Below are 57,671 nucleotides of genomic sequence, written 5' to 3'. Positions count from 1 at the left end.
TTCGTTTCTTATCCTTCATTAATTCTACATAATGCATTGGATTTTCTTTAATGTATTTGTAGGTGTATACTGCATGATTCAAAGCTTTGCTTAATACCTATGATTATACTTAATGTTTGCCGAGCATAACCTTCACGTGTTTTCAAATTAATGAATTGCTGCAACACGTGAGGAGTTAGTGATTTAACTTTATACTTTCCTAAGTGTGGTGCAATATGGTTTCTAATAGTTGATTCATAGTTATAGTACGTATTTGGTTCTAATTTGAGATCTACATATTCCTTCATCCAAAAATCTAAATAATCATGTAAAGTAATTTCTTGGGGTTTAAAAACAGTTCCTGCATTTTCATATTCTAAAATCTTTCTTCTTAAAATTGCCTCTGCTTCTGCTTTTGTATGGGCTCCTTCAGCTGTTGCTGAATCAAATATTAAAGAAATTCGCGAGGATATAGGTGGAATTAAAGACAACACAACTTGGATTTTAAGATTAGTTATTGGTGGACTAGTGGGAGCATTGTTGACCTTTATTATAAAAGGAGGAATGATTTAATATGAAAATCAACTGGAAAGTACGTCTACAACATAAACAATTTTGGGTGTCATTAATCGCATTACTACTAGTGCTTGCTAATCAAATAGCAGGCATTTTTAATGTCGATATTACGATTTACAATGCTCAAATTACAGCCATTTCAGAGACTGTTTTAAGCATTTTAGGTTTGCTTGGTATTATCATCGACCCAACTACAAAAGGTGCTTCAGACAGCGAGCAGGCGCTTAAATATGATGAGCCAAAGGGTGATTTAAAATGACGAGCATTACTACAACATGTCGTGATATATCTGAACTATTGCCAGCTGCACAAACTGCCTGTCGTTTGTTATTCCAAGAGTGTTTTAAAGCAGGGATTAAGAACATCTTTATCACTGAAACATATCGCTCACAGGAACGACAGAATTACTTATATGCACAATGCAGAACTCGACCAGGGCAGATAGTTACTTGGACATTAGATAGCAATCACAAGTCACGATTAGCATGGGATATTGCTGTTTGCCCTCCACAGTCTTTATATGATCTAACAACACTAAGTCGAGTCGGTGCTATCGCACGAAAGCTTGGTATTACATGGGGCGGAGATTGGACAGCGAATATTGATCGGCCTCATTTTGAAGTTAAACCAACTTGGATTATGCCGAAGGGATACAAAATTGAAGGACAAGTAATTGTTCCAACCAATAGCAAATACCAAGTGCAATTAATTGTGGAAGGCAATACAACGAAACCAATTGCAAAGGATGATGATAAAATGCAATTTACTAACGAAACACTTAAAGCTGCAGTACGTGACTACCTAAAGCAAGCAGTAGACAAAAAGCTTATTGATAAATCACACCTTGAAAAGTTTGACGCTGGTACATTAACAAATTGCGATTTAAAAGGATTAGAAATTATCATTGCACAACGTAGTGTGTAATCAAATGCCTTTTACCTAAATTGGTAATGGGCTTTTTATATTTGGAATATCTGAAAGTCAATTTACTGTCAACAGATATTTAAGTACAAATTGTTAATTTATGATTACAAAATGAATAGTAACTACAATGTAATTAAGGTCAAATAATATGTTTACAAAACGTTGGAAATGTAACTTTAGTATAGCAAAATTAATCGAGAACCGCCAAAAAATGGCGTTATTGATGGGGGGATGTGGCGGTTATTGTAAATTTAATGTAAATTCTGCGCCAAAAAATGGCGTTCTTCAATAATAGATTTGGGAAGTTTCCAATGATAGGATATTAATAACTCGAGGGAACTTAATTTACTATAGTAGGTTTAAACAAAGATTTGGAGGTAAATTAATTATGAAAAATAACCTATTTAAAGGTTTTATCTTTATGTTAAGCTTTATGTTAGTATTTAGTGTAATGTCACCAGCACTTGCAAATGCTAGTGAAATTCAGGAATTACCAACTAATGATTCTTTAAATCACGAAGAAACTGATTTTGATGAATTAACTAATAATTTCTTACTTGGAATAGGAGATTTTGAAGACCCTCTTTCAGATGAAGAGTCTTTAGCAATATTTAATAATAAAATTCTGGAAAACCAATATTCAAATGATCATCCTTCTGTAGAGCAATTCAATCTTTTTAGACTTGCGTTTTCAGTAGTGAGAAGTGGCGTTAATTACGTAGTTAAAGTAACTAGTAAAGGTAATAAAATAAAGGATGTAAGAAACGGGAAATTAGAAGTAGATGTTAGTAAACATATAAATGCTGGTAATCGGTTCAAAGATTATGGTGATATGGACAAACTTGTAAAATATATTGTAGAAGATATACGTAGATCAGATCAAGATAATGTAGTAAAAGATGGTTGGAACTCGATCAAAACGTATTACGGAAAAGGAGATAAAAAATTAGAAATCCGTTTCTATATAGAGGATGGAAAATTATTAAGTTTCAATGCTTTTCCTGATCATTCAAATAAAGATGCAGGTAATGTGATTTGGTTAATTCCACAATAATAATCTAAATAAGAGGAGTTATTATGGAAGAAATTAAGATAAATGATTATGTTGTAAAAGTAGATAAAGAGAAAACTTTAGAATTATACAAAACACTTCCGAAGGTTTCTGAAAAAGCTCATTGTGGTTGTGAAGATTGTCAACTTTTCGCGAAACAAATTCAGCTCACTAGTCCAGAAATTTTAAATTTCTTTAAACAATTTGGAGTAGATCCTACAAAAGAAGCCGAAGTTTGGAGAGCAATCCCCAATAAGGATGGATATGATACTTATAGTGCAGATTATCATTTTATAGGTTTTATAGAGGGTACGGATGATATAGATTGGATTCATATAGGAGAAGCATCTTTTGGACTTGCCAATCATGATGGAGATTTACCAAGTCCCATGATTCCAAGTACATTCTCAAAACCAATAGTAGAATTAGCTGTAAGGATAACAATGCCTAATTTGGAGATTTAATGTGAAAAAATTTTGTTTATAAATTAAACCATGAAAGCCCAGGCGCTCATTCAAACGTGAGTACCTGGGCTTTTTTTATTCATCATACGGTCTGTATTTAGCATGTAATTCTTTCGCTGCTTCTTTTCTTGCTTCCACATCTTCACGTAAAAACATTCGATCCCGTGGTAACTCTTTGATAGGAGTTAGCTTTCCTCGTTTTACAAGTGAATTTAATGATTGCCTAGAAATTTGCAATTCCTCCAATACTTCTGATGATGTTAGGATTTCTGATTGAACTAATTTAATGAATTCTTCTTTACTGTTGAAAGAGTAGTTTTTTGACATTGGATGAGACCACCTAGTTTTTTATTTTTTTCTCATTGTAAGAACTGTTGCGCCAATTATTATTAATGCTGCAACTGTAAGAATTAAAGTAATAGTCATCATGAAAATCACCTCTTCTTTTCATTTTGATTGTATAACATTTAGAAATCATTTATATTTATTGTGAAGGCTAAGGGGGTCAGCCTTACCTTCATTTTTAAACTTTGTTGGACGCTACTTCTTTGAAGTGGTGTCTTTTTCTTTTTCATCAAGTGCTTTTGCTTTCTTGTTGTTTAACTTTGCTGTTTGAAAGTTAACGATTGCAATTGCTAAGTTGACGAATGCTGTTATTGCTACTACTCTTTCAAGCTCCATTTTTATTACCTCCTTTCTATACTCTTATTATAGCATATCTACATACTTGAGTAAATAGATATTGTTGATTTATTTTCCTGTTATGCTAAAAATTTTCATAAAAAAAGCCACTCGTTTGAGTGACCTATTTTTTACTAATTGGTACAACAACAGTAATATCCTCACCAATCTTCATTGAATCTTTTGATGTCGGTTCAAATACAAATTTTAATTCATTAACACCTTCTAAACCTTCTTCACCAAGGTCAAATATTACTTCACCTTTTTGTATTACTTTTCCCATAAATTCCGATTCAAAAGGAGAAATCATAACGTTAGCCCTAATTTGTCGTTTAGTATCAGTAATCATAGTTGCTGTATCAGGATGGAAACTAACTGTATCATCAGATAGATTTTCTCCAGTCATGGATAAGATTAAAACGTTTGTTTCAGCAGCAGTTTCTATTAAATCAGGATTATCAGCAACCAATCTAGCTGTTTTGATTTGATCAATAGAGAACTCTACATCAGCGCTTTTGTATTTATCTGTTGGTGCAGTATAAAAATCAGAAATGGTATAGGTTCCTGCAAAATCATCTTTTACTACATCACCGACTTGTGCATCTGTTAGGTTTTCAGTTTTATTTGCTTTACTTTCTTCTGATATTTCTATACTAGTAGAACCAGTTACAGCTTTTTCTAGAGAAGCAGCATATTTAGCAAATTCATTATCCTCCATATCACCGTTCATTTGAATTAAGAACAATCCACTTTGGTGTGTGTGGGAATAAAACATCGGACCAGAGTTACCTAATTCATCATAGTAACTTTTAGCTTTTTGTAAGTCTTCTTCACTATCAAATAAGAATAGTCTGCCTCCTGCATCTGCTCCAAGCGAAGGAATTAAAAGTCTTTTTCCTTCCTTACGAATATTACCAAATTCATCATTTGGTAAATCAGATACTTCACCTAATTCTAAATTATCGTCCTTGAAATACTTAATTACATCTTCAGTTGTTTTAGCTAATACCTTCTGTTCTTGCTGAGTGTCTGAATTATTATCTTTAGGTTTTTCACTTGTAGAGCTATCTCCACAACCAGCTAATCCTAAACTCAATACTAATGCAGCACTAAAAATTAATTTTTTCATTGTATGTAATCCTCCCTCTATATTTCCATTTTAGGAAATTCCGTGGTGAAAGTACATATAAAAAAACAGACAACCTTATTTAGTTATCTGTTACTTAATCTCAAACATTTCATTCATATCTGTAATTTCAAGTGCTTGTAGAACTTTGGTGATGTGTTCACGATTAATCGAAGTTCTTCTGTTAGTTGCAAGTTCACTGATCACTGTACGTGTTAATCCTGTTTTTTCTGCTAATTCCACTTGGGACATTCCTCGTTCAATTAACACTTCTTTTAGTTTTACTTTTAGTTCCATGATTTCACCTCTTTAATTATATTCTTCTTAAATCTCATTATACACAAATCCATAAATTTAATAAATAATTTTTATTAAATACTTGAATTATTAAATTTAATAATTTATACTCAAATCAATAAATAATGATATTTAATAATCTTTTCTTAGAAATGAGGTGAAAAACAAATGGCATTCGAATACCTAGCACAATACATAACATTCGATTCAGTAGCAGATATGGATAAGAGTGTGGAGGACCACATAGCGGTTCACTATTACGACTTAACAGAATCGGAAAGAGCAATCATATTCAAACTTGCATCACACAGCTTAGAGTATCCTGGAGTATGCCATTTAAAAGCTTCGACTATTGCTGCTTCATTGGAGATCAGCACAAAGACAGTTTATCGATCAATGAAGAAATTAGCAGAGTTAGGCATCATCGAAAAAGTACCGAGTACTAAATTAAACGGCATCAAAGGGGCTAGTATTTATCGCATTTTACCTTATGTCCCATCGAGCGTGTCCCAACGAGATACAGCACAGGCCATCAATAATGACGCGGTTTCCGAGACTTTTACAGAAAACCAATCATCTAAATCTTTTAATCATTTATCTTTTAAAACAAGCACTTTACAAGAAATATATAATAATGCTCACACTGAAAAAGAAGCTCATAAGGAATACATGAACGAGTACCAGGTTATGCTATTTGATTTCATGAATAGCTTGCCATTAGCAGATAACTTAAAAGACGAATTGCACAAGGTTGTATTAGCTTCACAAGTAAATTCTGTGGATGAATTTATAAAAGCTAAGAACGTGCTATTTAAAATTGCTATGGATATTAAAGAAGGTATTTTAACAGTTACAAGCACCTTAAGAGCCGTATTTGTAGGAGCGTTTAATAAGGCTGTAGAGCGTTCTATTAAGAAGGTGACTAATTCATCATCTATAGAAGAAACTCCATATAAAGAACGTCCAGTGCCTTTCTATAACTGGCTGAATGAGCGTGATAGCCTTCCACAATCATTGGTGCATGGTGAACCATCGTTAGATAATTGGCTGGAGTGGTAAATAGAAATAGTTATCCAGATGAAAGTACTTTGAGGTATTATTAAATTAACGGTCAGGTTAATACAAGAAGGTTTTTTTATAAATTTGAATACTTATTGAAATAAGTAATATCAAGGGGAGGAATAAGATGAAAAAGAATTTACAGAAATTTGGTTATGTTTTATTTATTTCAGGTATTTTTTTATTCGGTTTAATGCATCTGGCGATTGCTTTATTCATTCCTAATTTAACGGGTTGGGGTGACCCGCCTGGTAAACTTGTGACAGTTCTAAATGAAATAATTGGATGGGTTCCTTATACATTAAGTATTATATTATTTTCAATTGGTGCATTGATTATTATTTATGATTTATGGCAAACAAATCAAAGTGAAAAAAGTTAATATTTTATTGACAGATGTATTGATTAAATAAGGGAACCCAATATTCGTTATAATGTTAATGGAGTGCTTAGTTAAATAATCCATAAAAAGACCACTCCGTGATTGGTGGTCTTAAATTTTCCCCATCATATCCCCACCAGTGGTAGAAAATAAATAGAGATAAAATGAATATACAACTAGATAAAATTAAATAAAAAAACAACCGACAACTCCTTATATATCATAGGATTGTCGGTTATATAGAAATCTAAAAAGATACGCCTGAATACAGCATTTCTATAGGAGGCATTCATGGCTGTGCTGAAGATGGATGATTCGAAATAATATTGATATAACAGGGTTTATAGGGGTTTAAGCAAATAGTTTTGTATCAGTTGGATGGAGATTGCCCCGATTTGCCACCGCATTGAAATTGTGCCAGTAATTTATAAATCCTTAGCGATGGCATCAAAAATATCGGTAGCATCTCTTGCCATCTTCTGTGTTAAATGGACATAGCGGTCTTCAGTAATGGCTGATCGGCTGTGTCCTAATCTTTTTTGAGCAGTTTTTATGGGCTGTCCACTTTCAATTAACATCGTTGCATGAGTATGATGTAAAGAATAATAATTGAAATCGATGCCTAGTTTTTTGGTTAGATCTCTTGTTTGATACTTTATAACAGCAGGGGTGTAATGTTCTCCGTTTTCTTTTTACAAACAAAATCGAGATTTGGATCTTAAGATAGAATTCGCCATACTTCAACCGATTTTCAATTTGTTTCTTTTTGGCTTTCTTTAATGAAAGGGGCTAGTATTTATTGCATTATCCTTATGTCCCAACGAGAGACAGTCGAAGAAGCTAGTAATGATGCGGTTTGCCCTCCACAATCTGAAAACCAACCATCTAGTTCTTTTAAGGTAAAAAGCATATAATATTATGATTCTTGGCAGTAAATTAGCTTAGCAAGCTGAAAAGAAAAAGGAGTACATGAACGAGTACCAAATGATGCAGTTCGATTTCATGCACTCATTGCCATCAGTTGATGAATTGAAAGACCAACTTCACAAATGTATCTTAGCTATAAAAATGAACGATGTACGTGTCTTCGTGAATGCTAAGGACTTTTAATTAATATCATCCGTGATATTACGACATTAACGATTACTAGTACATTTATAGCAGTATTCGTAGGAGCATTTAACAAGACTGTAGAGGCTTTAAAAGTTAAGCCTATTCAATCATCTATAGAAAAACCTCCTCCTATTGAGCGTCCTGCACATTTCTATAACTGGTTAAAGGAAATATGTATTTAAATTAATTTTTTATGAGGTATGTTTAAAATCATAGAGAGGGGAAGATTAATTTAAATGAGAAAAGTGTACTTGTTATTTGCGATTATCGGCACAGTATTTCCGTATTATTTTTTGTGGCAATTCTTGAACGAAAACGGATTTGATTTAGGGTTATTAATAGATTTATTATTTGCAAACTCGATATCGACCTTCTTTGCTGTTGACTTTTTTATTTCATGCTTTGTTTTTATAATCTTTATGTTTAATGAGTCAAGAAAGTATAACATTAAAGAAAAGTGGATATGTCTATTAACTTTGTTTACAGTTGGTTTATCGCTGGCATTACCGTTATTTTTGTTTTTCAGAGAGCCATACATAAAGAAAGAAGTGTTGTTAAACTCCAATGAAAGAAAGTGAAAATCTTACATTTTCTATGGTGTAGTATTGATTTTGTGGTACATGGATGGCAAACGAGAGCTTAATAATTCGTAAGAAGACCACTCCGTAATGAGTGGTTTTTTTGTATTCATTTAGGTGTGATGGACGGAGTATTTGAAAACGAAAGTAGATAGATGGAATAAAACTAGCTATTGCTTAAAACTATTACCTGTAGCTTTAACGTTTATAAAACAAAGTTGTTGAAAAAAGTTATGATCCAGCCAATGGTATTTTCTCATACTAGATACAATGCTGGTTTAGTTGAGACAGATTTATAAATTTAGCAATACCGTCTGTCATCTCCATTACGAGTTGTTTTTGAGTCGTTCGGCGTAACAAAACGACAGGAATACCAAATTTAATGGCTAATAATTTATAGCCTAAAGTACCTTTTAAATATTCTATAACATCAATTATTTTAAATTCATCGCTATATTTTGCCATATGAAAACACCCCAAAGATTAGATTTTTAAACTCTAATTTTTGGGGTGCAGCACCTGAGGGATCCTAAACTTTCCCTTATCATACTTATAGCAAGGCTGAGGAGTAGTCTAATATTAATGCATTTTATAGAAAAGAAACACTATATAAAAAACGTTAAATCCCTTTTTATAATTAGTAAATATTGACCTAGTTTGGAGGTTGAGCTTTTATAATAAATGGAAATAGTTATCCAAATAAACTTTATTTGAGGTATTATTAAAAGGGTTCTAACAAAATTGAACTAGAGGGAGGAGTATGTAATATGAAAATACGAAGCGTTATTATAACAATTGTCGCACTTTTATTTGTAATTATTGCAGGATGTAGTTCAGAGACAGAAGAACAGTCTATGGGCGAAGTTGAAAAGGAAATTCATACGCAAGAACTGGTAGAGTCTATGTTCAGTGAGGACAGCCTGGAGGCAGCGAAAGAAAGAATAGAGGAACGAGGCGGCTCAGATTATATGACACCACCACCTGAGTATACTGCTATCGGAGAAAATCAATCAACTGTAGTAGAACTTAAAGAGTCGGACATTTTAGACGGAGAAGATTCTAGTTTTGAAAATTATGACAACGTAGGAGAAATACGTCTTGATACGTTAGAGCTGGACTCTACTTTTGAGGATCAAGATACATATATAAATGTAATGCTTACAGAACTAGGAATGGAGAAAGCTTACTATGCAATGCGTAAAACTTTATTGTGGACAGCCGGTAATCCTCCAGATGGACTCGAAAAACATAGTGATGGCACTCTATCTTTTTATCTAAGTAAATACTCCGAGCTTATAAATTGTCACTTTCAGAGTGCTAACCCTGACGTGAAAGAAAAAATTATTAGAAACATGCAGAACGCTTATAAAAACAATACACCTATAATTGTCTACGGAGAATTTGAGGAGTTTCTAGACGAAGAAGGATACGCTGGCTATCGTCTTATCATACATCGAATAGGCTTTAAAGAAGTCATAAATTAATAAAAGAATTTGATAAAAATCCTGAATTATTCATGGAAATGATGTTTAGAAATTTGCCAATTAAGACCACTCTGTTATGGGTGGTCTTCAATGTTTTCTTCCACCTTCATGCCACCGTGTTCAGAAAATAAACATGACATATTAGGACATAAAGAAAAAATATAATGAGCATTTCTGCGAGCTTATTGAAAATTATGCTGGAAAAGGTAATATGATAAATGTAAATAAAGAGGAACTTCGGAAGAAAATTTGGTGATTACTTTGATTCCAAAACCAACCATTATTTAACTACTCAAAATGGTATAATACATAATAGTAAAGCAGACGCTCATATTGTTCCATCTGCACCTTAAGAAAAGGGGAAGTGGGAAAATGATTTATGATAATGCAGTTTTAAAGCTGCTGGAGTATGGGATATCAAAGCCGAGATTAGAAATTATGTGGAAAGATGGAGAGACTAGTATTTGTGAAATCGACACTTTCTACGACTCTGATAACGGGTTAGAACTTGACGATGGTAGTTATGAAGAATATCATGTAGCACTAGTTAGAGATGTGTTTAATTGTCAATATATTGAAATTGGAACAGGTGAAAATAAACCTATACTTATTAGGATAGAGGAAACAGGGGAAGTAATTTTTAAAAGTGACTGATTTTCTTGCAACTATTGAAGAAAATTATGGCGTAAAAAATGATACACAACGTAGTAATTAGTAATAATAATGCCCAGTTACTTGATTTTATTGTGTACTAGGGCATTTTTGTTTTGGCTACTATCACTTGCTTTCTTTTTAAATAGTTTACTGTGATTCTTTTCAAAGGTCTCGAATCTCCTACTTATAATTAAGTTATCTTTCCCTACTCTTTTTCAATTTTTCTAAATAATAAATAAACTGTTGAAATTATAATATAAAGTGTGACAAAATTTAGAAGCACACTATTTTCACTTTTACTGGCTATATATACGTATAACCCTACTACCATCGCTAAAATTAATGATTTGTATATTGAATTCATATTACTCCCACCTTTTCTCAATATTAGAAATAATTTTATAGTACTTTCATATAATTTTATATTAATATCCCTTTGTAATTGCAATCTCTTCATTTTTTGAAAAAAATAAAATATTGAATTAAAATCTATGACAATACATTCATCTAGATTATTTCTATTACTATGTAGGAGTTTATGACATGACTATTAAATGGAACAGAGAAGAAATACTTTTCGATACTCTATATGAAGCTGACACCTGGGCAGATTCAATTGCAAATGAAATATATGGAAGAATTTATAACGGCTATGATACTCCAGATTACAAAATAGCCTATTCGCTTGCTTTTAGATTAGCTTCTATAAAAGAGTGTAGGGTTTATACAGAAAGTAGTATTGAAGGTAGATATAAAGTTTGGGTCATTTTTGAAATTGAATAATAAAGACCAGGTGCTCATTTAAAATGGAGTAGCTGGTTTTTGGTAATTCGAGTTTCTTCCTTTTCAATTATATAAATGTAAAGGTGTAGAAACTAACGAAGCAACAGTATGTCCTGAGTTTCTCTCACTCTCTTTCTTTTCATGAGCTTTAAAGTAAATAGGCACCCACTACTTCAAACGTTAATTTGTACAATAATATATTTTATATCTATTTCTTTATCTGATTGGAACAACAGAATTTGTACTATTTGGATAACTGTTTCTACCTGAGCTTGCAGCGTATTGCAGTTATTATAGTCACAGTTAAGTAGAGTTATTACTTTGGGATTGTTGGTTTAAATAGTTCACATTTGTTTCATGAATAGATTGGGTGATTGTTTAAATGAAACCAATCATAGGAATTAGCTTGATGGTCATGTTGAAGAATTTTATAATATCGTTATAGAACAGTATTTGGTATTTGAGTTTAGATTAGTAAGTCAAGAAAGGTGAGAGGTCGTTGGGACAAATTAAAATTTATGGTGTTAAGGGAAGGTTAAATCCCATTAAGAAAACATTATCGAATATTATCCATTCTTGTATGGTGGACGCACTTGAATATCCACTAGATAAGAAATTTCATCGCTTTTTTCCTATGGACAAAGAAGATTTTTATTTTGCAAGTGAAAGAACTGAATCCTATACAATAATAGAAATTAGTATGTTTGAAGGTAGAACGATTCAAGCTAAAAAACAATTAGTAAAGCTACTATTTGAACGCATAAATAACCAATTAAATATTTCACCTCAAGATGTTGAAATTACAATTTTTGAAACGCCTAAACATAATTGGGGAATAAGAGGGTTACCTGGGGATGAATTAGCACTTAATTACAAAGTAAATATATGACATAAAGTATGACATAAAGTCGCTAATTTTTTAGCTAATTCGACTAACGAACACTCTGTGAAAAGTACTCCCTCTTTATTATTTAACAATTATCTGACCACTAAATAAAGAACCTATAAGGACTAGAATAATCTACATAACTATTATTTTAATGAATGATTCTAAATAATGCTTGAAGCAATGGGTTCGCTTCTATCCACAATTTATTTACTATTTTTTAGGGAGGGGACAATTGAATGAGTTATATCATAGACATTTCACATCATCAAGGAGATATTGATTGGTCTGAAGCTTATAAAGATGTTGATTTGGCTATAATCCGCACTCAATATGGTACAAGCACAATTGACCGTAAATACATTCAAAATATAGAAGCTTGTATTAAGTACAAGGTACCTTTTGGCGTTTATATTTATGTTACTTTTAAAAATGGTACTGAGGCATTGGAACAAGCAAAAGATTTCTATAACAGAGCAAAAAACTATAATCCACTATTTTATGTTGTAGATATCGAAGAAAGCTTTGGTGCTAGTGTCCAAAATATCGTACAAGGCACACAGGTGTTTATTGATTATTTAAAAAGTAAGGCTGTAAAAGTCGGACTATATACAGGCCATCATTTTTTCAAACCTTATCTGATGGATACCGTTAAAAATTATGATTTCTTGTGGATTCCTCGCTATAGTGGCTCTAGTTCACCTGGACTAAAGCCAAACTTTGCTTGTGACTTATGGCAGTACACAGATAAAGGGATTGTAGCAGGGATTAAAGGAACTGTAGATTTAAACCAATTAAATGGATCTAAGTCTTTATCCTGGTTCACAGATACGAATAAGAAGGAAATATCATTGTCTCAGTATGAAGAATTAAAGAAAGAAAATAAGCAACTAAAACAGGAACTTACTGAAATGAAAGAGTTGTTAGTTGGGAAAGCAGAATTAAAATCAAATGCTGTGGTATCACCAACACATAAAGAAGATTGGGAATGGGCCATTGAAGAGGAGTTATACGAGGAGATGGCAAGTGTATGAACCCTACAGATACACTCACAAGACAACAGATGGCAACGATGCTCAAACGTTTCTATGATAAATTTATTAAATAATAGCATTGTCTCGCCCATAAGTACCAGAGAACAAGCAAAAAATATTTTGCCTATTATGGAGCGATTCGTTAATCGTAAAAGGAATCACTGTTTATAGTGATTCCTTTCAAAGTGGGACCAACCTGTTTGAAATTTAATGAAACAATAGGAAAAACTTAGCTAGTAAAAAAATGGGGACTCCTACAATTATTACGCCTGCAAAGAAATAACAAAACAACATAAAAACATCGAAAACCGCACCAGCTAAATCATCAATGAATTTTAACATTTCATTCCCCTCCAAACATAATAAGTATTAGCATTTATAATCTCTTTATTGCTTACCAATCATCATACTGACCCAAAGTCTTTTTTAGCGTTTTATCCCACTTAATCAAGAGTCCCATAAATTTTTATTAGGATGATTTTCATCAGATGGTAACGCATGAAAGCTGGAAGTCACACTGAGTATTCATTGTAATTTGTCATACCCTAAACCACGAAGCTTGAGTATATTTCCTAATAACGACCCTGTAAATCTTTTGGAAAGTGTTTTATATTGTATGCATAAAGCATGTTATTGACTAATGATTTGTTATTTACATAGAGATTTTGTGTTATCTGATAGAGCATTTTTTCCTTCTATAATCGGAATGGTAGTGTTCGCTTCCATATCATATGGTGATTATTTGTTCCCCAATAGTTTTCAAGGACAATATCAGGCTGTCCAAATTTCTTCTGCCAGACCATTTGCGCTTGTTTATATCCACTATCTAAACAAAAACTAGGAACCCTTCGATTTTCTAACGTCAGGAGCATTTTTTGCAGTAGCACGGTGCCAATCCCACGATTTTGATAGTCAGGATGAACAAAAACGGTACCGATTTCTAGACAATTGAATAGATTCTCTTTGATCGTTTGTTGGATGATTTCGTTGGCTTGACCACATTCGATAGTGCCTATTATTTCATTGGTTTCTTCATTCAAAGCTAACCAGAAAAATCTTTTTTCGCCCTGGCTCTCTAAGTCCATTGCTACGTACTGTTTTTTCGTTTCCCATTCATGCTGTTGATCGTCCACTAGCTCTGCAATTCCTTCTTTTTTATAAGTATCCCGAATGACAAGATCAAAGAATTCGTGTAACGTCTGGATGTCCGATTGTTCTGGACGTCTAATAAGTAATTTCAAGATTGCTTGCTCCTTATAATGGATGTCGTCGGTGGTTTAGTAGGGATCGAGCTCGTTGCACATCCACATCTAGTAAGTCATTTATATCCTGCTGTACTACAGTCCATCGATCAAGTGCCAGCTGTAACCAATGATCGGAGGCATCATATTTTTCAGCGTGCCATAGCAACTCTCCATAACAAATGGCAGCACGAATAAATGTGATATGGTCATTCAGCAGATTTGCTAAATGAGTGGCTTGTTTGAGACATGCTTCCCCTTGTGTTACCTTACCATAATCTAAATAGCGAAGTGCTTTCAAAAATTCCGTGTTGGCTTGCTGTATTGTCTGTTCATTCATATGTTGCATGACAGATCGCTCCCATCCGTTATTTTTGTTCACGTTATGCCTACTATCAGTCTATTTTAATGATTATAACATGTTCCCCTTATTTGGTTAATAATGGGGTATGTTAAAATGCAAGAAAGACACTTGGTCATTAAAAGGAGAGAATTCCATTGAAAGATATAGAAAAGAAACTCGATGCAGTATTAGAGCAAATGCGTGATTTTATCGATGAGATTCAGGAGCGGGAGTCAGCCTATCCCATGGTTTTTTCTCATCAATCAGAAGAGGATATTAGCCAATTTGTGGATGGTGGGTGGTCATTGCCAGCAGAGTATGTTTATTTTTTGAGACATTATGTTGTTGAAAGGGTCACATGGGCTACAGGTGATTATATTAATCTAATGATCTATAGCGCAAGAGATTTAAAACGAGGGCAGGAGGGCTATAATTATAATCCGGTGACAGAAGAGGTGATTGTGGATTGGCCACATGATTATTTAGTCATCGCAACAGATGAAGGCGATCCCTATTGTCTGGATCTATCAAGAGGTGATACAGCTGTTTTTACCGCTCCTCATGGGACAGGCAGTTGGCATTTTTCAATGGCTTATGACAATTTAATTTTGTTCCTTGAAAGTGTACTGATTCCACCTGGTTTAGAAGAAATGTTGCCTGAAGAAAGTTCTATAGCGTACATTGAATTAACTATTACTGGGGAAGGAGAAGATAAACTAAAGACATTATTGTTGCTAAAAAAATTATTATCTTATGATTATTCACAAGCGAGAAAGGCTTTAGAACAGCCTCCGCTAGTAATTTATAGGGGAGTTGAAGCAGGTGCCTTAAAGTTAGAAGCCGAGTTACAGGATATCCGTGCAGATTTTCAAAAAAGGAAAATTAGCTTAGCTGAATTTATTGAATGAGGGAAATTAACAAGAATGATGGATATCCCTCCTCTAAAGCAGGAAAGGAAGTGTAATAATGAAAATTAACAAAGCATTAGCACAACACTATCAATGGGGAGCACAGTGTGATGGCTGGCATCTTGTACAAAATAGGGAGCTTAGTGTGATACATGAGAGGATGCCTGCTCAAACAGCTGAGGTAAATCATTATCACCATCATGCACAGCAGTTTTTCTTTGTTCTTTCAGGCACCGCTACAATCGAAATGAATGACCAAAGAATTGAGTTAAAGCAACATGAGGGAATTGAAGTACCTCCAAATGTACCACATCAAATGCGAAACGATTCACAAGAAGATGTAGAATTTCTCGTGATATCGCAGCCAAATAGCAGGGGAGACCGAGACCTGCCTTAACTGCACGAAAGTAAACTTCATTCTTTTGCATGAAGCCATTCTTATCAGCTGCTTGTATAGTAGGGGGTGTAAAGGGGTGTTTAAAGATGAAGATTACGAAGGTAAAATTATATGTCCATGATATGCAAAAAATAGAGCAGTTTTATGTTGAACTGTTAGGCTTTACTTTGTTAGAAAGAACAGCTGATTATTTTACAATAGTCGTGGGGGAAAGCAGGATGACATTTGAGAAGGTGCCTTCTAAAATGCCAAAGCAGTATCATTTTGCATTAAATATTCCTAGTAACTTATTTCAACAGGCAAAGATTTGGGCAAATGAGCATGTAGGCTTGCTGGATTCAGAGGGGCAGGATGAAGTCTATTTTGAATTTTTAAAAGCATATGCATGCTATTTCTACGATCCTGAAGGCAATATAGTGGAGCTTATTGCAAGACAGGAAATAAATCCAAAACATGCTGAGGTTAATTTTTCTGTAGAGCAAGTGTTACATATTGGAGAAATCAATTTAACGTCAGATGACATTCAAACTATTGCTGAAAAGTTAAAGGAGTATGCTATTAATCCTATAGCTAACAAGGAAATTCAACTAGATAGCCTTAATTTTCTAGGGAACTATGAAGACGGAGCCAATATCCTTTTAGGACCGAGTGGACGTCTTTGGTATTTTTCTGATAAGAAAGCAGTAATCAGCCCGATTAGTATTGAAATAGATGAAGCTTTACAATTAAATATGGATGAAGAAGGTCAATTAACGCTTCTGCAACTTTGACATCATAAACTTATCGTTGATTAAATATATGTTATTTTGTATATTTATTCAAAATAAGGAGGGTGTTATATGTATATAATCAAAGAAACAAATCCGACGATAGACTCGTATAAAGCATTGCACCAAACAACTGGTTGGAATGCAAAAGGGCTGTATACGTATGAACAATTATACAAGGCTATTTGTAATAGCTGGTTCAGTACATCTATATATGATGAAGAAAATCTAATTGGTTATGGACGTATTATCTCTGATGGTATCTATCAAACATTTATCTGTGATGTGATGGTGCACCCTGATTATCAACGAAAAGGTGTTGGCACAATGGTGATGGATGCTCTTTTAGAGCAATGTCAGAAAGAAAATATAAAATGGGTTCAATTATTTTGTGCTAAAGGTAAACAACCTTTCTATCAGAAGCTTGGATTTAAAGAACGTGAAATAGATGCTCCTGGTATGATGTTGTTTTATACGGAATGAATAAAGGAGCTAGAATCGTTGAAAGCAAAATGCCTAAAAATTTATGAATTTGGAAATCCGCAAGAGGTAATAAGGCTAGAGAATAAAACAATCGAGCCTCCTCAAGGTCAAGAAATTCTAGTTCGCATGTTAGCCAGACCGATTAATCCCTCAGATTTAATCCCAATATGGGGGAAATATGCTCATAGAATCACTTTACCAACTATACCTGGCTATGAGGGAGTAGGAATAATAGAAGATGTAGGACCGCTTGTTTCACCGAAGATTATTGGTCAGCGCGTATTACCGTTACGGGGAGAGGGAACTTGGCAGGAAGTAGTGAAAACGCAAGCAGATTTTGCAGTGACTATTCCTGACACTATGGATGATTTTACAGCAGCACAAATGTATATTAATCCAATTACAGCCTTCGTAACATGCTCAGAGGTACTTAATTTACAATCAAACGATGTCTTATTAGTAAATGCTTGTGGCTCTGCCATTGGACATCTCTATGCTCAACTTGCGAAATTGCTAGGCTATCAACTTATTGCTGTGACACGAAGTAATCAGCATACTGAAGAATTACTGCAACTTGGGGCAGCTTTTGTCATTGATACCTCTCAAATGCCACTTTACGAAACGATTATGGCATTAACAAATGGTAAGGGAGCAGATGCAGCAATTGATTCGATTGGTGGAGAGGCAGGCAATCAGCTTGCCTTCTGCGTAAAGCCCGAGGGTATATTTTTAGCTATTGGTCTTTTATCGGGTATTCAGGTAAATTGGACATACATTGTGAAGGAAGCAAAGGTACAGGCGAGGATGTTTCATTTACGCCATTGGCAACGTCAGACGTCCATTGAAAAATGGCAACAAACGATGCAACAACTTATACACCTTGTACAGGATGGCTCCTTAAAAATGATGAATGTACATGCTCATTTTCCATTATTGGATATCCATAAGGCAATTTATGCTGTTGAGGGAACTAAAAAAGGAAAGATATTTTTAACGAATGTTGATTAAGTAACATACTACCATCGTAGTTGGGCTACTACGGGTAGTATGTTTTTTTATAGGAAAATGAGTGTTTTAGCTCTGAAGAAAATAGTTCATACATTGGCCTGCTCCAAATAGTGAGAAAGCCGCTCAAAAGAAGTGAGCCCCCGCTCCAAAGAGTAAGAAACCCGCTCAAAGTAAGTGAACCTCCGCCCAGATTAAAGAATTCACTAGCAATAGTAATAACCTATCATTTTATAAAACTAACTAAATTAGCAATTTGAGGTAATAAAAAGGTATGATAAGGTTAGGTGTTTTTAAATAAAGGAGTACAGATGATGGAGAAGATCAACCAACTAAAACAGTCAATACAACGATTGAGTGAAGCTGATGCGAAGTCGATGCTTCTTTTAACTTTAATAAATGAACAGTCAAGAGACAGCATGTTACAGTTTTTATTACAGCAGGCTGTGGAGCGGGATCCTTCAAAGGTACAAACGGTGCATATTGTATTCGGTCATTCACCTGGGGGGAACATGAAAGCAGCCTTTCGTAATCCTGACTATGCTAAGTCCGAGGAGATCATTGTTGTGCCAGGTAATTTTTCTGTTGGTCCTTTGAAAAATGTACATACATGGGACGGGATTGAAGCACGTTATCAATGGTTGGAACAGCGCTATACAATAGAAGAAGATGGATTGATTATATGTGAGCGGGAGATGAAGGAAGCAATAGAGAAAATTAAAAATGTCCCCCCTCATCAGGATATAATGATTTGGACTTGTCAAAATGCTCATGAGCAAATAGGACTTCGACTCGTTTTGGCGATGCTCGAACAGAAAACAAATGCTATCTATGTATTAGATACTTTTCAGTTATTTCATGAGTTATATACTTTACCACAGTTAGCAGAGGATCATTATCCAAGATCGACTGGAGAGGTCAGCACAGAGGATTTACTTTACTTTTATGAACACTTCCAAGGAAGGCCATTAAAAGAAGCATTGAGGCACTCCCTATGCAAAGAAGGGCTAAATCTGTTAATGGATGATTACGATTGCATACATACATGGAAATATCATGAACTTTGGGGCAATAATAATGAGGATAGAGAGGATGACTTGATCATTGCCTGTGCTAAACGTTTACAGGAAGAACAAGAGGAAACTCATTACCAAGTTGCCGCTAGGTTAATTGGAGAGGTACTGGGGCATATGGAAGAATTGAGAGAGGTTGAATGGATTGACTATCGTCTACGCCAATTAATTCAGCAAGGCATTTTTACTTATGAAGGCGAGTTAAAGGGAATATTACACTATAAAGTAAAGTTAGCAGACGCAACGAACTATAATCCTTCGTGATTTTTATGATATAATTTTTTTGATATAGACGGTTAGAAGGAGTGAGATCATTGTTAAAAACAGAAGTATTTGAACAATTAAAAACGGCAATGAGAGAAAAAGATACATTAGCGAAGGGTGTATTATCTCTTTTAAAATCAGCATTAGATTCAGCTGAAAAAGAAAAGGGAGAGGCTTTAACAGCTGAGGAAGAAATGGCTATTATTAATCGAGAGGTCAAACAAACAAATCAGGCTTTAGAAGGAGCACAAACGGCTGGGCGAGAAGACCTAATTGAAAAAGAGGAAGCCAAATTGACACTTTTGAAATCCTTTTTACCAAAGCAATTATCAGAAGAAGAAATTGCAGACAAATTAGTGGCAGCGGGTGTTGGAAAAGGAATGAACATGGGAGAGGCCATGAAAATTGCAAAACCATTGCTGACAGGTCAGGCTGAAGGTGCCGTTATTTCAAAAGTTGTGAAAAGTATTATTGCCTAAACCTTTACCATTTTGGTAGGAGAGTTTAGAAAGAAGAATCCGCTATGCCGAAAATGGGCATAGCGGATTTGTTATATTTTATAACTGGAATTTTTGAATGATATTGCGGAGCTGTTGAGCCATTTCAGCTAAGTTATTAGAGGAAGCTGTTATTTCTTCGATACTTGCAGATTGCTCCTCAGAGGCAGCTGCTACGTTTTGAATATTGCCTGAAGCTTGTACAGCTACAACTCCCACTTGTTCAACGGAACTAGCGATACTGCTAACACCTTCATTGATATTGGACATCACGTTATTGACATGGTCCATTTCCTTTGTAAGTGCTGTGACGTGGGCATAGATATCAGCAAATGCCTCGCCAGATGCATTGAATGTTGTTGAGCTTTCGGCAAGATTACTGCTACTGATAGCCATTGATTTGACAGCTTGTGCAGATTCCTCTTTAATAGTTTCAATACGTGTACGGATACTGTTAGTAGCCTCTAAAGATTGATCGGCTAATTTACGGACTTCCTCCGCCACAACAGCAAAGCCTTTACCGTGTTCACCTGCACGCGCTGCCTCAATCGAAGCATTTAATGCAAGCAAATTCGTTTGATCCGTAATTTGGGTAATCAATGTCACAATATCCCCAATTTCATTTGTATATGTGCTTAAACGTTCTACTACAGCTGCTGACTCTTGAATAGCCTGAGATGTTACGGCCATTTTTTCAGTAGCATCTTGTATCGTAGTGTTGCCCTTTTCTGATATAGCAGATGCTTGGAATGCCTTATCTGTAACATCGGTTACACTTGTCACTACCTCTGACATTTTGTTAGAGATGGTTGTAATATGACTATCCACTTCTTCAATCGAAGAGGTTTGCTTTTCTGAACCCGCTGCCACCTCTTGCATAGAAGAGGTAATTTGCTGAATGGATGCACTTGTCTGTTCGGAGCTTGCTGTTAATTCCTCCGACATTGCGGCCACTTGTTCAGCATTTTGAGCGATTTGTGTAATTAACGAACGCAAATCTTCCGTCATGTTTTCAATGCCTGATGAAAGCTGGGCGATTTCATTGGAACCTTTTATTTGAAGTGGTTCGACAGTTAAATCACCCTGTGCAACTTGACCAACATAGCGCGTCATTTTTTTAATTGGCTTTGTAATGCCCACACTAATAAAGTAAGCAACGATTATACCAAAAATTACAAAGACAATCGTTAAAATAATACAAATCCAAAGTGTTTCCGTTTGTAGCTTAGAAATGAAGGAAGCATCCATATCTAAGCCGAAAATAATATCTGTATCTTTAAATGGGATAAAAATGGATTTATGGATACCATACTCATCCTTGTAAATATCGCTTGTTTGTGTGTTGCCAGATGCTACGGCTTCATGCATTTTTTCACTAAATACATAATCTTGCTGATGATTGTCGGTATTACTTAGTGCGACGATATGCTCCTTACCGTTTGCTTTAGAAAGGACATAGGCGTTTTCTATATCATATTTTTTAACCGTTGCATTCAATTGATCCAAAAGCTTTTTGTATTTATCAGGGCTACCATTATCCGCTGCTTTTACATCATTTTTCTCAATATCTTCAAAAATCGTGGTCGATGTAATCTCTAAAGTAGATTCAAATTGTTTAATAACAAAATTGTCAATAATGCGGTAAGAAACGGCAAATAACACAATACTAAAGAGCAAGGAAATAATCGCTATTGGAATGGTGAAACTGGCAATATATTTGTAGAGTAAAGAACTCTTAAATTTACTGACGATACGCAATGTGTGACGCCTCCAGTACTTTAAGCTTTTGCTGTAAGAAATGAATCATATTAGAGATATGTTCTGTCTCTGTATAAGGTGAGATAGAGAAAAACTTTGCCGCTGCAACTGGTACTTGCTGTGTAGTATCACTAGTACTAACCGTGCAAACGCGCGTTGTGTCACCAAAGAATACTTCGTCTCGACCTTCTCCAATAATTTCAAAGAATGAAGCATTGATACCGTTTATGTGTTCTAATTGGTCTTGTGTATAGTGACCAGCTTGTTCAGCTTGCCAATTCATGCCGTCTGGATATAAACGGAACGCTGTGACTGGCCCAATATTGGATTCATTAACCACCTGTAGCATTGGTGTTTTTTCAGCTAATTGAGCACGGAATGCTAAGTTCACACGTACATAATTAGCTAATAGCTGTTGATAGCCTTCCTTACCGAATGCCTGCAATGCAGCAAAAATTGCAATGGAGCTACCCATACGAGAGCATTCTAATGTATAGCCAGTATGATAAGAGCCATAACCACGATTGCCTACATATGGCGTATCAAAGTCCTCAATATCTAGTAGCTGTAAACTTTTACCTTCCTTAATTAAGAATAGACTAGTTAAATAAGGAGTTTGACCAAGCTTTTGGAAGTCAAAGCATAGGCTATCCGCAATGGCTAAATGTTGCATACGTTCATGGATTTGTGCTAATCCTTGTAAAACCTCTGCCTCGAATTGGAGTGGATTTTTATTATAATCATAATCATTGAAGAAGGCATAAAAACCACCTAAAGCCGAATCAGCATGAATATGTACTGGTTGTAAGTTGTATTTCTTCTCAAGGGTTGTTGTGACTTCTTTGATGGCTTGGATATCATCAATACCAAATTGATCAGTAGCACCTGTTGTCGCTACTACATAAACAGGAATACCGCCATTTTCGATGACTTCTGTCATACGTACACGTAAGTCTTCCACATCCATCGAATGATCTTTACCCGCTTTTACCCGCACTAAATGTTTACTGCCGATACCCACTGCTTCTACTGATTTTAAAAGACTGTAATGGGCATTCTCTGAAGCAAAGCAATATAAATTAGTAGGAACACCATCTTCTTTTGCTTGAGGGAATTGTTTTGCAATGGCAAGACGAAGTCCACTGAAAACAGCACCTTGTCCACCCCACGTTGTATAGCCAAAACTTTTTGTATAGTCATAGCCCACTAATTTAGACATCATTGCTACTACTTTAACCTCACACTCAGCAGCAGCAGGGCCATAAACATCCCATAAATTATTGCCATTCAATAGCGCATTTGTAAACTGTCCTAACACTCCAGGAATACTTGCCATTGGTAAAACATTTGTTACAAAGTTACGTGTATGATAAGGGTGTCCTTGCATTAAATGTGTCAATTCTTGTACAACTTGATCTAGTCCAATCCCAGTTGTTGGCACTTGATGCTCTTGCATAAGCTCTTGATAAAAATTAGCCGATCGCTCTTTCATTGGACCAAGAGTTGTCTTATTTGGGTTCTTTAATTCATCTAATGAGGAAACAATTTTCTCTAATAGGGACAAAAATTCTCTCTTTGTTGGATATTTCCATCTTCGCTCTGGAATAATTGTTGGATATTTTGCATATTCATCATCCTTTTTATAGTTCATATTTCCTCTATTTTTACTTTAATAAAAATAGGACATTATACTAAAAGTATAATAGCATATTTTAGCAGAGATGGTGATTATATTTTACTGAAAAAATATTTATAGACATTTCTGAAAAATCTAAGTTTTATTTACAAATTCTAACTATGTTAATGCGGCTTAATTCTTAAAGAAATATCTTGAGATGAAAAAGGACGATAATATTATTATAAGAAAAACTTTAAGCACTATTACTTTTTATCTATTTGCCTAGTTAAAAGAAAAAATCTGCACAAAGAAAATGCAGATTTTAAGCGTTTTGTTATAGTTGGTTTATTTTGTGGTTTCAAAATTATAGACATGATGTGCTTGTTTTTGAATCATTACTGGAGGTGTTAATTTTAATAACTTATTTCTTAGGCTAATTAAAAAACGATTATTCATCTGAGCCATTTTGCCAATATTCCATGATTGCTTAGAGATTGTATTTACTTTTTCTTTTCGATGGGCATTGTAGTTGGCAAATGCTTGAGTGATATTTTCATACTTATTAAGATATTCTGCTAATATTCGGGCATCTTCGATTGCTTGACATGCCCCTTGCCCCATGTTGGGTGTAACTGCATGCGCAGCATCCCCAATAAAAACGGTACGATGATGATAGAACTTATCCATTGGTACAATATCAAACACATCACGGTGGATCATTTGATGTTCATCCGTATTGTTTAATAAAATTGGTATTGGAAAATGATAATCTTTAAAATGATTAAATAAATCAGTAGTAGTAAATTTTATATAATCAGCATCATTGGGCTTTGCATTGACAAGAGCATACCAATAGACTTGATCATTTGGTAATGGAACTAGCCCGAATCGCCCCTGTGAGCCCCATGTTTCGAAAAATGATTCCTTAATATTGGGTATTCCTTTTGTAGCAATTACACCACGCCAGCATGTGTAACCAGCATAGCGATACGAACTATTGGGAAATAGTTGCTTGCGAATAGGGGAATGAATCCCATCAGCAGCAATTAAAATGTCGCCAGTCACAATACTATTATCTTCGAATGTCACCTGTACACCTTGCGAATCCTGTATGACATGTGAAAAATTTTTGCCCCATTTAACAGTGTTTGGCCTTAATGCTGACAAGAGAATATCATGTAAATCCTTTCTGTGGATGGAATACATGTATTGATAACTAGAAGGAATCGTAAGTTTATTAAGCATCTTACCTTGCTCTGAAAGGATATGGAAGCCATCACTTGGATTTCCTCTTTCCTTAATTGTTTCAGCTAATCCGAATGGCTCTAGAGCTTTTAAAGCGTTTGGTGCAATGATAATACCAGCTCCTGCAACGGTAGGTTTTGAAGCCCTTTCATAAACTGATACATCCATGTCCATTTTCTGCAGAGCTACAGCTACACTTAAACCTGCTATTCCACTGCCTACTACAATAATTTTTTTACGCATTCTTATCCTCCATTCTTTTAAATTATTTACTAATGCCTTTCCAAACAATGTCTAAATGTTGTTCAAACAAAGCTTCTATATCTTTTTCTTCACTTTGCTGTAAAGACCAAGATAATAATGTGTGGAAATATGTACTGATGATTGAAGAGGCGATAATAGTTGTTTCATGCTCACTTTGTAAAGTGCCATTTATTTTTGCTTGTTCAACAATGCTTTCTATGCTTTTTTGTAACTTTTGAATACTGTTGTATTCGTTTTCAACTAAATAGGAGGACTTCATAATTTCCATAACAACTAGCTTCATTAATTCACCATGCTCTGTGAGCCTTTTCAATAAATCACCCAATAACACTAAAATGAGCGCTTTAGGGTTTTCTATATATTGATAATGATTTAATTGCTTTGTTAGTTTTTCTAATTGTGATGTACCTAAATAAAGTAAAATGTCATCTTTCCTTGAAAAATAATTGAAAAAGGTACCTTTAGCAATGCCACATACCGAAACAATTTCCTGAACGGTTACAGCCTCATATCCTTTTTCCTTAAATAATTGAATAGCCTGTAGAAAAATATGCTCTTTTAACTCTTTTTTACGCTCTGCTCTTAGCATTTCTGAAATGGGCTCCTTTATAAAAAAAATGACCGAAGTCAAAATATGACCATGGTCAATATAATGTTTAATATTACTTTTTGCAATAATATGTCTAGCTTATTCATAAAGTTTTCAAAAACATGAAACAATCTCATGACGCTTTAAATTTGAAAAGGTCATCTACCGTGACAAATGTATAGCCCTCATCCGTAAGGGACTGAAGAATGCCTTCTATAGTCTGTAGTTCATTGTCAGTTTGATCATACATAGGGTGCAATAAAATAATGGAGCCTGGTTGAATGTTTTCCTTTACATAATTTATTTTATCCTCTGTCTTTGTAAAGAACGTGTCAGGCTCTAAGTTCCATGTGATGGTCTCGCGTTGATGTTTATTTAAGTAATAGGGAAAGCCGATTAACTTTTTACCATATGGTCTTACTACGGGTGTTTCTTGATAGCCGATATTGGCAATAAGGGCATCTGTTTTTTCTATTTCCTTTTTAATAAAGGAGCATTCCTGTTAGAAGGATTTTCAGGGGCTTGAAAAAGAAAAAGCCCTCTTTTATGATGCATGAGTGTCAACGGGAAATTGATTCATTATCACATAGGAGGACTCCAATTATGCATTCTAATACGAACCAAGATTAATCAAGTCTCTGAAAAAACACTCGTCATCGAAGCGACAGCACCTACAACATTTCCACCAAATATTACTGACGCACACGCAGCACTACATATTTGTTTTGTCAGTTCAGGTGCATCATACCAATAGTTTTTTAAGCATTCCCATGAATCACTCCAATAACCTGCTTTAGCACTGTTAGTTGATAAAAGGGAAACTTCTGAGTTTTCATCGAAATATACTTGTTTATCAATTACTTTATTTGTACTTGCTTCAATAGTCATACCAAGCATGTCTTCGTTATTCAATGTTGCATAAGTAACATTGATTTCATTATTCTCTACATCTAGAGTTGATTTCATTATGATAAATTCACCAACTTCACCAGTTGTTTTATCATAAGTAGTCAGTAATCGTATATCAAAACTTTCATTGTTCTTTTTATAAGGAATCATTAATCCATCTTTATTTTTACCGTAATCCATATACTCAGTATTTTGCCAATCAAAGTCTTCTCTACTGTATTCACTATGTGTGAAATTCTCTGCAATATCTAAATCCTGTTTCACTTCATTTACAACTACTGAGTCATTAAGGAAACCATTCTTTTCAATTTGCAAAGGTGCTTGTTGTGAGCAACTATTACAATCAGTAGTTTCATTTTTTTCTTTAGCTAAAGCACCTAAATTTACAGATAGGGGTTGAAATGCTAAAAACATAACCATTACAAAAAAGATTAGTTTTTTCTTCATTTACTATTCCTCCTAAATTTAAATTTACTTTTTTTTGAAAAATTTGTACCACGGGGTACCTATAAAGAAAACAGCAAACAATAGGATAAGAAAATCATAGGTTTGTATCCCATCTGAAAAAAGGATAAGCAATACGGCTATAAATGCCAATACTCTAAGTAGGACTGATTTTTTCATTTAAGACCCCCATTCTTTTCTAATATTTCGGGAACGGTTGATATACAAAAACCATTAATGGAAAATTCTAACATTAAAAATATATAATTACCATAAATATACCAATTGTTTTATTTTCTTTTATACTACGAAGTATATTCTGTTCTACTAAATAGGTGTAACATTAGATATTATTTTTAAAAGATATGTGATATATATTTTACATAAAGTAAACTATATGTTACTACATATTTATGGAGGTTAATATATGAAAAATCATGTAAAAATTGCACGTGTCAAAGCAAATTTGACACAACAACAATTAGCCGATGCAGTAGGAATATCAAGACAGACTGTACTACGGATAGAGAAGGAAGTTTTAATCCATCCTTGAAGCTTTGTTTACTGATTTGCTATACAGTGAATGCGACATTGGATGAAATATTTTGGGTTAATCAAGGAGATTTTGAATAGAGATTCTACATACAGAGGGAAATGAATGTAGAAAAAACTTTGATAATGATGGAAGCTGAAAGACAACAGGCTCAGATTAAAGTGCTAGAACAAATTAAATTGGCAACATACGATAAAGTGATCGCCCAATTGAAGAAAATTTCGCAAGAATAAAAGAATTTAATTACAATTACAAAGGTTTAAAACAAAAACTTAAATTACTTTTAAAGGGAGTCGGATAAATGGATAGGATTGAAAAAGTAGCCTTCAATTTAACTAAAAATAATTTAGAAAGAATAAATGAGATATCCACTGAAAATAGACCAATAGGTAGGTTGTTAAAACAACAATTAGAAAATTATTTCGATGAAAATAACTTGGTTGAAACCAAAGAAGTGAAATTTGATAAATTATTAAATGTAGCTAATTTATCACCTAAAGCAAAAGTTGCACTAGAACACTTATATAACGAAATGTATGATAAAATCATTGATTCTAATGGATTGAATATTGCTCTTGAACGTTTGAGCCAAGTTAATAATCCTTTATCCAATAAAAACTTCATAAATATTTTCGAATCCGAAGCACAAGTCAATGTCAGTGATGAAATTAAGATTGCGATAACCTTTTCATTCACTGTGTCCTCCCTTTCACCCTAAAGAGGTATGATTTTAATGTATGTTATCTGGAAAACAATATCAATGTTGTTACGGATTGAACGTCATTATCTGTTTGAATACTGAAAAAATAACCATACTACAGTGGAGGTGAGAACATGTATAAATTATTATCACATAATGATCTAGACGGAGTAGGGTGTGGGATTTTAGCCAAGCTTGCTTTTAACGATAAGGTGAAAATACGCTACAATTCCATTACAGCACTTGATCGCGAAATCGAATTCTTTTTGGAGAATGATCAACAGAAAACATTTTTGTTTATTACTGACCTTTCTCCAAATGAAGAGAATGAAAAAAGGATTCATGATTATTATCAGACGACTGGTAATGTGCAATTGTTGGATCATCATAAGACAGCACTTCATTTCAATCAATATGAGTGGGGAAAGGTATTAATTGAGGATGAGCAAGGCTTTTTAACGTCAGCTACTTCTTTATATTATCAATACCTGGTTATCCATGGTCTATTAGAAAAAACAGAAGCCGTTTCTGAATTTGTAGAGTTAGTAAGACAATACGATACATGGGAATGGGAAAAGAACGGCAATTTACAAGCGCAAAGATTAAATGCACTCTTTTTTCTAGTGTCGATTGAAGAATTTGAAGAGAAAATGGTCGAGCGTTTAAAAACAAGTGATCACTTTGACTTCGATGATTTTGAAAAGAAAATTTTAAGCATGGAAGAAGAAAAAACAGAACGTTACATTCGGCGTAAGAAACGGGAGCTTATTCAAACCACTTTGGGTGAATACTGTGCTGGGGTTGTCTATGCAGAATCCTATCTTTCTGAGCTTGGTAATGAATTGGGAAAGGAAAATCCGCATCTTGATTATATTGCGATGATCAATATGGGCAGTAAAAAGATATCCTTTCGAACAATCCATGATCATATTGATGTGTCAGCTATTGCCGCCAAATATGGTGGAGGTGGACATCAAAAGGCTGCTGGCTGCTCATTAACAGAGGAAGCTTACAAGCAGTATGTAGTGGCAACATTCCATATAGAGCCTATTCCAGAGGATGCAAAAAGAAATCGTTATAACATAAAAGGGTCTACGTTTGGGACTTTCTATAAAAATCAGCAAGATGAAATGTTTATGCTCTATTCAAACGATGAGGTTGATTGGATAATTGAAAAAAATAACATGCCACTGACACAATCCTTTGCGGGCTTTAATGAAGCAGAGTGGTTTTTAAAGCGAAATAATCAAGCATGGCTAGTAAGAGATGATCTCTTTGTGGACTATTTAATGCGTGAAATCAATAAAGTTCGTCATCTACATAAAGGGATGTAATATCCTTTTATACATAATGAATCTTCAACATAGAAGGTTATATAATGCATGATTGAGCACTACAATGAACCATAATGATTTTTATAAAAAATGAGGTGTACGGTTGTCCAATGATATGATTCGAGTTGTGGATTTGGATAAGGAAAATCGGAGAAGTAAGAAATGGCTTATTATTGTGATCCTTTTATTAATGATTGCTAGTGGATCGACGCTGTATTTGTGGTGGGATCAGGATGTGAATTTTGAAGCCTATAAAACGGATGTAGGGAAAACAGCTAGCAATAGCTTAGGACGGCTAACATTAAATGAAGTGATTATAGATGACAATCAAATTTTACTGAATGCAACTTTCGAACCTGGAAAAGAGTTTAAACCAGACCATCAAGTATTTTTCTTTCCGCAAATTCTCGTCAATGGTCAAGATTATATGGTTCGTAATGGAGGACAGTCCATAGCAAAGTCTGCCAACGTCTATACAATATACAATAGTATTAAAATGGATGATTTTCCGACTGATGAACAATTAGAATTAGTTATTCGTTATAAAGATTGGAATGTTGAAACACCAATTGAGAAGCCATGGGAATTTCAGGTAGATGCTTCACAAGAGCAATTACAACAAGATCGTGAAATCTTTTCTATTGATAAAAAAGTAAAGCATGTTGATCAGCAGGAAATAACCATTGACAAAGTTGTCTCCACACCTATTTCGACAACCATTTATTTTCATGCTGAGGAAAGTGTTGTCAATGATGCGTTACACTTTAAAATCCAATCAAAATCTGGACAATCATGGGCTTTTGCCACACCCTATCCATTAAATAAAGAGGGTACAAGGTGGGGAAGTCGTGTAGATGCACTCTATCTAACAGAAAAAAATTACACTTTAATTCCAATCAATAAAGAGGGTAGTAAAGTAGGTTCTGCAATTAAAATAAAGAAAGATGAATAATGAAGTAAATTTTACAAACTCTTAATCTAAAAAAAACTGCTTTCCGTGTAAAATGAAATAAAAGATATGGAAAGTAGTTGAGAGTTTGCGAAGGCTTTGGGAGATTTTTTTTGTTGCTTTAAAATTAGGCTGTACCTCATTCGGAGGCCCAACAGCTCATCTAGGTTATTTTCAACAGGAATATGTACAGAAGCGTAAATGGCTTTCTGCACATGATTATGGTCAACTCGTTATGTTAAGTCAATTTTTGCCTGGTCCTGCATCTAGTCAGGTGGGGATGGGGGTTGGCTTACTTAGAGGAGGAGTATTAGGAAGCTTTCTATCATTTCTTGGTTTTACCTTACCATCTGTTCTGATACTTATAATTTTTGCCTATTTCTCCAAGTATACAGAGTTTAAGATGGATTGGATTCATGGTTTGAAGTTAGTAGCAGTGGCGATTATCGCTCATGCTATTTTTGATATGAGCAAAAAATTACTCTCGACAAAATGGCACTGGTTGATTGCTATATTGACATTGATAACAGTATTGACCTGGCTAAATCCATTTGCTCAAATCGTAGCAATATTGATTGCTGCTTGTTTAGGCTTTCAACTTCTGAAAAAAAGTGACGCGAGTAATACCTCAAAATTAGTTCATATACCTATTTCAAAAACCACGGGTATTGTTTTACTAGTACTTTTTTTCATGCTGCTCCTAGGTTTACCTATATTAGCCGCCTTATGGCAGCATGAGTGGATTTCCATGATGGAGAAGTTTTATCTTGCAGGTGCCTTAGTATTCGGTGGCGGTCATGTTGTTTTACCTTTACTGGAAACACAATTTGTTCAAAGTGGTCAAATAAGTACTTCAGATTTTTTAGCTGGCTACGGTATGACACAGGCAGTTCCGGGACCTTTATTTACATTTGCTGCATATATTGGTATGGTCATTGCTGGCGTTCCAGGAGCGATTATTGCTACTTTCGCAATATTTTTACCAGCGTTTTTGCTAGTGGTTGGAGCGCTACCATTTTGGATTAGCCTAAGCCGTATTGCACGTCTTAGAGGTGCGATGGCAGGCGCAAATGCGGCGGTCGTTGGCATTCTAGCCGCTGCTTTTGTACATCCCGTTGTAACACAAACCATCCTCAGCACGTTAGATATTTTCATAGTGGCTGTCTTTTTATGGTGTTTAATTCGATGGAAAATACAGCCTTATTTATTGGTGCTTTTAGGCATAGTCGTCGGAATCGTTTGTTATACATGAAGTATATTATTTCAAGTGCTCGATTTTTCCCTTAACTATTGGGGGGAATCGGGCTTTTTTGTCTTTCTCTTTTCAACTCTATTCACAGGTTGTTCATAAAAATGGCATTTTATCCTTTTCATATTACATAAAATGTTGAATGCATTGAATGATTGATATATTATTTTATCAATTGATAGTAAAATCTATCAATTTAATAAATGAGAAAGAAGGGGTTTATGATGGTAAACACAGGATATGTTCCACGCCCTAAAATGTTTGGTCCACTTGGAAATTTACCTTTAATTGATAAAGAGCAGCCCACACTCTCACTTTGTAAGCTAGCTGAAGCGTATGGACCTATTTACCGTTTAGAGATACCAGGTTATTCAGGTTTGGTGATTTCAGGACATGAATTAGTAGCTGAAGTTTGTGATGTTAGGCGTTTTGATAAACAAATTTATAATGAGCTTGAAAATGTTCGTGCTTTCAGTGGTGACGGCTTATTTACTAGTAGAACGACTGAACCTAACTGGCAGAAGGCGCACAATATTTTACTTCCGACTTTTAGTAAGCAAGCGATGAAGGGCTATCATGATATGATGACCGATATTGCTACACAACTTATCCAAAAATGGGCCAGATTAAATCCTCAAGAAGAAATCGATGTTTCAGACGACATGACACGCCTTACGTTAGACACCATAGGACTAAGCGGATTTAATTATCGTTTTAATAGCTTTTATAAAGAAACACTTAGTCCTTTTATTATGAGTATGGTTCGTGCATTAAATGAAGCGATGATGAAAAGCTCACGCTTAAAAATCCAAGAGTTTTTAATGATTGGAAAAAGACGACAGTTTCAAGAAGATATTCAAACAATGTTTTCATTAGTAGATGCCATTATTAAAGAACGTAAAGCAAGAGGAAAGCAAGATGAGGTGGATTTACTTGCCCGCATGCTGCATGAACGAGATCCTGAAACAGGGGAGACGCTGGATGATGAAAATATTCGTTATCAGATCATTACCTTCCTCATAGCTGGCCACGAAACGACAAGTGGCCTACTGTCCTTTGCGCTTTATTTTTTGTTGAAGCATCCAGACGTATTAAAAAGGGCCTATGAAGAAGTGGATCAGGTTATTACTGGTGATGCGCCGAATTATGAGGAAGTACTAAAGTTAACCTATATTCGTATGATTTTAAATGAGTCATTGCGTTTATGGCCAACTGCTCCAGGCTTTACACTCTATGCTAAAGAAGACACAGTAATTGGGGGACAGTATCCAATCAGAAAAGGGGAAAATATAGACATTCTTTTACCCCAACTACATCGAGATAAAAATGCTTGGGGAGAAGATGCAAATTTATTTCGACCTGAACGTTTTGAAGATTCGGGCAAAGTACCGTTACATGCCTTTAAACCATTTGGTAATGGTCAGCGTGCTTGCATTGGAATGCAATTTGCTTTACACGAAGCCACATTAGTTTTAGGCATGATCCTTCAACATTTCGACCTAATTGATTTTACTAATTATCAATTAAAAATTCAGCAAACATTAACGATAAAACCAGATGATTTTAAAATACAAGTGAAGCCACGTCACTGCAAAATAAAGCAATCTAGTGGCCAACAGAAAAATCACGATAGCACTGTTTCTCATAAAGAAAAGAAGTCGAATTATCGAGGGACCAATCCAGCCTTAGAATCTAACTATCCATTATTAGTGTTGTATGGCTCCGATTTAGGAACAGCAAAGGGTGCTGCACAACAATTAGCTAATGAAGCTAGTTTGTATGGTATTCAAGGAGAAGTAGCTGCCCTTGATGATTATTGTGGGAATTTACCAAAAGAAGGAGCGGTATTAATTATTAGTTCTTCTTATAATGGGCAGCCTCCAAGAAATGCACGTAAGTTTCTCACATGGGTAGATCAACTTGATTCAACGGCTCTTCAAGGCATTAACTTTGCAGTTTTTGGTTATGGGGATCGAAATTGGAATACGACGTATCAAAAAATTCCAAGACTCCTTGATGAACAGCTCTCTTTAAAAGGAGCTACAAAAATTTCTAAACGTGGTGAGGCTGATGCGAGTGGAGATTTTGAGAAAACGTGGGAAGATTGGCGGGCTCAATTATGGTTGGATCTAAAAACGATTTACCCCTTAATGATTCATGAAAATGTGCTTCCAAAACATGAGAATATTTCGATTCAATTAATTCGCGATGAAGTGACAACTTCTTTAGCTTTCATGCATAGTGCTTCATTGGCAACTGTAGTAAAAAATGAAGAACTGCAAGGTATGGAAAGTAAACGTAGTACACGTCATATCGAGATAGCCTTGCCTAATGGTATAACATATCAAGAGGGGGATCATTTGGGCGTATTACCGAGGAATAATAGAACCACAGTGCAGCGAGTGCTACGGCGTTTTGGACTTAATGATAATGATCAAGTGATCATTACTGCTATTAATGAACACGCTCATCTCCCATTAGGTCACCCAGTTAGTTTGTATGAGGTTCTTTCACACAGCGTTGACATTCAAAACCCTGCAACTCGACTGCAAATCCGTCAACTTGCAGCATTTACAGAATGTCCTCCACATAAACGTGAACTAGAGGCTTTATTAGAGGAGGAAGCATATAAGAAGGAGATAGTAAAGAAACGAATTTCCATGCTAGATTTACTTGAAAAGTATCAAGCTTGTGCTTTCCCATTCGAAAGATTTTTAGCATTACTTCCAGCCTTAAAACCTAGATATTATTCTATATCCAGTTCACCTCAAGTGAATTCTGAACAGCTGAGTATCACTGTTGGCGTTTTACATGAACCTGCTTGGAGTGGGCAAGGAGAGTATCGTGGGGTGGCCTCAAATTATTTAGCTCAATGTCATATTGGCGATGAAATCGTCATGTTTATCCGTGCCAATGATTCTGGCTTTCATCTTCCAAAAGATCCTACAACCCCGTTAATAATGGTGGGACCAGGGACTGGGATTGCTCCGTTTAGAGGCTTTTTACAAGCACGCTCCACACTGAAACAGCAAGGAATTGAACTGGGTGAAGCACATCTATATTTTGGTTGTAGAGATAATACTGATTTTATCTATCGCAAAGAGCTTGAACAATATGAAAAAGAAGGGGTTGTAACGCTCCATACTGCTTTTTCACGTACAGAAGGGACACCCAAAACGTATGTCCAGCATTTAATGACCCAACATGCCGCTACTATTATTCAAATGATGGAAGGTGAAGGACAAATTTTTATATGTGGAGATGGTAGTAAAATGGCGCCAGAGGTTGAGAGTGCATTACTGCTTGCCTACAGGAGAGTAAAAGGGGTAGGGGAAGAAGATGCTAATGTATGGATCAATCAACTTCAACAAGAAGGAAGGTATGTGAAGGATGTATGGGTCCAAAATGATCAATAAAATAATTTAATACATCAAAAGCTACTCTTTCAACAGGCAAGAGTAGCTTATTTCTATCTCTCATAGAAATTTGTGGAAGGTTGAAATCGTGCCTTCTGTGGTCTACAATTGTAGCAAATGATAGTAAAAACTATCTAGTTTATTTTAGATTAGAAAGAAGTGATAGTTGATGAAGAATTCTAGATCAGCAACCAAAGAAGCAAGACGTAACGCTATTTTAGATGCAGCGACAGAACTCCTTGTGGAAAATCCAACTGCTTCTTTAAATGATATTGCTAGTTATGCTGGTGTAGGTATTGCCACACTACACCGTTACATTGACAACAGAGAGCAATTGATGCTTCAACTCAGTTTTAGGGCTGTCCAAGTTGTAGATGAAACAATGAGTCAAATAGTTGTGGCAGAAGAGGATGAAGCATATATTCCGGAACTTGTTGAGGCTTTGATTCCTTTAGGAGATAAAATCTATTTTTTGGCGCATGAATGCTCTTTAAATTACAATGCAGAATTATTGGCGGCTGAGGATCAGTTAAAAGAGCCTGTTCGACGCACAATAAAATCATTGCAGTCTAAAGGCTATTTGCGACTGGATATGGATAGTGAATGGATGCTGAATGTACTTTATTCTTTACTGTTTACAACGTGGCAGCAGGTTCAAGAAGGAACTATTGCAAAAAAATCGGCAGCAACGCTCATTATAGAGACGTTATTCAATGGGATAAAAGCATAAGATATATTTCGATAATACCTTTGTAAGAAACACTTGTTAACTAGTAGGCTAGAGGAATTTCTTTGGCATACTAGTTTGTTGTTTGTAGAAAAACATTTGAGAAAAATATATGTAAGCTCACTTGAATGGTTTCATAGCGTAGCGTTCCTTCTATCGATTCGTTATAATGTAGAAATGGAAAAGACTTAACGCGAAAGAAGGGATTGCTATGGCACGAGGTGTTTACATTCATATTCCTTTCTGTCATCAAATCTGTAATTATTGTGATTTCAATAAATTTTATTTTAAAAATCAACCAGTGGATGAATATATAGAAGCGCTTGGAAAGGAAATGGCCCTGACAACAGAAAAACATCCTGAAAAATTCCGTAACATCGAGACGATTTTTCTTGGTGGCGGAACACCGACAGCTTTATCGCCTGAGCAATTGGACAAACTACTAACGTCTATTCATACGTATATTCCAATGAATAGTGTGACAGAATTTACATCAGAGGCAAATCCAGATGAATTGTCTGCAGCCAAATTGCAGGTGTTGTTCGACGGTGGTGTCAATCGTTTAAGCATGGGGGTACAATCTTTTGACCAGGGATTGCTACAGAAGATTGGACGCACTCATAGTAATGATCATGTCTATGAAACAATCGCCTTGGCTAGGAAAATTGGCTTCCGTAATATCAGCATTGATTTAATGTATGGCTTACCTGGGCAAACAATGGCGCAATGGAAGGATTCATTAGCCAAAGCTTTTACTCTTGATTTGCCACATTTCTCTGCCTATTCTCTTATTGTAGAACCCAAAACGATTTTTTATAATCAGTACGCTAAAGGGAAACTATATTTACCGACAGAAGATTTAGAAGCGGATATGTATGATGTGCTGATGCAACAAATGGCCTTACATGGGCTTCAACAATACGAAATTAGTAATTTTGCAAAGCCTGGGTATCGTTCAGAGCATAACAAGATTTATTGGGATAATGATGAATATGCGGGGTTTGGCGCAGGGGCTCATGGGTATTTAGCAGGTATACGCTATTCCAATCACGGTCCATTAAAAAAGTATATGGAAGCTGTGGAAGCAAATGAGCTACCAATTGTCCACGCACATGAAGTATCACAAGTGGAAAAAAGAGAAGAACAAATGTTTTTAGGGCTAAGAAAAACAGAGGGTGTTATGCACTCTATATATGAAGAGAAATTTAAAACCCCTATGTCTGCCCATTATGATGTGGTAATAAAAGATCTAGTGTCAAAGGGGCTTTTAGAACAGGATGAGCTTGGGGTACGCTTGACGAGAAAAGGACGTTTTGTGGGCAATGAAGTATTTCAACAATTTTTGCTAGAAGATTGAGCGATATCGTTGACATAAAATGTGGGATTTGATAACTTAATAATAGTATTAGCACTCCTCTTAGTTGAGTGCTAACAGAGGTGATAATCATGCTAACAAATCGGCAGTTACAGATATTGCAAGTCATTGTAGACGACTTTATTGTGTCTGCGCAGCCGGTGGGTTCTCGCCAAATCTCCAAAAAACAAGGGATTACATTTAGTCCAGCCACTATTCGAAACGAAATGGCGGATTTAGAGGAATTAGGCTTTTTAGAAAAAACGCATACCTCCTCTGGTCGAGTGCCTTCGGAAAAGGGTTACAGATTTTATGTAGATCATTTGTTGAGTCCTCAAGGTATTAATTCTAAGGACATTCAACAAATTCAATCAATTTTTAATGATCGACTAGTAGAAGTAGAGCATATTATCCGAAAGTCAGCCAATATTTTATCAGAGTTGACATCGTATACTTCCATACTTTTAGGACCTGATGTCCAAAGGCATCGTGTTAAACGGTTTTCAATTGTCCCTCTTTCCAGCGACACAGCAGTAGCGATTATCGTGACGAATAATGGGCATGTAGAAAACCGCATGTTCAATCTACCACCTGACTTTACCGCTTCTGATTTAGAGAAAATGGTGAATATCTTAAATGATCGCCTTATTGGAGTTTCATTAGAAGATCTCCATAAAAGCCTTGAAGCTGAAGTGCTAGCCGTGTTACAGCAACATGTTCGGTCAGCGGATGATTTTATTCGCGCACTTATCACAGCAACAATGCATAATTCAGAAAGTAAAATTTTCTATGGTGGGAAAACGAATATGTTCAACCAACCAGAATTCCATGACTTAAATAAAGTAAGGATGATTTTGGACTTGATGGAGACGACTAGCCAAGTGCAGTCACTTTTCCATCCGAATGAATCAGGTATTCATATTCGGATAGGCTCAGAAAATAAACAACTAGAAATGGAAAATTGCAGTGTCATTACCACTACCTATTCTATTGGTGATGATCAACAGGGAGCCATTGCTATTATTGGCCCTACACGTATGGATTATAAGCGTGTTGTGGCTTTATTAGACGTAATGCGCTTGGATTTAACACAAGCCTTTATGAAGAATCGTAGTGAATGAGAATGAGGAGGATTCAAGTGACGGAAACAACGGAAAACAAAGATTTAGTACAAGAAGATGTACAAGCTGAAACGACAACTGAGGAAGTAGAGCAAACAGAAGTTCAGGAAGAAGTAGAGTTATCAATTGAAGAACAGTATGAGGCTAAGCTGGCTGAACTGCAAGCAAAGCTGGCTGACGAAGAAAATCGTCACCTACGTTTACGTGCTGACTTCGATAATATGCGCCGTCGTAATCAGTTAGACCGTGAGGCAGCTGAAAAGTATCGCGCCCAAAGCTTACTATCTGATCTATTACCAGTCCTTGATAATTTTGAACGTGCTTTACAAGTAGAGACAACTTCTGAAGAGACTGCATCGATCATTAAAGGAATTGAAATGGTGTATCGCTCTTTAATTGAAGCAACAGAAAAAGAAGGTCTGCAAGTGATTAAAGCTGAAGGTGAGCAATTTGATCCAACAATTCACCAAGCTGTTATGCAAGAACAAGATAGTGAAAAAGAAACGGGTATCGTCTTACGCGAACTACAAAAAGGATATATCTTAAAGGATCGTGTATTACGCCCAACAATGGTATCTGTGAACGAATAGTCTTTGCACTATTTAGTCAATTAAAATTAGTTAGAAAACGCATCCCTTGCGTTGACATAATAGGAGGAAATTTTAATGAGCAAAATTATTGGTATTGACTTAGGAACAACAAACTCTTGCGTTTCTGTACTTGAAGGTGGAGAACCAAAAGTAATTCCAAACCCAGAAGGAAACCGTACAACGCCATCTGTTGTTGCCTTTAAAAATGGTGAACGTCAAGTTGGTGAAGTGGCGAAACGTCAATCAGTAACAAATCCTAACACAATCATTTCTATTAAATCAAAAATGGGTACGGCTGAAAAAGTAACAGTAGAAGATAAAGACTACACGCCACAAGAAGTATCCGCAATGATTCTTCAATACTTAAAAGGCTATGCTGAAGACTACTTAGGGGAAAAAGTGACAAAAGCAGTTATTACAGTTCCTGCTTACTTTAACGATGCACAGCGTCAAGCAACTAAAGATGCTGGTAAAATCGCAGGTCTAGAAGTAGAGCGTATCATCAACGAACCAACTGCTGCAGCTCTTGCTTATGGATTAGATAAACAAGATCAAGATCAAAAAGTATTAGTATTTGACCTTGGAGGCGGTACGTTTGACGTGTCTATCCTTGAGTTAGGTGACGGTGTCTTTGAAGTACTAGCTACAGCTGGTGATAACAAACTAGGTGGAGATGACTTCGATGACGCAATTATCGAATATCTAGTAGCTGAATTCAAAAAAGAAAATGGCATTGACTTATCAAAAGATAAAATGGCGATGCAACGTTTAAAAGATGCAGCTGAAAAAGCGAAAAAAGATTTATCTGGTGTAACATCAACTCAAATCTCTTTACCATTCATTACAGCTGGTGAAGCAGGTCCATTACACTTAGAAATCTCTTTAACTCGTGCAAAATTTGATGAAATTACTTTACCTTTAGTAAATCGTACAGTAGGACCAGTACGTCAAGCATTATCTGATGCAGGTCTGTCAACTTCTGAAATTGACCAAGTTATTTTAGTTGGTGGTTCTACACGTATTCCAGCAGTACAAGAAGCAGTACGTAAAGAAACAGGGAAAGAGCCACACCGTGGTGTTAACCCTGACGAAGTTGTTGCAATGGGTGCTGCAGTACAAGGTGGCGTATTAACAGGTGATGTGAAAGACGTTGTATTACTTGACGTAACACCTCTTTCACTTGGTATTGAAACAATGGGTGGCGTGTTCACAAAATTAATCGACCGTAACACAACTATTCCTACTTCAAAATCTCAAGTTTTCTCTACAGCAGCTGATAACCAACCAGCAGTAGATATTCATGTTTTACAAGGTGAACGCTCAATGGCAGCTGACAATAAAACATTAGGTCGCTTCCAATTAGCAGATATTCCACCAGCACCACGTGGTGTGCCTCAAATCGAAGTAACATTCGACATTGATAAAAACGGTATCGTATCTGTAAAAGCAAAAGATCTTGGTACGAACAAAGAGCAAACAATTGTGATTCAATCTGATTCTGGTTTATCAGAGGACGAAATTGAACGCATGGTAAAAGACGCTGAAGCTAATGCCGAAGCAGATGCTAAACGTAAAGAAGAAGCAGATCTTCGTAACGAAGCAGACCAATTAGTATTCCAAGTAGACAAAACAATTGCTGACCTTGGTGAGCAAATTACGGAAGACGAGAAAAAATCTGTTGAAGATGCTCGTGATGAATTGAAAAAAGCGCTTGAAGCTGGTGAATTAGAAGGTATTAAAGCAGCGAAAGAAAAACTAGAAGGCGTATTACAGCCACTAGTGATGAAAGTTTACGAACAAGCGGCAGCAGCTGCTCAAGGTGGCGATGCAGGTGCAGACACTGGCGCTGGTAAAAAAGATGACGGTGTTGTAGACGCTGAATTCGAAGAAGTAAAAGACGATAAATAAGAAGTAACACAGTTAAGTGAAAAAGCCAAAGACCGCTTGCGGCTTTGGCTTTTGTCATGATGTGAGGTCACTTCACGTAAATGCACCATTTATAGGCTAGTTGCATACGTTAGCTGCTAGGAAGTGAGTATCTTCATTTTTGGAACTTATAGAACCTTTAATCGAAAAAATGAGGCAGTTTTTTCAACTGCATGTTACAATAGATTTTATGCAAACAGAGCGGAGTGTGAATCATGGAGAAACGCGATTATTACGAGGTGCTTGGTTTAACAAAATCGGCTACAAAAGATGAGATTAAAAAAGCATATCGTAAATTATCAAAACAATATCACCCTGACCTTAATAAAGAGGCAGGCGCAGATGAAAAATTCAAAGAAATCGCTGAAGCATATGAAGTATTAAGTGACGACCAGAAAAAAGCACGCTACGACCAATTTGGTCATGAGGATCCGAATGCTGGTTTTGGTGGTGGCTTTGGAGGGGGCGGCTTTGGCGGCTTCGAGGATATTTTCAGTTCATTCTTTGGCGGAAGTGGTCGCCGTCAGGATCCAAATGCTCCACGTAAAGGGGATGATCTGCAATATCGTATGAACATCCAATTTGAGGAAGCTATTTTTGGAAAAGAAACAGAAATAGAAATCCCAAAAGATGAAACGTGTGAAACATGTCACGGTTCAGGAGCAAAACCAGGCACGCAACCAGAAACATGTTCGACATGTAAAGGTGCAGGACAAATCAATCAAGCAGTGGATACACCATTTGGTCGTATGATGAACCGTCGTACATGCTCAACATGTCATGGGACAGGTAAAATTATTAAAGAAAAATGTACGACTTGTCGTGGAGAAGGAAAAGTTCAAAAACGTAAGAAAATTAAAGTGACAATCCCAGCAGGTGTGGATGATGGACAGCAAATTCGTGTATCTGGTCAAGGTGAACCAGGTATAAACGGTGGACCTGCAGGGGATTTATATATTATGTTCCGCGTTCAAGGTCACAAGGATTTCGAACGAGATGGAGACGATATTTACTTCGAGTTGAAATTAACATTCCCTCAAGCAGCACTTGGGGATGAAATTGAAGTACCAACAGTCCATGGGAAAGTAAAATTACGTATTCCGGCTGGAACACAGTCAGGTGCTCAATTCCGTCTAAAAGATAAAGGTGTTAAAAATGTTCATGGTTATGGTATGGGTAATCAGTATGTGACAGTAAAAGTGATGACACCAGAAAAATTAACGGAAAGACAAAAGCAATTATTACGAGAATTTGCAGAAATCAGTGGCGATATCCCTGAAGAACAAGGTAGTTCACTATTCGACAAAATTAAGAAAAAATTCCAAGGTGAATAATTAGAGGAGCTGAAGAGCTACGTGAAGTGGTCAGAATTATCCATTCATACAAAAAATGATGCGGTAGAAGCAATTTCGAATATTTTGCATGAAGCAGGTGCAAGTGGTGTTGTCATCGAAGATTCTGCAGAGTTTGCGAAGCCACGTGAAGATCAATATGGTGAAATTTATGCGCTAAATGAAGATGATTTTCCGAAAGATGGCGTGATTGTTAAAGCTTATTTATCGGAGTCTAGTTTTTTAAATGAAACAGTCGAAGAAATAAAAGCAGCTATCACAAATTTAACGAACTTTAACATTGATATCGGTGAAAATGTGGTATCCATTGTCGAAGTCAATGAAGAAGATTGGGCAACTGCCTGGAAGCAATACTACCATCCTGTTAAGATTTCTGAACGCTTTACTATCGTACCGACATGGGAGGAATATACACCTGTTTCAACAGATGAACTAATTATTGAATTAGACCCTGGTATGGCATTTGGTACAGGTACCCACCCAACAACGGTAATGTGTTTACAAGGACTTGAAAAGGTCATTAAAGAAGGGGATACAGTTGTTGATATCGGTACAGGATCGGGCGTATTGTCTATTGGTGCAGCATTACTTGGTGCAAAAAGTGTGCATGCGCTTGATTTAGATGAGGTTGCTGTACGTTCAGCGCGAGAAAATGTAGCATTAAATAAAGTGGAAGATAAGGTAGCAGTGTTCCATGGTAACTTATTAGATACTGTAAAAGAACCAGCAGATGTAGTAGTCGCTAATATTTTGGCTGAAATCATCATGTCCTTCACAGATGACGCGTATACAATTGTAAAACCAGGTGGATTATATGTCACTTCGGGCATCATCGGTGCAAAACGAGATGATGTGAAAGTAGCACTAGAAGCTTCAGGCTTTGTGATTGAAGAAGTATTATTAATGGAAGATTGGGTAGCCATTATTGCCCGTCGTCCACTATAACATGACTGAGGAAGCGCCAAATCGTGAGCCGTGTGCTTGTGATTTGGCGTTTTCCTTTCTTGCTAGAAAGGACTGTGTGGCATGCAACGTTATTTTATTGAAACAGCTATCGAAAATGCACGTATTAGTGGAGAAGATGCACGGCATATTGAACGAGTGATGCGTATGAAGCAAGGCGACAACATTGTAGTTGTTGCACAAAACACTGCGCATATATGCACAATTGAAGGATTTGAAGGGGATGAGGTCGTCATTGAAGCGACTGGACAAACAATCCCTTCCCCAGAGTTACCCATTCAAGTAACTGTAGCATGTGGTTTACCGAAGGGTGATAAGCTAGAGCTTATTACCCAAAAAGCCACAGAGCTAGGAATGTTTGCTTTATTACCCTTTGAAGCTGAGCGCTCCATTGTAAAATGGGACAAGAAAAAAGGAGCAAAAAAGCAAGAAAGATTACAGAAAATTGCTAAGGAAGCTGCGGAACAAGCTCACCGTACGCATATTCCAACAGTTTTTGAACCCATATCATTTAAACAGCTAGTACAACAAACAGATCATTTCGATGCCGTTTTTATTGCTGATGAAGAGGATGCAAAGGCTGAAAAGCGCACAAGGTTTGCGGAGAAGCTAAAAAACGTGTATGATAAGAAGTCGAAATCAATGCTTATTATCTTTGGTCCTGAGGGGGGCATTTCTCGTCAAGAGTCGGAAGCGCTATTACAAGCAGGCGCTCAAACGATGTCATTAGGACCGAGAATTTTACGAGCAGAAACAGCGCCATTATACGCACTGTCTGCCATATCCTATGAATTTGAATGAAAGAGGTGTTCAGCCTTGTCAAAAGTGGCTTTTCACACACTTGGCTGTAAAGTAAATCATTATGAAACAGAAGCAATCTGGCAACTGTTCAAGGAAGAGGGCTATGATCGTACAGAATTTGATCATCAAGCAGACGTCTATGTCATTAATACTTGTACAGTTACCAATACTGGAGATAAGAAATCTCGTCAGGTGATTCGTCGTGCAGTGCGTCAAAATCCTGATGCGGTTATTTGTGTAACGGGATGCTATGCGCAGACATCCCCGGCAGAAATTATGGCGATTCCTGGCGTTGATATTGTTGTAGGAACGCAGGATCGTACAAAATTGTTGGGCTATATCGAGCAATATCGTGCAGAACGCCAACCGATTAATGCCGTACGTAATATTATGAAAAATCGTGTATATGAGGAATTAGATGTACCAGCATTTACAGACCGTACACGTGCTTCATTAAAAATACAGGAAGGCTGTAACAACTTCTGTACTTTTTGCATTATCCCATGGGCACGCGGCTTAATGCGTTCTCGTGATCCACAGGAAGTATTACATCAAGCACAGCAACTAGTTGACGCTGGCTACCTAGAAATCGTCTTAACGGGTATTCATACGGGTGGCTATGGACAAGACTTAAAAGATTATAATCTTGCACAGCTACTACGTGATTTAGAAGCCAATGTAAAAGGCTTAAAGCGCCTTCGTATTTCATCTATTGAGGCTAGTCAATTGACAGATGAAGTCATTGAAGTTCTTCGAGAATCTAAAATTGTTGTTAATCATTTACACATACCTATCCAATCTGGATCTGATACGGTTTTAAAACGTATGCGTCGTAAATATACAATGGAGTTTTTCGGTGAACGTTTAACGAAACTACATGAGGCATTACCTGATTTAGCCGTCACATCAGATGTCATTGTTGGTTTCCCAGGTGAGACAGAGGAAGAGTTTATGGAAACGTATAACTTTATTCGTGATCATAAGTTCTCTGAACTACACGTATTCCCATTCTCTCCACGTACAGGAACACCAGCTGCACGTATGGAAGATCAAATTGATGAAGATATTAAAAATGAGCGTGTGCATCGCCTTATTTCTTTAAATGATCAATTGGCAAAAGAATATGCCTCTCGTTTTGAAGACCAAGTATTAGAAGTGATTCCTGAAGAATTTGTCCATGATGGCAGTGAAGAAGAAGGGCTTCTAACTGGTTATACAGACAATTACTTAAAAATAGTGTTTGAAGGGCCTGAAAGTCTCATTGGTCAGCTTGTCAAAGTAAAAATTACACAAGCAGGCTATCCACACTCACAAGGTCAATTTGTTCGTGTTTTAGAAACAGTTAATTAATATGAAAAGGATTGCTAACGGTTGGAGGCAATCCTTTTTTGTTGCTTCAGGAGGAGGGAAATACTCGAATAAATTGGCATATCCATGTCATAGTAGGAATTGAATTGAGCCAAACTAATAAAATAGAAAGATATTAGACGCCAACATGAAAAAGTGGTATGATTCGAAGAGGTACGTACATCTTGTTTAATGAAGGAGCGTTCAACAATGGAAAAAAATTTTGCACGTATGATTGATCATACATTATTAAAGGCTGAGGCAACAAAAGAACAAATTGAAAAATTATGTGCAGAAGCTAAACAATTTAACTTTGCTTCTGTTTGTGTAAATCCTACTTGGGTAAAACGTAGCAGTGAATTACTACAGGGTACAGACGTTTTAGTTTGTACGGTTATCGGCTTCCCACTTGGTGCCAATACGCCAGCAGTCAAAGCATTTGAAGCAAAAGATGCCATTGCTAACGGTGCAAAAGAAGTAGATATGGTTATTAATATCAGTGCATTAAAAGATAAAAACTATGAGCTTGTACAAGCAGATATCGCAGCAGTAGTAGAAGCAGCTAAAGATAGCGCACTTGTAAAAGTCATTATTGAATCATGCTTACTAACAGATGAGGAAAAAGTGAAAGCATGTGAATTAGCTGTAGCGGCGGGTGCTGACTATGTGAAAACATCTACAGGTTTTTCTACTGGTGGAGCAACAGCAGAGGATATCGCGCTTATGCGTAAAACTGTAGGTCCAGATCTTGGCGTAAAAGCATCAGGTGGTGTTCGTAGCTTAGAGGACATGAAAAAAATGGTAGAAGCTGGTGCGACTCGTATTGGGGCTAGCTCTGGTGTAGCTATTATGAATGGTTTAATTGCCGACTCCAACTATTAATTTTATCTTTTTATAGAGCCATAAGCTCATGTGTACATTGACGTGAGCTTATGGCTTCTTTGTGTTTAATCAGCATAATAATTTTCTATGCACATATACTCCACTGATGAATGTAAATACAGAAAGGAGGATGTCATGTTTACACAGTATAAGTCTTGGAGGCCCTATATTAGCCCCTTTGATCCTTGTAAGCCTATAGAAGTTAAGTATTATGCAACACCCCCACAGCTATATATGGGTTTTCAACCACCTGGACTTCCACAATTTCCAACCGCAAGAGAAGCGCTAATAGCAGGAACACTATGGCCACAGTTGTTTAGCCCATACCCATTTCCCCTAAAAGGAGGGAGGAAGCATGACTAAAAAGATGCCGCCCGAATTTTATAAGCAATTAGAAGAAATACAAGCAATTGATTTCGTCATTGTTGAATTAAACCTCTATTTAGACACTCATCCACACGATTATGACGCCATTCAGCAATTTAATGAAAATACAGAGAAAAGTATGAAACTTAAAATTGATTTTGAGCAAAAATATGGACCGCTCATGAATTTTGGGAGAAGCTATTCAAATTATCCTTTTAACTGGATTGATACACCATGGCCATGGCAAGTCTAAACAAAAGACTAGGAGGAAAAATCTTTGTGGTATTATGAAAAGAAACTCCAGTATCCGGTAAAAGTTAGTACATGTAACCCAATGCTTGCAAAGTTTTTAATTGAACAATATGGAGGAGCGGATGGGGAACTGGCAGCAGCTCTACGCTACATGAATCAGCGTTATACGATTCCTGACAAAGTAGTAGGGTTATTGACCGATATAGCAACAGAGGAATTTTCACATTTAGAAATGATTGCCACGATGATTTATAAGCTAACAAAAGATGCAACACCAGAAATGCTGAAAGAAGCTGGTTTGGGTGATCATTATGTAAATCACGATCGGGCTCTATTCTATCAAAACGCCTCAGGTGTACCATTCACAGCAACCTATATTCAAGCAAAGGGTGACCCTATCGCGGATCTGTATGAGGATATAGCAGCTGAAGAAAAGGCACGTGCCACATATCAATGGATTATTGACTTATCAGATGACACGGATTTAAATGATAGCTTGAAGTTTTTACGTGAACGGGAAATTGTTCATTCCCAGCGCTTTAGAGAGGCTGTTGAAATTTTAAAAGATGATAGAGATCAAAAGAAAGTTTTCTAAGACAACTATGGCTGGCTGTATCAAGGTGAACTTGACACAGCCTTTTTGTGGTTATTGAATATTCGAGAATAAAGTAAGATCTTTTCGATGACCAATCATTACTAATAAATCTTCCTTTTCAATAATTTGCTCAGGAGAAGGGGAAATTATTATTTCCCCTTCGCGCACAATCGCAATCACACTGACGTTATATTTAGCTCGAATATCTAGATCCCGAAGATTATATCCTGCCATTTTAGAAGGGATCATGATTTCTTCTAAACTGTACTCTTTTGATAATTCTATATAATTTAACATATTAGGTGATAGTAACTGATTTGCTACTCTTTCGCCCATATCTCTTTCAGGATAGATAATCCAATCAGCACCTACCTTATCCAACACTTGTCCATGCCTTTTTCCAAGTGCCTTTGCAATCACTTTTTTGATCCCTAATTCTTTTAATAACGATACAGTTAATATACTGGATTGCATATCGTTACCGATCGCCACGATAACACAATCGAAATTTCCAATGCCAATGGATGTTAAAGCTTTCTCTTCAGTTGTATCTGCTACTACCGCATGGGTTACATAAGGTTCTGCATCTTCAACTCTTTCCTCACTAATATCGATGCCTAAAACATCCTGTCCAGCTTCATGTAATCTGCGGGCGACACTTGTGCCAAATCTACCTAAGCCGATTACGGCGTATTGTTTAATAGCCATTTAATTAACAACTCCTTCTTCTAATCTAACCTATCATTATATTCCCCTTTGGGTGGCGGAAAGCTTCTGATTTTCGACGTTTTGTAATGGCAAAGGCAATAGTTAAGGGACCTAATCTACCCGCAAACATAGTTAAAATAATTAAAACCCGGCCACCTGGTGTAAGTTCAGGTGTTAATCCCATTGAAAGTCCGACCGTTCCAAAAGCTGATGTTGCCTCAAATAAATACATCATGAAGCTATGTTTTTGTTCTATTATGCTGAGGATGATGGTAACAAATACAACAATGAACATACCACACATGACCACAGTCATAGCTTTTAAAATTGTTTCATTTAAAATCCTGCGTCTAAAGAGAACGACATCTTCTTTCCCTCGAATTTGTGACCACATAGTAGCCACTAAAACAGCAAAGGTTGTGATTTTAATACCTCCAGCAGTCGACCCAGAGCCTGCCCCAATAAACATGAAAATGATCATTAAAAATAATGTAGAATGCGTTAAGTCTCCAATAGCCAGTGTATTGGAGCCAGCAGTTCGTGGTGTAACCGCTTGGTAAAGGGAACCTAACACTTTACCCCATTCGGATAATGATCCAAGTGTTTTTTGGTTGCCATACTCAAACAAAAATATCAAAATGGTTCCACTAGCAGTTAGCAAAAGTGTGGTTACTAAGACTATTTTTGAATGGACAGAAAGCCTTTTAGTCACACGATATTCATACAATTCATTCATAACAATAAAGCCTAATCCACCGATTGTAATAAGAGCACAGATGGTGAAAACAACAAAGGGGTCATCAACATAGGCAGTCATTCCGTTAAAGCCACCCATTAAATCGAAGCCAGCGTTGTTGAAGTTGGATATGGCATGAAAAAATCCAAAATACAGGGCCTTTCCAATAGGCATATCAAAAGAAAAACGAATCGATAGAATAAGACCACCGATTATTTCAATACATGCTGTAAAAAGCAATATTCTTTTTACTAATCGAACAAGACCAGCTATGGAGATATTATTAAATGCTTCTTTAAGCAGCAGTCTTTCTTTTAATGAAATTTTCTTCCCAAGTAGTAAAAATAATAATGTGGCAAATGTCATAAATCCTAAACCGCCAATTTGGATTAAGAATAAAAGAACCACTTCGCCAAAAGTAGAGAAGGTATCACCTGTATCAACTACAATTAATCCAGTGACACAAGTAGCTGATGTAGCAGTGAATAAAGCATCTAAAAAGGGCAAACCCTTCCCATCCTCAGTAGAAAATGGCATTGTTAAAAGAAACGTCCCTATGGCAATAATGAGAGCAAAGCCCAATACGAGAACTTTTGGAGGGTTTAATGCTTTTTTAAAATTGTTCATTTTATTTTCCTCAATTCTGAATAGTAAACAACTGTTTGTTAAATGGCATAATAAAAAGACCTACGATAAGAGCATGAAAATGACTGAAAGCATGCTAATAATGGTGGTCAATAACGACCTCCTTCGCTTTAGCCGACGAAGTTAGCTGACGGGTAGGATGGCGAAAGAGCTTTCTCATCCCTTCTGCTAAAGCAGAATTAACCCCAAAAATTGGTTCCTCCGTTCTCAAATAGTTGAGATTTGGCCGATATGAAATTGAATGTGATTATTCTACGCCCTTATTCTATTTTTTGTAAACCCCTTAATTGTTAGGAAAATGTAATTATTTTTATTGTGGGCGATTTCTGTATGAATAATTCGAGCAAAAATAAAACCAAAAATTCACTTGATAATTTCGCATACTTTCTATTGACCATTATTAGACAATACGATATAATTTTTTAGTACACAACAGAAGGTAATTTGCCTAATTGTGTATTGACGTGTGTTCGGAGGGAGGGAAAGAGAGATGTCAAAAACTGTCGTTCGCAAAAACGAATCGCTTGAAGATGCTCTTCGCCGCTTCAAACGTACTGTATCAAAAAGTGGTACAATTCAAGAAGTTAGAAAGCGCGAGTTCTACGAAAAACCTAGCGTAAAACGTAAAAAGAAATCAGAAGCTGCACGTAAACGTAAGTGGTAATTTAATTTCCCATTAAAAATCCCTACGTTCATAACACGCAATTGTATGATTCACTGAGCAGACAAAGTTATACCTGAAATTAATCACATTTTTGATTAATTTCAGGTATTTTACATTGCTCAACTTTACGTACATATGAAAAAGCCGAATGAAATCACTTTGATTCATTCGGCTTTTTTGCACATACTGTTGTTAATTGCATTAGATCGAGTGATAAATAAGTGAATAAATTTTTAAGATTTGTGAAACTTTTCGCATGATTGACCGTATATACAGAGGAGAGGCATGTTAGAAGGGAGGGGAAAAGATGCGAAAACGGAAAATCCTCAGCTATTTACTAGTGATATGGATGACTTTTTTGTTAGCGTTTCCATTAACTTCGGCTTTTGCCAGTAATAAGGTTTATCATGTTCTGATTCATAATGAAGTAGAACGAGGACTTCATGCATTTTTAGAACGAGCTTTTAAAGAGGCTGAAGAAAACAATGCAGAGGCGATTATCTTAGAAATACATACGCCTGGCGGTTTTGTGAATGCGGCAAATGATATCGCCATGCTTATGGATGCAACGCAAATAAGGACGATTGCTTATATTAATAAGGATGCGCACTCAGCAGGAGCTTTTTTAGCCTTACATGCGGATGAGATCTACATGGTTCCAAATGGAACAATCGGTGCAGCGGCAGTTATCGATTCAGCAGGTAATGCGGCCGACCTAAAGGCTAATAGCGCTTGGCTTGCTCAAATGAAAGCAGCAGCAGAAACGTCAGGGCGCAACCCTAAGTATGCATTAGCAATGGCAGATACCAACTATGAACTACCAGAATACCGTGCTGGCGGAAAGAATTTGTTAACCCTATCTGCCTCAGAAGCATTAAAGGTTAAATATTCTGAAGGGACGGTTAAGGATTTTCAGGAGCTTTTAGACGTAACCAACTTAAATGGTAGTGATGTTGTTCCCATTGAACCGACCTTTTCTGAAAAATTAGCTCGTTTTATTACAAATCCCATCATTGTACCTATTCTATTGTCTATCGCTAGTTTAGGACTTGTGATGGAGCTTTATTCGCCAGGATTTGGTGTTCCAGGTATAATGGGCTTATCAGCACTTGGTTTATTTTTCTTTGGACATATGGTGGCCGGCTTTGCGGGATATGAAACATTATTGTTATTTATTGTTGGGTTAGCCCTTTTAATTGCAGAGTTTTTTGTCCCTGGTGGAATTGTTGGTATTTTAGGTGGTGTCTTAATAGTACTAAGTCTGATACTGGCAGGTGCAAATATGATGCAAATGATAGTAGCAATTCTCATTGCGCTTGTGATAGCGATGATAGGAATGGTGATTCTGATGAAATTTTTCGGAAAAAAACTGCATGTCTTAAACAGGCTTGTGTTAATGGATGCAACCACGACAGAAGAAGGGTATGTATCCAATGTGAATCGCACAGAACTGTTAGGGAAAATTGGGAAAACGCTTACGCCACTTCGTCCATCTGGAACAATGGTACTTGGTAGTGAACGCATTGATATTGTCTCAGAAGGTGGATATATCGATGTCAATCAACATGTAGAAATTATTAAAGTTGAAGGCTCACGCATTGTTGTGAGACAAACAGATAAAGAGATGGAGGAATAGAAAATGGGTTTTGATTTAGCTTTGATTGGTCCTATTGCTGGACTAGTTATTTTATTCATTGTGCTTGCGGTATTCTTTACCTTTGTACCCGTAGCATTGTGGATTTCTGCATTAGCAGCAGGTGTACGTGTGAGTATTTTCACATTAATTGGGATGCGCTTACGTCGTGTAATCCCGTCTCGAATTGTTAATCCGTTGATTAAAGCACATAAAGCTGGTTTACCTGTAACGATTAATCAGTTAGAGAGTCACTATTTAGCAGGTGGTAATGTTGACCGTGTAGTGAATGCCTTAATTGCGGCTCATCGTGCCAATATTGAACTGTCATTTGAACGTTGTGCAGCAATTGATTTAGCTGGGCGTGATGTATTAGAAGCTGTTCAAATGTCCGTTAATCCAAAAGTTATTGAAACACCTTTCATTTCAGGTGTAGCAATGAACGGGATTGAAGTAAAAGCAAAGGCTCGTATTACCGTGCGTGCCAATATCGAACGTTTAGTCGGTGGTGCTGGTGAAGAAACAGTTATTGCTCGTGTTGGTGAGGGGATCGTTTCAACTATCGGTTCAGCGACACATCATACAGAAGTTTTAGAAAATCCAGATATGATTTCGCAAACAGTATTATCTAAAGGTTTAGATTCAGGAACAGCCTTTGAAATCTTGTCCATTGATATTGCCGATGTAGATATCGGTAAAAATATCGGTGCTGAATTACAGATTGAACAAGCACAAGCAGATAAAAACATTGCGCAAGCAAAAGCCGAGGAACGTCGTGCTATGGCTGTTGCAAATGAGCAAGAAATGATTGCACGTGTTCAAGAGATGAAGGCGAAAGTAGTAGAAGCAGAGGCAGAAGTACCTCAAGCGATGGCTGAAGCCTTACGTTCCGGTAATCTTGGTATTATGGATTATATGAACTATCGTAATATCCAAGCGGATACAGCGATGCGCGATTCGATTTCAAAAGTGAGCACAGATAAACCTGAAACAAATGAACCTAATGCTTAATAACGGAAAGGAGCAGAACTAATAATATGGAACAATTAATACTCTTTGCCATAATTGCCATAGTCAGCTCTATTTTCGGAAAATCAAAAAATAAAAAGCCTCAGAAGCAGATGCCTCCTTTTAATAAAGATACTGTGGTGGAGCCTCCAGTTACGGAGAAAGCGCCACATCGTACTGGGAAAGCACAGAGTTTTGAAGATTTTGCACGAGAATTTATAGGAGATTGGATTCCAGAAAATGAGAAAGTCGAGGAGCCTAAAAAACTTGTTGAAGAACAAGTGAAAAGAGAAATACCAAGCTATGTTGCCCCAACTGTCATTCCAGCAGATATCCCTAGCCGTTCTTCTAATCGAGAAAGTCGAGGACGATTAGCTGCTGAAAAAAAGGAAGTGCAGTCAGTTGGCTCACATTCGACTTTACAACTACCTCAATCTAAAAATGATCTTATGCAAGCAATCGTGATGGCTGAAATATTAGGGCCACCAAAATCAAAAAGAAAATAACTAGCATGTCCTCCTTTTTCGATGCATATATTGCCGAAGAAGGAGGCATTTTTTATGAAAAAATTATTTCAATTAACGCCACTACTTGAGTTGTTAGAATACGAATCATTAAAAATTATTGGACCCTACCGTTTTATTCATGCAGATGCGACGACCTGTTCGTTTGTCTATGCAGATTATCATATTACTGTCAATGCGGATTCAGTGAAAATCAATGCGCTCAAAGAAGAAATGCTACATCTCACTGTTGACAATCTACATGAGCTTCATATGAAAATGACAAAGAATATGGGTGTGAGCTAAAATGTGGAATAATCGGCCAATTATTATACGTATAAAGCGCCATGAAAATGTTCATCCTTTTATTCAAGCATTGCACGCTCAACATGTACCATTAAAGCGTGTTGTCTTTCGTGAGCAGGAAGTTTCCTTTGAAACGACGATGCATTATCTACCAAAAATTCGCCGTGTACGAAGACGTTTTCGCTTAAAAATGGCTGTATTTTATGCAGATGAGCTTCAAGTTTTTCGAGCGCAAATTTGGACTTTATTGGGCTTAGCCTTTATGATTGCTATTCCAATTCTTTGTGCACAAGTTATATGGCGAGTGGACATAGAAGCCGCGACACCAGAACTAGAGCAGCGTTTAGGTAAGACCTTTCATGAAACCTTTCAACTAGAAACCCCTCTATCTCAAAAAAAGTTACCTTCCAATACGGTTATACGACAAAAGCTGTTAGAGCAACACAGAGAGCTATCATGGGTTCATATTGATAAACATGGCGGACGAGTAATTTTGAGACCACAAGAATCACCTAAACAAACAGAGCAAACAACTGATAAATTAGCTTCCCATATAGTAGCAACGAAAAGTGGTGTCATTACACATTTTAATATACAGCATGGTGAGCGGAAAATTTCAGTAAATGATACAGCCTACGAAGGTGACGTCCTCGTAAGTGGTGTATTAGAAAGTGGCACAGATCAAGTTTTTGTAGGGGCGAAGGGAGAGGTTTATGCAGATTATTGGCTTGAATGTTCATTTAAAATTCCAACAAAAATTACCGTGGAAACCTTGCAGCAAAAGCAATGGCGAGTGTTGATAAAGGGTATACATCAGGAAAAGGTGGATTATGTACAAAGGAAGGATTTACCGAATTGGCTATCCCCTTATGTTTCGATTGTAGAGGAGCAACAGACGAAAACCATGCAAGTAGATTTGGATGAATCGAAAATTGAGTCATTGCTTATTCCTTTATTGCATGAAAAAGTATTACGCTCGTTACCTGCAAAAACAATCATCAAGAAAGAAAACCTTTTACAGGCAAAGTGGGGGAATGGTACAGTTGAAGGGAAAGTTCTATTTTTAGTCAATGAAAACATTGCAAGTCCAATACAAGGCCTACAAGGAGAATGATTATGTCAGAACAGTTAACTGTATTACAGGTGGATAATCCAAACGAAGCGGTTATGCTACTAGGTATTTCCGATGCAAATATGAAATTAGTTGAAGAAGCACTTAATGTTCATATCATTACGCGTGGTGAACAAATTCAACTTGCGGGTGAAGAAAATGCTAAGGAACAGGCAACATTTCTTCTGCAAGCTTTATTGAAGGTCATTCGCAAAGGAATTAATATTGATCAACGTGATGTTACAACAGCTATTGAAATGACACAAAAAGGAACAATCGAGTATTTTGCAGAACTATATGATGAAGAAATAGCACGCACGACGAAAGGTAAGTCAATTCGTGCAAAAACAATTGGTCAACGAGAATACATACAAGCAATCCGTCATAAAGACGTTGTTTTCGGTATTGGTCCAGCCGGTACTGGGAAAACGTATTTAGCGGTAGTCATGGCAACACAGGCACTTAAAAACGGCCATGTAAAGAGAATTATTTTAACTCGCCCTGCTGTTGAAGCTGGAGAGTCTCTAGGCTTTCTTCCAGGGGATTTAAAGGAAAAGGTCGATCCATATTTACGACCTCTCTACGACGCTTTAAACGACATCTACGGCTCAGAACAAACACAGCGACTAATTGAACGTGGAACAATTGAAATCGCCCCTTTAGCCTATATGCGTGGCCGTACATTAGATGATGCCTTTGTTATTTTAGATGAAGCACAAAATACAACACATCAACAAATGAAAATGTTCCTAACTCGTCTAGGCTTCGGCTCTAAAATGGTCATCACAGGTGATAAAACACAAATCGACCTACCCAAAAATACAGAATCTGGCTTGATTGTAGCAGAACGTACATTAAAGTATGTTAAATCTATCCATTTCCAAGTACTAGAACAAGGTGATGTCGTACGTCACCCAATCGTAGCCAAAATCATTCAAGCCTACGAAGAACAGCAACTTTAGAATTGCATAGCAATTCTAAAGTCTGCCCCGCAAGCGAAGCGACAGGGGCAACGGGTTTTTGAAGTCTGCCCCGCAAGCAAAGCGACAGGGGCAACGGGTTTTTGAAGTCTGCCCCGCAAGCAAAGCGACAGGGGCAACGGGTTTTTGAAGTCTGCCCCGCAAGCGAAGCGATAGGGGTAACGAGGTTTAAAACATCTATATAGTTAAAACCTAAACCTCGAATTTAATCAAAATATGGAAAAAAATGTGACAGCTATGCGAAGATGCATAGCTGTTTTTTGCTTTCTTATACATTTTTCGAGAAAAATGTATGTTGAATTGGTATGATAGTAGGTAGATAGAGGAGGTGCCAGATGGAGAAACAACTTCGAAAATTTACAGAGCTTATCGGTTTTCGCTACTTTCTTATCATCATTCTCATTTTAACAGGTGGCCTACAATTTGGGTTCATGTATGGCAATGTTAAAGGAGTTACATATGATTTCAAACCATTACAGCTTGCGCCTGAAACCGTACGATCTACTAAAACCATTGAAGACACTTATAAAACTCAGCTAGAGCGAGAAAAAGCTGCCAATGCAGTGGATTCAGTCTATCAATTTTCGGAGGATGTCGCCAAGCAAAGAGCAGCGATTGTAACATCATTATTTGATTATGTTTTGGAAGTGAAAAAAGATGTTGCAAATAGTAAGGAACCTATTCCTATTGCAGACCAAGTTACACAGCTTCGAAAGAAATTTGAATCCATTGACGAAGACCAGATGCCGTTAATTTTTACAGATTCTCAGCTGGAAAGTCTGTTAGTGCAAAGTGAAGATGATTTAACTAGAACAAGTACGCAATTATCTAAATTTGTAGAGGAATATTTACAAAAATCCATCCGACCAGAGAACGTCTTTGTTGCACAAAATGATTTTGAAACAAAGATTCGTGGACAACGAGGATATCCTGATAAAATATTCAATACAGTCGTGTTAATAGGACGTACAAGCATTATTGAAAATGAAACAATTAACGAAGAACAAACAAAGATTCGAAAACAGCAGGCCAAAGAAAGTGTAGAGCCAACAAGAATTTTACAAGGTCAGATTATTGTTCAAGAAGGCCAAGTTATTGACAATGAGGCTTTTAGACAATTAGAGCTATTAGGGATGGTTAGTAATAAAGCCTCCTTGAAGCCGATAGCAGGGCTTATTATTTTAACGCTACTGCAAATGATGTTTATGTATATTTTATTTGAGCGTTGGGAGACTAACGAACAAAAAAAACGTAATGCACTGTTAGTGACAGTGATTGTTTATAGCTTGTCTATTTTGCTCATGAAATTTATTAGCTTAGTTTCTAGTGGCTTTGATGTGACGATTGCCTTTTTATTCCCGACAGCACTAGCTACGATGCTTGTACGATTGCTAGCAGATGAGCGAGCTGCCGTATTAATTACAGTTATGACGGCTGCTTCAGCAGGAGTAATTTTTCAAGAAGGCTATTCTTCAGTTATGCAAATGGAAATTACGCTGTATATCATATTCGGGGGGTTTGCAAGCCTATTCTTTTTGCGTAGTGTGGAAAAACGCTCACATATTTTACATGCGGTTGGTGTGATTTCCCTTGTAAACATGGCATTTATAGCGTTTTATTTGTTAATGACACAATCATCCTATGGTTTACCAGAGTTAGCCTTTTACTTAATAGCAGCGATGTTATCTGCCTTGCTTTCAGGGGCATTAACGATGGGACTTTTACCATTCTTTGAATCGGCGTTTAGCTTGCTTTCGTCTTTACGCTTAATTGAGCTATCCAATCCCAACCATCCATTATTAAAAAAATTATTAATGGAAACTCCAGGGACATATCATCATAGTGTGATGGTAGCGAACTTAGCGGAAGCTGCGTGTGAAGAGATTGGTGCTGACGGTTTATTAGCACGTGTAGGTTGTTATTATCATGACATTGGTAAAACCAAGCGACCTTCCTTTTTCATCGAAAATCAGATGTCGGGCATCAATCCGCATGATTCGTTACCACCTGAAACAAGTGCAGAG

Annotated in this window: 64 protein-coding genes, 3 pseudogenes and 1 riboswitch (2 of these 68 only partly in view); of the genes and pseudogenes, 48 read left to right on the top strand and 19 right to left on the bottom strand. The window is 36.5% G+C overall.

The annotated features are described in order from the left end of the window. Nucleotides 1-37 carry the 5' end (the start) of a site-specific integrase gene (locus tag NP781_RS14505; RefSeq protein WP_221680019.1) on the bottom strand. The gene continues 194 nt to the left of window position 1, outside the view, so only the first 37 of its 231 coding nucleotides appear in the window; its start codon is at nucleotides 35-37; the stop codon falls past the left edge of the window. A gap of 10 nt (nucleotides 38-47) precedes the next feature. Continuing rightward, nucleotides 48-461, bottom strand: coding sequence for an N-terminal phage integrase SAM-like domain-containing protein (locus NP781_RS14500; RefSeq protein ID WP_257522541.1), 414 nt, complete (start codon nucleotides 459-461; stop codon nucleotides 48-50). Here NP781_RS14500 and NP781_RS14495 point away from each other — a divergent pair. The 5 genes from NP781_RS14495 (at nucleotide 376) to NP781_RS14475 (ending at nucleotide 2,994) form a co-directional block, all read left to right on the top strand. Next, nucleotides 376-552 carry a hemolysin XhlA family protein gene (locus tag NP781_RS14495; protein WP_257522540.1) on the top strand — a complete coding sequence of 59 codons (177 nt, stop codon included), beginning with the start codon at nucleotides 376-378 and terminating at the stop codon, nucleotides 550-552. The two genes, NP781_RS14500 and NP781_RS14495, sit on opposite strands and share 86 nt — an antisense overlap. Nucleotide 553: 1 nt before the next feature. After that, nucleotides 554-814 carry a phage holin gene (locus tag NP781_RS14490; protein ID WP_004226918.1) on the top strand — a complete coding sequence of 87 codons (261 nt, stop codon included), beginning with the start codon at nucleotides 554-556 and terminating at the stop codon, nucleotides 812-814. Then, nucleotides 811-1,479, top strand: coding sequence for a M15 family metallopeptidase (locus tag NP781_RS14485; RefSeq protein ID WP_221680021.1), 669 nt, complete (start codon nucleotides 811-813; stop codon nucleotides 1,477-1,479). The genes NP781_RS14490 and NP781_RS14485 overlap by 4 nt, the downstream gene beginning before the upstream one ends. A 388-nt stretch (nucleotides 1,480-1,867) precedes the next feature. Beyond that, complete coding sequence (locus tag NP781_RS14480; RefSeq protein ID WP_255600678.1) at nucleotides 1,868-2,533, top strand: hypothetical protein; 666 nt, start codon at nucleotides 1,868-1,870, stop codon at nucleotides 2,531-2,533. Nucleotides 2,534-2,556: 23 nt separating this feature from the next. Next, complete coding sequence (locus NP781_RS14475; protein ID WP_221680023.1) at nucleotides 2,557-2,994, top strand: hypothetical protein; 438 nt, start codon at nucleotides 2,557-2,559, stop codon at nucleotides 2,992-2,994. A gap of 75 nt (nucleotides 2,995-3,069) precedes the next feature. Here NP781_RS14475 and NP781_RS14470 read toward each other — a convergent pair whose 3' ends face one another. The 4 genes from NP781_RS14470 to NP781_RS14455 all read right to left on the bottom strand — a co-directional run bounded on the left by NP781_RS14470 (nucleotide 3,070) and on the right by NP781_RS14455 (nucleotide 5,098). Beyond that, nucleotides 3,070-3,321: a helix-turn-helix transcriptional regulator gene (locus tag NP781_RS14470; RefSeq protein ID WP_112118147.1), complete on the bottom strand. Its 252-nt coding sequence runs from the start codon at nucleotides 3,319-3,321 to the stop codon at nucleotides 3,070-3,072. A gap of 213 nt (nucleotides 3,322-3,534) precedes the next feature. Beyond that, entirely contained in the window at nucleotides 3,535-3,675 is a 141-nt protein-coding gene (locus NP781_RS14465) for a hypothetical protein (RefSeq protein ID WP_221679201.1), read from the bottom strand. A gap of 124 nt (nucleotides 3,676-3,799) precedes the next feature. Further along, on the bottom strand, nucleotides 3,800-4,804 hold the full coding sequence (locus NP781_RS25680; RefSeq protein WP_221680025.1) for a hypothetical protein: 1,005 nt from the start codon (nucleotides 4,802-4,804) through the stop codon (nucleotides 3,800-3,802). A 90-nt stretch (nucleotides 4,805-4,894) separates the two neighbouring features. Beyond that, the gene (locus NP781_RS14455; protein ID WP_221680027.1) at nucleotides 4,895-5,098 is read right to left on the bottom strand and encodes a helix-turn-helix domain-containing protein; all 204 of its coding nucleotides are present in this window, start codon (nucleotides 5,096-5,098) and stop codon (nucleotides 4,895-4,897) included. Between the two features lie 168 nt (nucleotides 5,099-5,266). Between NP781_RS14455 and NP781_RS14450 the strand changes: the two genes are divergently transcribed. Further along, nucleotides 5,267-6,157: a helix-turn-helix domain-containing protein gene (locus NP781_RS14450; RefSeq protein WP_221680029.1), complete on the top strand. Its 891-nt coding sequence runs from the start codon at nucleotides 5,267-5,269 to the stop codon at nucleotides 6,155-6,157. A gap of 127 nt (nucleotides 6,158-6,284) precedes the next feature. Continuing rightward, nucleotides 6,285-6,539 carry a hypothetical protein gene (locus NP781_RS14445; protein WP_257520221.1) on the top strand — a complete coding sequence of 85 codons (255 nt, stop codon included), beginning with the start codon at nucleotides 6,285-6,287 and terminating at the stop codon, nucleotides 6,537-6,539. A gap of 425 nt (nucleotides 6,540-6,964) precedes the next feature. On the opposite strand, the gene NP781_RS25675 is transcribed toward NP781_RS14445, so the two are convergent. Further along, nucleotides 6,965-7,159: a tyrosine-type recombinase/integrase gene (locus tag NP781_RS25675; RefSeq protein WP_373880556.1), complete on the bottom strand. Its 195-nt coding sequence runs from the start codon at nucleotides 7,157-7,159 to the stop codon at nucleotides 6,965-6,967. A gap of 729 nt (nucleotides 7,160-7,888) precedes the next feature. On the opposite strand from NP781_RS25675, the gene NP781_RS14440 reads away from it, so the two are divergent. Continuing rightward, nucleotides 7,889-8,230 (top strand): DUF2834 domain-containing protein, encoded by a 342-nt coding sequence (locus NP781_RS14440; protein WP_009373792.1) that lies wholly within the window; start codon nucleotides 7,889-7,891, stop codon nucleotides 8,228-8,230. 261 nt (nucleotides 8,231-8,491) lie between these two features. On the opposite strand, the gene NP781_RS14435 is transcribed toward NP781_RS14440, so the two are convergent. Further along, nucleotides 8,492-8,695 (bottom strand): hypothetical protein, encoded by a 204-nt coding sequence (locus NP781_RS14435; protein WP_257520220.1) that lies wholly within the window; start codon nucleotides 8,693-8,695, stop codon nucleotides 8,492-8,494. Between the two features lie 302 nt (nucleotides 8,696-8,997). On the opposite strand from NP781_RS14435, the gene NP781_RS14430 reads away from it, so the two are divergent. From NP781_RS14430 to NP781_RS14410, 6 genes are all read left to right on the top strand, one after another. Beyond that, entirely contained in the window at nucleotides 8,998-9,714 is a 717-nt protein-coding gene (locus NP781_RS14430; RefSeq protein ID WP_221680040.1) for a hypothetical protein, read from the top strand. Nucleotides 9,715-9,938: 224 nt separating this feature from the next. Next, nucleotides 9,939-10,067: a polymorphic toxin type 50 domain-containing protein gene (locus NP781_RS25670; RefSeq protein ID WP_081456915.1), complete on the top strand. Its 129-nt coding sequence runs from the start codon at nucleotides 9,939-9,941 to the stop codon at nucleotides 10,065-10,067. 19 nt (nucleotides 10,068-10,086) lie between these two features. After that, nucleotides 10,087-10,368 carry a hypothetical protein gene (locus NP781_RS14425; protein ID WP_202341260.1) on the top strand — a complete coding sequence of 94 codons (282 nt, stop codon included), beginning with the start codon at nucleotides 10,087-10,089 and terminating at the stop codon, nucleotides 10,366-10,368. A gap of 543 nt (nucleotides 10,369-10,911) precedes the next feature. Continuing rightward, on the top strand, nucleotides 10,912-11,151 hold the full coding sequence (locus tag NP781_RS14420) for a hypothetical protein (protein WP_257520219.1): 240 nt from the start codon (nucleotides 10,912-10,914) through the stop codon (nucleotides 11,149-11,151). Nucleotides 11,152-11,650: 499 nt separating this feature from the next. After that, nucleotides 11,651-12,040 carry a tautomerase family protein gene (locus NP781_RS14415; RefSeq protein WP_257520218.1) on the top strand — a complete coding sequence of 130 codons (390 nt, stop codon included), beginning with the start codon at nucleotides 11,651-11,653 and terminating at the stop codon, nucleotides 12,038-12,040. Nucleotides 12,041-12,276: 236 nt separating this feature from the next. Next, on the top strand, nucleotides 12,277-13,071 hold the full coding sequence (locus NP781_RS14410) for a GH25 family lysozyme (RefSeq protein WP_257520217.1): 795 nt from the start codon (nucleotides 12,277-12,279) through the stop codon (nucleotides 13,069-13,071). Nucleotides 13,072-13,278: 207 nt separating this feature from the next. Here the strand turns inward: NP781_RS14410 and NP781_RS14405 are convergent, their stop codons facing one another. From NP781_RS14405 to NP781_RS14395, 3 genes are all read right to left on the bottom strand, one after another. After that, complete coding sequence (locus NP781_RS14405; protein WP_004226973.1) at nucleotides 13,279-13,413, bottom strand: hypothetical protein; 135 nt, start codon at nucleotides 13,411-13,413, stop codon at nucleotides 13,279-13,281. A gap of 353 nt (nucleotides 13,414-13,766) precedes the next feature. Then, nucleotides 13,767-14,312, bottom strand: a complete 546-nt coding sequence (locus tag NP781_RS14400) for a GNAT family N-acetyltransferase (protein ID WP_255600686.1) — start codon at nucleotides 14,310-14,312, stop codon at nucleotides 13,767-13,769. 13 nt (nucleotides 14,313-14,325) lie between these two features. Continuing rightward, the gene (locus tag NP781_RS14395) at nucleotides 14,326-14,694 is read right to left on the bottom strand and encodes a hypothetical protein (RefSeq protein WP_257520216.1); all 369 of its coding nucleotides are present in this window, start codon (nucleotides 14,692-14,694) and stop codon (nucleotides 14,326-14,328) included. 116 nt (nucleotides 14,695-14,810) lie between these two features. On the opposite strand from NP781_RS14395, the gene NP781_RS14390 reads away from it, so the two are divergent. The 7 genes from NP781_RS14390 (at nucleotide 14,811) to NP781_RS14360 (ending at nucleotide 20,031) form a co-directional block, all read left to right on the top strand. Beyond that, a complete protein-coding gene (locus tag NP781_RS14390) occupies nucleotides 14,811-15,563 on the top strand; it encodes an SMI1/KNR4 family protein (protein ID WP_257520215.1) in 753 nt (250 codons plus the stop codon). A 58-nt stretch (nucleotides 15,564-15,621) separates the two neighbouring features. Beyond that, nucleotides 15,622-15,960 carry a cupin domain-containing protein gene (locus NP781_RS14385; RefSeq protein WP_257520214.1) on the top strand — a complete coding sequence of 113 codons (339 nt, stop codon included), beginning with the start codon at nucleotides 15,622-15,624 and terminating at the stop codon, nucleotides 15,958-15,960. 86 nt (nucleotides 15,961-16,046) lie between these two features. After that, nucleotides 16,047-16,730: a VOC family protein gene (locus tag NP781_RS14380; RefSeq protein ID WP_257520213.1), complete on the top strand. Its 684-nt coding sequence runs from the start codon at nucleotides 16,047-16,049 to the stop codon at nucleotides 16,728-16,730. A gap of 69 nt (nucleotides 16,731-16,799) precedes the next feature. Next, nucleotides 16,800-17,210: a GNAT family N-acetyltransferase gene (locus tag NP781_RS14375; protein ID WP_257520212.1), complete on the top strand. Its 411-nt coding sequence runs from the start codon at nucleotides 16,800-16,802 to the stop codon at nucleotides 17,208-17,210. 18 nt (nucleotides 17,211-17,228) lie between these two features. After that, the gene (locus NP781_RS14370) at nucleotides 17,229-18,218 is read left to right on the top strand and encodes a zinc-dependent alcohol dehydrogenase family protein (protein ID WP_257520211.1); all 990 of its coding nucleotides are present in this window, start codon (nucleotides 17,229-17,231) and stop codon (nucleotides 18,216-18,218) included. Nucleotides 18,219-18,529: 311 nt separating this feature from the next. Then, entirely contained in the window at nucleotides 18,530-19,552 is a 1,023-nt protein-coding gene (locus NP781_RS14365) for a DUF1835 domain-containing protein (RefSeq protein ID WP_257520210.1), read from the top strand. Between the two features lie 50 nt (nucleotides 19,553-19,602). Continuing rightward, on the top strand, nucleotides 19,603-20,031 hold the full coding sequence (locus NP781_RS14360) for a GatB/YqeY domain-containing protein (protein ID WP_202341256.1): 429 nt from the start codon (nucleotides 19,603-19,605) through the stop codon (nucleotides 20,029-20,031). A gap of 78 nt (nucleotides 20,032-20,109) precedes the next feature. On the opposite strand, the gene NP781_RS14355 is transcribed toward NP781_RS14360, so the two are convergent. The 6 genes and pseudogenes from NP781_RS14355 to NP781_RS14330 all read right to left on the bottom strand — a co-directional run bounded on the left by NP781_RS14355 (nucleotide 20,110) and on the right by NP781_RS14330 (nucleotide 26,879). Then, nucleotides 20,110-21,807, bottom strand: a complete 1,698-nt coding sequence (locus tag NP781_RS14355; protein ID WP_257520209.1) for a methyl-accepting chemotaxis protein — start codon at nucleotides 21,805-21,807, stop codon at nucleotides 20,110-20,112. Further along, nucleotides 21,791-23,433, bottom strand: a pseudogene (locus NP781_RS14350) (aspartate aminotransferase family protein). The gene NP781_RS14355 and the pseudogene NP781_RS14350 overlap by 17 nt, the downstream one beginning before the upstream one ends. A 337-nt stretch (nucleotides 23,434-23,770) precedes the next feature. Further along, complete coding sequence (locus NP781_RS14345; protein WP_221680054.1) at nucleotides 23,771-24,913, bottom strand: FAD-dependent monooxygenase; 1,143 nt, start codon at nucleotides 24,911-24,913, stop codon at nucleotides 23,771-23,773. Between the two features lie 22 nt (nucleotides 24,914-24,935). Beyond that, nucleotides 24,936-25,523: a TetR/AcrR family transcriptional regulator gene (locus tag NP781_RS14340; protein ID WP_221680055.1), complete on the bottom strand. Its 588-nt coding sequence runs from the start codon at nucleotides 25,521-25,523 to the stop codon at nucleotides 24,936-24,938. A 133-nt stretch (nucleotides 25,524-25,656) separates the two neighbouring features. Then, nucleotides 25,657-26,016, bottom strand: a pseudogene (locus NP781_RS14335) (polysaccharide deacetylase); the annotation flags it as partial. A gap of 137 nt (nucleotides 26,017-26,153) precedes the next feature. Then, the gene (locus NP781_RS14330; RefSeq protein WP_257520208.1) at nucleotides 26,154-26,879 is read right to left on the bottom strand and encodes a hypothetical protein; all 726 of its coding nucleotides are present in this window, start codon (nucleotides 26,877-26,879) and stop codon (nucleotides 26,154-26,156) included. Between the two features lie 424 nt (nucleotides 26,880-27,303). On the opposite strand from NP781_RS14330, the pseudogene NP781_RS14325 reads away from it, so the two are divergent. The 19 genes and pseudogenes from NP781_RS14325 to NP781_RS14235 all read left to right on the top strand — a co-directional run bounded on the left by NP781_RS14325 (nucleotide 27,304) and on the right by NP781_RS14235 (nucleotide 47,353). Further along, nucleotides 27,304-27,509: pseudogene (locus tag NP781_RS14325) on the top strand (helix-turn-helix transcriptional regulator). Nucleotides 27,510-27,730: 221 nt separating this feature from the next. Next, nucleotides 27,731-28,147, top strand: coding sequence for a hypothetical protein (locus NP781_RS14320; protein WP_257520207.1), 417 nt, complete (start codon nucleotides 27,731-27,733; stop codon nucleotides 28,145-28,147). Between the two features lie 116 nt (nucleotides 28,148-28,263). After that, nucleotides 28,264-29,463, top strand: coding sequence for a DHH family phosphoesterase (locus tag NP781_RS14315; protein WP_257520206.1), 1,200 nt, complete (start codon nucleotides 28,264-28,266; stop codon nucleotides 29,461-29,463). Between the two features lie 103 nt (nucleotides 29,464-29,566). Next, nucleotides 29,567-30,415: a DUF4179 domain-containing protein gene (locus tag NP781_RS14310; protein ID WP_257520205.1), complete on the top strand. Its 849-nt coding sequence runs from the start codon at nucleotides 29,567-29,569 to the stop codon at nucleotides 30,413-30,415. Between the two features lie 85 nt (nucleotides 30,416-30,500). Further along, on the top strand, nucleotides 30,501-31,664 hold the full coding sequence (chrA, locus tag NP781_RS14305; protein WP_257520204.1) for a chromate efflux transporter: 1,164 nt from the start codon (nucleotides 30,501-30,503) through the stop codon (nucleotides 31,662-31,664). 221 nt (nucleotides 31,665-31,885) lie between these two features. Beyond that, nucleotides 31,886-35,077 (top strand): bifunctional cytochrome P450/NADPH--P450 reductase, encoded by a 3,192-nt coding sequence (locus NP781_RS14300; protein ID WP_257520203.1) that lies wholly within the window; start codon nucleotides 31,886-31,888, stop codon nucleotides 35,075-35,077. A 169-nt stretch (nucleotides 35,078-35,246) separates the two neighbouring features. Then, nucleotides 35,247-35,807 carry a TetR/AcrR family transcriptional regulator gene (locus NP781_RS14295; protein WP_221680060.1) on the top strand — a complete coding sequence of 187 codons (561 nt, stop codon included), beginning with the start codon at nucleotides 35,247-35,249 and terminating at the stop codon, nucleotides 35,805-35,807. A 208-nt stretch (nucleotides 35,808-36,015) separates the two neighbouring features. After that, nucleotides 36,016-37,161, top strand: a complete 1,146-nt coding sequence (gene hemW / locus NP781_RS14290) for a radical SAM family heme chaperone HemW (RefSeq protein ID WP_257520202.1) — start codon at nucleotides 36,016-36,018, stop codon at nucleotides 37,159-37,161. Nucleotides 37,162-37,250: 89 nt separating this feature from the next. Next, nucleotides 37,251-38,279, top strand: coding sequence for a heat-inducible transcriptional repressor HrcA (gene hrcA / locus NP781_RS14285; protein ID WP_004227036.1), 1,029 nt, complete (start codon nucleotides 37,251-37,253; stop codon nucleotides 38,277-38,279). A gap of 17 nt (nucleotides 38,280-38,296) precedes the next feature. Continuing rightward, entirely contained in the window at nucleotides 38,297-38,869 is a 573-nt protein-coding gene (gene grpE / locus NP781_RS14280; protein ID WP_004227038.1) for a nucleotide exchange factor GrpE, read from the top strand. Between the two features lie 75 nt (nucleotides 38,870-38,944). Further along, a complete protein-coding gene (gene dnaK, locus NP781_RS14275; RefSeq protein WP_257520201.1) occupies nucleotides 38,945-40,777 on the top strand; it encodes a molecular chaperone DnaK in 1,833 nt (610 codons plus the stop codon). A 233-nt stretch (nucleotides 40,778-41,010) separates the two neighbouring features. Then, a complete protein-coding gene (gene dnaJ, locus NP781_RS14270) occupies nucleotides 41,011-42,129 on the top strand; it encodes a molecular chaperone DnaJ (RefSeq protein ID WP_221680065.1) in 1,119 nt (372 codons plus the stop codon). 21 nt (nucleotides 42,130-42,150) lie between these two features. Further along, complete coding sequence (gene prmA, locus NP781_RS14265; RefSeq protein WP_004227050.1) at nucleotides 42,151-43,092, top strand: 50S ribosomal protein L11 methyltransferase; 942 nt, start codon at nucleotides 42,151-42,153, stop codon at nucleotides 43,090-43,092. A gap of 81 nt (nucleotides 43,093-43,173) precedes the next feature. Then, nucleotides 43,174-43,911, top strand: coding sequence for a 16S rRNA (uracil(1498)-N(3))-methyltransferase (locus NP781_RS14260; protein ID WP_221680067.1), 738 nt, complete (start codon nucleotides 43,174-43,176; stop codon nucleotides 43,909-43,911). Nucleotides 43,912-43,926: 15 nt separating this feature from the next. Further along, the gene (gene mtaB / locus NP781_RS14255) at nucleotides 43,927-45,261 is read left to right on the top strand and encodes a tRNA (N(6)-L-threonylcarbamoyladenosine(37)-C(2))-methylthiotransferase MtaB (protein ID WP_004227055.1); all 1,335 of its coding nucleotides are present in this window, start codon (nucleotides 43,927-43,929) and stop codon (nucleotides 45,259-45,261) included. Between the two features lie 207 nt (nucleotides 45,262-45,468). Then, nucleotides 45,469-46,140 (top strand): deoxyribose-phosphate aldolase, encoded by a 672-nt coding sequence (gene deoC / locus NP781_RS14250; RefSeq protein ID WP_257520200.1) that lies wholly within the window; start codon nucleotides 45,469-45,471, stop codon nucleotides 46,138-46,140. A gap of 135 nt (nucleotides 46,141-46,275) precedes the next feature. Further along, a complete protein-coding gene (locus tag NP781_RS14245; protein WP_221680069.1) occupies nucleotides 46,276-46,503 on the top strand; it encodes a spore coat associated protein CotJA in 228 nt (75 codons plus the stop codon). After that, the gene (locus NP781_RS14240; RefSeq protein ID WP_016994107.1) at nucleotides 46,496-46,759 is read left to right on the top strand and encodes a spore coat protein CotJB; all 264 of its coding nucleotides are present in this window, start codon (nucleotides 46,496-46,498) and stop codon (nucleotides 46,757-46,759) included. Before NP781_RS14245 ends, NP781_RS14240 begins: the two co-directional genes overlap by 8 nt. Nucleotides 46,760-46,783: 24 nt before the next feature. After that, a complete protein-coding gene (locus NP781_RS14235; RefSeq protein ID WP_004227065.1) occupies nucleotides 46,784-47,353 on the top strand; it encodes a manganese catalase family protein in 570 nt (189 codons plus the stop codon). Nucleotides 47,354-47,404: 51 nt separating this feature from the next. Here the strand turns inward: NP781_RS14235 and NP781_RS14230 are convergent, their stop codons facing one another. Together NP781_RS14230 and NP781_RS14225 are read right to left on the bottom strand one after the other, a co-directional pair. Further along, on the bottom strand, nucleotides 47,405-48,061 hold the full coding sequence (locus NP781_RS14230) for a potassium channel family protein (RefSeq protein ID WP_221680071.1): 657 nt from the start codon (nucleotides 48,059-48,061) through the stop codon (nucleotides 47,405-47,407). Nucleotides 48,062-48,086: 25 nt separating this feature from the next. Continuing rightward, the gene (locus NP781_RS14225) at nucleotides 48,087-49,424 is read right to left on the bottom strand and encodes a TrkH family potassium uptake protein (RefSeq protein WP_221680073.1); all 1,338 of its coding nucleotides are present in this window, start codon (nucleotides 49,422-49,424) and stop codon (nucleotides 48,087-48,089) included. A gap of 115 nt (nucleotides 49,425-49,539) precedes the next feature. Continuing rightward, nucleotides 49,540-49,680: riboswitch (cyclic di-AMP (ydaO/yuaA leader) on the bottom strand. A 252-nt stretch (nucleotides 49,681-49,932) separates the two neighbouring features. Between NP781_RS14225 and rpsU the strand changes: the two genes are divergently transcribed. From rpsU to NP781_RS14185, 8 genes are all read left to right on the top strand, one after another. Beyond that, nucleotides 49,933-50,106 carry a 30S ribosomal protein S21 gene (gene rpsU / locus NP781_RS14220; RefSeq protein WP_004227078.1) on the top strand — a complete coding sequence of 58 codons (174 nt, stop codon included), beginning with the start codon at nucleotides 49,933-49,935 and terminating at the stop codon, nucleotides 50,104-50,106. 307 nt (nucleotides 50,107-50,413) lie between these two features. Continuing rightward, nucleotides 50,414-51,742 carry an NfeD family protein gene (locus tag NP781_RS14215; protein ID WP_221680074.1) on the top strand — a complete coding sequence of 443 codons (1,329 nt, stop codon included), beginning with the start codon at nucleotides 50,414-50,416 and terminating at the stop codon, nucleotides 51,740-51,742. 3 nt (nucleotides 51,743-51,745) lie between these two features. Continuing rightward, entirely contained in the window at nucleotides 51,746-52,750 is a 1,005-nt protein-coding gene (floA, locus tag NP781_RS14210) for a flotillin-like protein FloA (protein ID WP_004227087.1), read from the top strand. A 26-nt stretch (nucleotides 52,751-52,776) separates the two neighbouring features. Beyond that, nucleotides 52,777-53,253, top strand: a complete 477-nt coding sequence (locus NP781_RS14205) for a YqfB family membrane protein (RefSeq protein ID WP_257520199.1) — start codon at nucleotides 52,777-52,779, stop codon at nucleotides 53,251-53,253. A 54-nt stretch (nucleotides 53,254-53,307) separates the two neighbouring features. After that, on the top strand, nucleotides 53,308-53,556 hold the full coding sequence (locus NP781_RS14200) for a hypothetical protein (RefSeq protein WP_257520198.1): 249 nt from the start codon (nucleotides 53,308-53,310) through the stop codon (nucleotides 53,554-53,556). A 1-nt stretch (nucleotide 53,557) separates the two neighbouring features. Then, complete coding sequence (locus NP781_RS14195) at nucleotides 53,558-54,670, top strand: sporulation protein YqfD (protein WP_221680077.1); 1,113 nt, start codon at nucleotides 53,558-53,560, stop codon at nucleotides 54,668-54,670. A 2-nt stretch (nucleotides 54,671-54,672) separates the two neighbouring features. Next, nucleotides 54,673-55,629, top strand: a complete 957-nt coding sequence (locus tag NP781_RS14190) for a PhoH family protein (RefSeq protein WP_004227104.1) — start codon at nucleotides 54,673-54,675, stop codon at nucleotides 55,627-55,629. 353 nt (nucleotides 55,630-55,982) lie between these two features. After that, nucleotides 55,983-57,671: the 5' portion of an HD family phosphohydrolase gene (locus NP781_RS14185; RefSeq protein ID WP_257520197.1), read on the top strand. The gene runs 432 nt beyond the window's last position; only the first 1,689 of its 2,121 coding nucleotides appear in the window; it begins with the start codon at nucleotides 55,983-55,985; its stop codon lies beyond the right edge, outside the window.

Source organism: Lysinibacillus sp. FN11 (assembly GCF_024628845.1).
GTDB lineage: Bacteria > Bacillota > Bacilli > Bacillales_A > Planococcaceae > Lysinibacillus > Lysinibacillus capsici.
This window is presented reverse-complemented; position numbering and strand designations above follow the sequence as displayed.

Bases quoted from the DNA above. Each gene is read 5' to 3' on its own strand.
- NP781_RS14490 (WP_004226918.1), top strand. From the start codon at position 554: ATGAAAATCAACTGGAAAGTACGTCTACAACATAAACAATTTTGGGTG.
- NP781_RS14485 (WP_221680021.1), top strand. From the start codon at position 811: ATGACGAGCATTACTACAACATGTCGTGATATATCTGAACTATTGCCA.
- NP781_RS14480 (WP_255600678.1), top strand. From the start codon at position 1,868: ATGAAAAATAACCTATTTAAAGGTTTTATCTTTATGTTAAGCTTTATG.
- NP781_RS14475 (WP_221680023.1), top strand. From the start codon at position 2,557: ATGGAAGAAATTAAGATAAATGATTATGTTGTAAAAGTAGATAAAGAG.
- NP781_RS14470 (WP_112118147.1), bottom strand. From the start codon at position 3,321: ATGTCAAAAAACTACTCTTTCAACAGTAAAGAAGAATTCATTAAATTA.
- NP781_RS14465 (WP_221679201.1), bottom strand. From the start codon at position 3,675: ATGGAGCTTGAAAGAGTAGTAGCAATAACAGCATTCGTCAACTTAGCA.
- NP781_RS25680 (WP_221680025.1), bottom strand. From the start codon at position 4,804: ATGAAAAAATTAATTTTTAGTGCTGCATTAGTATTGAGTTTAGGATTA.
- NP781_RS14455 (WP_221680027.1), bottom strand. From the start codon at position 5,098: ATGGAACTAAAAGTAAAACTAAAAGAAGTGTTAATTGAACGAGGAATG.
- NP781_RS14450 (WP_221680029.1), top strand. From the start codon at position 5,267: ATGGCATTCGAATACCTAGCACAATACATAACATTCGATTCAGTAGCA.
- NP781_RS14445 (WP_257520221.1), top strand. From the start codon at position 6,285: ATGAAAAAGAATTTACAGAAATTTGGTTATGTTTTATTTATTTCAGGT.
- NP781_RS14440 (WP_009373792.1), top strand. From the start codon at position 7,889: ATGAGAAAAGTGTACTTGTTATTTGCGATTATCGGCACAGTATTTCCG.
- NP781_RS14435 (WP_257520220.1), bottom strand. From the start codon at position 8,695: ATGGCAAAATATAGCGATGAATTTAAAATAATTGATGTTATAGAATAT.
- NP781_RS14430 (WP_221680040.1), top strand. From the start codon at position 8,998: ATGAAAATACGAAGCGTTATTATAACAATTGTCGCACTTTTATTTGTA.
- NP781_RS14425 (WP_202341260.1), top strand. From the start codon at position 10,087: ATGATTTATGATAATGCAGTTTTAAAGCTGCTGGAGTATGGGATATCA.
- NP781_RS14420 (WP_257520219.1), top strand. From the start codon at position 10,912: ATGACTATTAAATGGAACAGAGAAGAAATACTTTTCGATACTCTATAT.
- NP781_RS14410 (WP_257520217.1), top strand. From the start codon at position 12,277: ATGAGTTATATCATAGACATTTCACATCATCAAGGAGATATTGATTGG.
- NP781_RS14405 (WP_004226973.1), bottom strand. From the start codon at position 13,413: ATGTTAAAATTCATTGATGATTTAGCTGGTGCGGTTTTCGATGTTTTT.
- NP781_RS14385 (WP_257520214.1), top strand. From the start codon at position 15,622: ATGAAAATTAACAAAGCATTAGCACAACACTATCAATGGGGAGCACAG.
- NP781_RS14380 (WP_257520213.1), top strand. From the start codon at position 16,047: ATGAAGATTACGAAGGTAAAATTATATGTCCATGATATGCAAAAAATA.
- NP781_RS14375 (WP_257520212.1), top strand. From the start codon at position 16,800: ATGTATATAATCAAAGAAACAAATCCGACGATAGACTCGTATAAAGCA.
- NP781_RS14365 (WP_257520210.1), top strand. From the start codon at position 18,530: ATGGAGAAGATCAACCAACTAAAACAGTCAATACAACGATTGAGTGAA.
- NP781_RS14345 (WP_221680054.1), bottom strand. From the start codon at position 24,913: ATGCGTAAAAAAATTATTGTAGTAGGCAGTGGAATAGCAGGTTTAAGT.
- NP781_RS14340 (WP_221680055.1), bottom strand. From the start codon at position 25,523: ATGCTAAGAGCAGAGCGTAAAAAAGAGTTAAAAGAGCATATTTTTCTA.
- NP781_RS14330 (WP_257520208.1), bottom strand. From the start codon at position 26,879: ATGAAGAAAAAACTAATCTTTTTTGTAATGGTTATGTTTTTAGCATTT.
- NP781_RS14320 (WP_257520207.1), top strand. From the start codon at position 27,731: ATGGATAGGATTGAAAAAGTAGCCTTCAATTTAACTAAAAATAATTTA.
- NP781_RS14315 (WP_257520206.1), top strand. From the start codon at position 28,264: ATGTATAAATTATTATCACATAATGATCTAGACGGAGTAGGGTGTGGG.
- NP781_RS14300 (WP_257520203.1), top strand. From the start codon at position 31,886: ATGGTAAACACAGGATATGTTCCACGCCCTAAAATGTTTGGTCCACTT.
- NP781_RS14295 (WP_221680060.1), top strand. From the start codon at position 35,247: ATGAAGAATTCTAGATCAGCAACCAAAGAAGCAAGACGTAACGCTATT.
- hemW (WP_257520202.1), top strand. From the start codon at position 36,016: ATGGCACGAGGTGTTTACATTCATATTCCTTTCTGTCATCAAATCTGT.
- hrcA (WP_004227036.1), top strand. From the start codon at position 37,251: ATGCTAACAAATCGGCAGTTACAGATATTGCAAGTCATTGTAGACGAC.
- dnaK (WP_257520201.1), top strand. From the start codon at position 38,945: ATGAGCAAAATTATTGGTATTGACTTAGGAACAACAAACTCTTGCGTT.
- dnaJ (WP_221680065.1), top strand. From the start codon at position 41,011: ATGGAGAAACGCGATTATTACGAGGTGCTTGGTTTAACAAAATCGGCT.
- NP781_RS14260 (WP_221680067.1), top strand. From the start codon at position 43,174: ATGCAACGTTATTTTATTGAAACAGCTATCGAAAATGCACGTATTAGT.
- deoC (WP_257520200.1), top strand. From the start codon at position 45,469: ATGGAAAAAAATTTTGCACGTATGATTGATCATACATTATTAAAGGCT.
- NP781_RS14245 (WP_221680069.1), top strand. From the start codon at position 46,276: ATGTTTACACAGTATAAGTCTTGGAGGCCCTATATTAGCCCCTTTGAT.
- NP781_RS14240 (WP_016994107.1), top strand. From the start codon at position 46,496: ATGACTAAAAAGATGCCGCCCGAATTTTATAAGCAATTAGAAGAAATA.
- NP781_RS14230 (WP_221680071.1), bottom strand. From the start codon at position 48,061: ATGGCTATTAAACAATACGCCGTAATCGGCTTAGGTAGATTTGGCACA.
- NP781_RS14225 (WP_221680073.1), bottom strand. From the start codon at position 49,424: ATGAACAATTTTAAAAAAGCATTAAACCCTCCAAAAGTTCTCGTATTG.
- rpsU (WP_004227078.1), top strand. From the start codon at position 49,933: ATGTCAAAAACTGTCGTTCGCAAAAACGAATCGCTTGAAGATGCTCTT.
- NP781_RS14215 (WP_221680074.1), top strand. From the start codon at position 50,414: ATGCGAAAACGGAAAATCCTCAGCTATTTACTAGTGATATGGATGACT.
- floA (WP_004227087.1), top strand. From the start codon at position 51,746: ATGGGTTTTGATTTAGCTTTGATTGGTCCTATTGCTGGACTAGTTATT.
- NP781_RS14205 (WP_257520199.1), top strand. From the start codon at position 52,777: ATGGAACAATTAATACTCTTTGCCATAATTGCCATAGTCAGCTCTATT.
- NP781_RS14200 (WP_257520198.1), top strand. From the start codon at position 53,308: ATGAAAAAATTATTTCAATTAACGCCACTACTTGAGTTGTTAGAATAC.
- NP781_RS14195 (WP_221680077.1), top strand. From the start codon at position 53,558: ATGTGGAATAATCGGCCAATTATTATACGTATAAAGCGCCATGAAAAT.
- NP781_RS14190 (WP_004227104.1), top strand. From the start codon at position 54,673: ATGTCAGAACAGTTAACTGTATTACAGGTGGATAATCCAAACGAAGCG.